We start from the raw sequence: 56,926 nt of genomic DNA, 5'->3' as shown, positions 1-56,926 counted from the left end.
CCGTACGGCGCACCGCCGAACTGGCCGTCCGCGCGGCCCGCGGCGCCGACCTCTTCTCGATGCCCGGGGCCTACGAGGCGGGCGGCGTGCCACTGCTGAGCCGCACCGTCACCGGCGACCACACCGCGTGGACCCGGATCACCGTCGACGGACACGCCTTCGGCGACGCGGGCGGCATCGCGGTGCACGGCGCGGACGGCTGGTTCAAGGCGTGCGTGGAGCGCACCCGCGCCGGCGGCTGGGCCGTGGTCACCGTCGTCTCGCGACCCGTGTCGGACGAGGCCCTCGGCCCCGCGCTGTCCGGGCCGCGCGCCGACCTGCTCGTCACCCGGGAGGCCGCGCGCCACGCCGTGTTCTGCCGGGAGCGCCCCGACGAGGACTGGCGGTTCGTCCGCACCTTCACCGGCGTGGCCGCGGACGGCGAACAGGACCTACGCCTCGGGCTGTTCGCCCAGGCGCCCTTCTCCGACGCCTGCACGGCGGCGTTCACGGCACCGCAGTACGTGCCGTCCGCGCTGCCAGACCGGCGGTGAGCGCCCCGCGCGCCCGCCGCGACGGCACCCACCGGGCCACCGTCGCGGCCGGCCTGGCGCTGTCCGTGCTGCTCGGCGCCGTCACCGCCGCGCTGGGCGCCGCGCTCCCGCTGCTGCGCGCCGCGTACGGGACGCAGACCGGCGCCGCGGACGCCGGCGGCACGGAGGTCGTCGTCGCCTACAACGCCGGAGCGCTCGCCGCGCTCCTCGGCTCGGGCCTGCTGGAACGGCGGCTCGGCGGGCGCCCGGCGGTGGCGTGGCTGCTCGCGGCCTTCTCCACCGGGTGCGCCGGCATGGCCGCCGCCCCCGCCTGGTGGGTCCTCACGGTGTGCGCGCTGGTCGCGGGCGCGGGCTTCGGCGGCCTGATCCTGCACGCCAACACGTACTTCGGCCGCTCCGGCGGACCCCGGAGCGTACGGCTGCTCAACGGCCTGCACGCCGCGTTCGGCGCCGGCGCCGTGGCGGGCCCGCTGGTCGTCGGCGAGACCGGCGCCGTACGGGAACTGCTGTGGGCGGCCGCCGCCCTGTCCCTGTGCTGCCACCGCTTCCGGGAGGCGGCGGGCGAGCCCCCGCCGACGCCCGTCCCCGCAGGGCCGCCGGCCGCTCCCGCGGCGCCCGGTCCCGCGCCGCCCGGAGCCCCGCCCGCCCCGGGCACGCCCCGCGCAGCCGCCCCGCCCGGGGCCCCACCAGGCCGGGGCGGCCCCCGGGGCCTGCACCGCCGTCCGGGCGGGCACCCTCCGCGCCCGCGCGGGCGTGGGCGCGGACCGGTCCACTGGCGGCCTGCGCCCTCGTCGCGTTCCTGTACGCCGGCGTCGAGGCCGGAACCGGCGCACTGGAGGCCACGCACCTGACCGCGGTCGGGTACGCGCCCGAGGACGCCGCCCGGCTGGCCGCGCTGTTCTGGGGCGGCCTCACCGCGGGCCGGCTGCTGCTGCCCGCGCTGGCCGGGCGGGTCGGCGGCGCGACGCTGGTCCTGGCGGCGCTGCTCGCGGGCGCCGCCGCACTGGCCGCCGCCACGTCCGGGACGTACGCCCCGGCCGCTTACGGACTGGCCGGGGTGTGCCTGGCAGGGGCGTTCCCCACGCTCCTCGCCTGGGCCGTCACGGTCCTGCCGGACACCGCCCGGCGGATCAGCGGGGCGCTGCTGACCGCGAACCTCGCCGGCAGCGCCGCCCTGCCCTACGCACTGGCCCTGCTGACCGGCCCCGCACCGCCCGCCGCCGTCCCGCTCGCCCTCGCCGGCCTGGCCCTGGCGTCCGCCGCCGCCCTCGCGGCGGCCGTGCGCGCGACCGGCCCGGCACCCGGGACCCACCCCCGCCCCTCCCCGGCACACACCGACGAGATGGAGCACTCCGCATGACCTCGCCACAGCCCGTCACCGACCTGATGTGGGCGCACTGGAAGACCAAGACCATGCTCAGCGCCGTCGAACTGGGCGTGTTCACCGCCCTCGCCAAGGAGCCGCTCGCCGCGGCGGAGCTCCGCGCCCGCGTCGGCCTGCACCCCGGGCCCGCCGCCGACTTCCTCGACGCCCTCGTCGCCCTCGGCCTGCTGTCCCGCAGCGGCGGCGTGTACGCCAACTCCCCGGAGGCCCAGGAGTACCTGGACGCCGGCAAGCCCGCCACCTACCTCGGCGACAGCTTCCTCACCCAGTGCGCCGGCCTCGCCGACGACCTCGTGGCCGTCCTCCGCACCGGCGAGGCGGCCCGGGCCGCCCGCGACGGGCGCGACTTCTACGCCGGGACGTACGCCACCGAGGACTCCGTACGCGCCTTCCAGCGCGACATGACGGCGCTCAGCATCGGATCGGCCCGGGCCGTCGCCGAGAAGTTCCCCTGGGACCGCTACCGCACCCTCGTCGACGTGGGCTGCGCCGAGGGCGCCCTGCCCGCCTGGCTGCTGCGCCGCCACCCCCACCTGACCGCCGTCGGCTTCGACCTGCCGCCCGCACGGGCCGGCTTCGAGGCGTACACCGCACGCGTCGGCGTGGCCGACCGCGTCGAGTTCTGGGCCGGCGACTTCTTCCGCGACCCGCTGCCCTGGGGCGATGTGATCGTGCTCGGCCACGTGCTGCACAACTGGGGCGAGGAAGAGAAGCTCCAGCTGCTGGAGAAGGCGTACGCGGCGCTCCCGCCCGGCGGCGCCGTCCTCGTGTACGAGACGCTCATCGACGACGAGCGCCGCAGCAACGCCGTCGGACTGATCCTCAGCCTGATCATGCACGCCGAGGTCCCGGGCGGCTTCGACTACACCGGCGCCCAGTGCCGGGAGTGGATGCGCCGCACCGGCTTTCGCGACACGTACGTCGAGCACCTGGACGGGCCCGAGTCGATGGTGGTCGGCTTCAAGTGAGCACCACCAGCGACCTGCTGATGTTCTGGAACCTGTACGAAGCAGGCATCGAGCGGCTCGACGGCCGCGACGAGCGGTGGCGCGCCCAGTGCGCGCTGGTCGCCGCCCACCGGCCCAGGGTCCTGATGACGACCGAGGGCTGGGGCTGGCACCTCGACGACCGCGCCTTCTTCGAGGACGCGAAGGCCGCCTTCGGCATGGAGGGCGAGCTGTTCACCGCGAAGACCGGCTGCCACCAGGCCGTGTTCTGGCAGCCCGACATCGAGCACCTCGGCACGGAGCGGCAGCCGCACGAACTGGCCCACTGGCACGGCCACGGCCTGGTCACGCTGCGGCTCCCGGGCCGGAGCACGCCGCTGCGGTTCCTCATCGCCCATCTGGACCCCTTCAGCCCGACCGGGCGGCGCGTCGAGTCCGACCACCTGCGCCGGTACGCGGACCCCTCGCTGCCGCCGCTCGTCTTGGCGATGGACGCGAACTGCGTGCCGCCCGGCGACCCGGAACCGGACTGGAGCCGCACCCCCCGGCACCGGCGGGACGACCACCTGCTCGACGCGGAGGGGCGTGCCGACCGGATGCCGCTGCGGCGGCTGCTCGGCGACGACCCGGACGACCCGCTGCTCGTGGACGCGGGCGCCCGGTGCGGGGACCGTTCGCCGACGTTCGGCGGGCTGCTGCCGCCGGGCGACGCGGAGCGCCGTATCGACCTGTTCCTGCTCTCCCCGTCCCTGGCCGGCGACCTCGCGGAGTACCGGACCCTCGACCCCCGGCCCGCCCCGCCCGGCACCCGCCCCACCGCTCCGGGCGGCCTGCCCGCCGCCCCCGGCGGCCGCCCTGTGCCGCCCGGCGACGGGCCCGTCGCCTCCGACCACCGCCCCGTCACCATCCGGCTCCGCCGCCGGTGACCCGAAGGACCAGCAGCCCGAAAGGCAGACCACAGGACGTGAGCGACCTCGACACCGTCAAACGGCGGCTGAGCAGCGGCGAGCCGTACTCCGCGACCGACCCCGCACTGGCCCCCCACCGCGCCCGCTGCATGGAACTCCTGGACAAGTTCAACAGCACGGCGCTGGGCGACTTCAAGGCCCGCGAGGTGATCCTCGGCGACCTCCTCGCCCGCGTGGGGCCGGGCGGCTGGGTCATGCCCCGCTTCCTCTGCGAGTTCGGCTTCTTCATCGAGCTCGGCGCCGGAACCAAAATCAACTTCGACGCGGTGCTGCTGGACTGCGCGCCCATCGTCCTCGGCGCCGACGTCCTCCTCGGGCCGCGCTGCCAGCTGTTCACGGCCAACCACCCGCACGACCCGCAGCTGCGCCGCGCCATGTGGGAGAGCGCACGGCCGATCACCCTGCACGACCGGGTGTGGCTCGGTGGGGGAGTGACCGTCCTGCCGGGCGTGACCATCGGCGCCGACACGGTCGTGGGCGCCGGCAGCGTCGTCACGAGGAGCCTCCCCGCGGGCGTGCTCGCGGTCGGCAACCCGGCGCGGATCGTCCGGGAGCTGACGTGACCGCCGGTGCGGCGGCCCCGCTGCCGGCCGGGCACCACCGGGCCGTCGTCTTCGACCTCGACGGCACCCTGGTGGACTCCGTGCGCCCCGACTTCCTCGCCTGCACCGCCCTGTTCGAGGAGCACGGCGCCCGGCTGCCGCACGACGTGTGGGCGCGCGAGGTCTGCGGCCGCCCCGAAGGCTACGCGCGGCTGTTCGCCCTGCTCCGCGAGACCGCTCCGGCACCCGGCGGCAGCGACGGGCAGCTCCGGCGCCGCCTCTGCGACCACTGGGCCACCTACATGACGCCCGCCCACATCCGCCTCCTGCCCGGTCTGCCGGACACCCTGGAGCGGGCACGGGACGCCGGGCTGCGCCTGGCCGTGGCGTCCTCGTCCGACGGCGCCTGGGTCCGCCGCTGGCTGCGCCACTTCGCCCTGGACCACTTCTTCGACGCGGTGGTCACCGGGGACGACGTGACCCGCCGCAAACCGGCGCCCGAGCCGTACCTGCGGGCCGCGGCGGCGCTGGGCTGCGCGCCGTCCCGCTGCGTGGCCGTGGAGGACTCGCTGACCGGCGTCGCCGCCGCCCGGGCCGCCGGGACGACGGTCGTGGCGGTACCGACACCCCTGACCAGGGGGCTCGACTACGGCGCCGCCGACCGGGTACTCCCCGACCTGGTGGGCGCCGACTTCACCGCACTGCCGGGCACCGGCCCGGCCACGGCCCCGGGCGCGGGTACGGCCACCGGCACGGACACGGGCGCGCGCGGGAAGGAGCGGGAGCCATGGCCGACCTGACCCGGCACGGCGCGGCCGGCGGGCGCGCCGAGTGGTGGCGCGACGCGGTCGTCTACCAGATCTACCCCCGCAGCTTCGCCGACGGGAACGGCGACGGCACCGGCGACCTCGCCGGCATACGCCGCCGCCTCGACCACCTGACCGCCCTCGGCGTCGACGCGCTGTGGTGCACGCCGTGGTACCCGTCCCCCATGGCCGACGGCGGCTACGACGTGGCGGACCACCGGGGCGTCGACCCGCTGTTCGGGACCCTCCCGGAGGCCGAGGAGCTGATCGGGCTGGCCCTGCGGCGCGGCCTGCGCACCATCGTCGACGTCGTGCCCAACCACGTGTCGCGTGCCCACCCGTGGTTCCGCGCGGCGCTCGCCGCCCCGCCCGGCAGCCCCGAGCGCGCCCTGTTCCACTTCCGGCCCGGGCGCGGACCGGACGGCGGCCTGCCGCCCAACGACTGGCGCTCCGAGTTCGGCGGCCCCGCCTGGACCCGCGTCACCGGCCCCGACGGGTCGCCTGACGAGTGGTACCTGCACCTGTTCGCGCCCGAGCAGCCCGACCTCAACTGGGCCGACCCCCGCGTACGGGCCGAGTACGAGGCGGTGCTGCGCTTCTGGTTCGACCGGGGAGTCGCGGGCGTACGGATCGACTCCGCGACACTCCTCACCAAGGACCCCGCGCTGCCCGACCTCGGGCCCGGCGACGGCCCCGCACCCCACCCGTACGCCGACCGCGACGACCTGCACGACATCTACCGCTCGTGGCGGCGCATCGCCGACTCCTACCCCGGCCGGCGCGTCCTCGTCGGGGAGATGTGGCTGCCCGACGCCGCCCGCCTGGCCCGCTACCTGCGACCCGACGAACTGCACACCGCGTTCACCTTCGACTTCCTGCAGAGCCCCTGGGACGCGGACCGGCTACGGGCCTGCGTCGACGCGACCCTCGCGAGCCACGGGGCGGTCGGCGCGCCCGCGACATGGGTGCTGTGCAACCACGACGTGACCCGCACCGTCACCCGCTACGGCCGTGCGGACACCTCCTTCGACTTCACGGCCGACGGCCGCGGCAGGCCCTCCGACCTCGCGCTCGGCACCCGGCGGGCCCGCGCCGCCTGCCTGCTCACCCTCGCCCTGCCCGGCTCCGTGTACCTGTACCAGGGCGAGGAGCTCGGCCTGCCCGAGGTGGAGGACCTGCCCCCCGACCGGCTGCGGGACCCGATGCGCATCCGCTCGGGCGGCGCCCACGCCGGCCGCGACGGCTGCCGCGTGCCTCTGCCCTGGTCCGGGACGGCCCCGCCGTTCGGCTTCGGCCCGCCCGGCGGCTCCGGCGCCGAGCCGTGGCTGCCGCAGCCGCCCGCATGGGCGTCCCTCACCGCGGAGGCGCAGGACGGCAGCCCCGACTCGATGCTCACCCTCTACCGCACGGCCATCCGCCTGCGGCGCGCGGCACTCGACGCGGCCCCGCGGGAACCCGGCGGAGACCCCGGCTTCCACTGGCTGCCCGCCCCCGACGGGGTGCTGGCCTTCCGCTGGGCCGACGGCCTGGTGTGCGCCGTGAACCTGTCGCCGCGCCCGGTACCGCTGCCCGCCGCGCACACGCTCCTGCTGGCCAGCGGCCCGGTGCCCGGCGGGCGGCTGCCGCCCGACACCGCCGCCTGGCTGCGCCCGCACCGCCCGGCTGGGCCGGCCGGCTGAGGCGAAGGCCCCGGCCCGCGGGCCGGCTCCACCCGCTGCCCGGCTGGGCCGGTCGGCTGACGCGAGGGCCCGGTCCGCGGGTCGGCTTCACCCGCTGCCCGGGTACGGGCCGACCGCGGCAGCGGCCAGGCCCGCGGCGGCGGCCCGACCCGCAGGGAGCCCGCGCGCCCCGCCCGGCCCCGGCGCATCCGCGGGCGGGGCGGACGGGGGCACGCCGCGCCCCGTGTCAGCGCGCCTCCCCGCCGTGACGGGACGGGGAGGGGCCGCGCGGAGCCGGTACGGCGTCCACCGCGGGCGCGGCCAGCCCGTACTGGGCCGCCTGCGCGGTGAACATGCCCCGGTACAGGCCGCCGCGGGCCATCAGCTCCTCGTGGGTGCCCGCCTCGACGACGCGCCCCCGGTCCAGGACGTAGATCTGGTCGGCCTTCATGGTCGCCGCCAGCCGGTGCGTGACGAGCACCACCGCGTGCCCCTCCTCGGCCAGCGACCACAGCCCCTCGAAGGCGGCGATCTCCGCGTGCGGGTCGAGAGCCGAGGTCGGCTCGTCGACCAGCAGGAACGGCGCCCGCCGGTACCGGGTCCTTGCGGTACCCAGCTTCTGCCACTGCCCGCCCGAAAGCTGCACCCCGCGCTCGTAGCCCTTGAAGACGATCGAGTCCCAGCCGTGCGGCAGCCCCTCCACCAGGTCGAGCACGTCGGCCTCTCCGGCCGCCTCGCGCACGCCCTCCATGTCCCGCGGGCGGTCGCCGGCTCCGATGGCCACGTTCGCCGCCGCGGTCATCTCCCAGCGGGGGAAGTCCTGCGCCAGCAAGCCCACCGAGGCGAACACCTGCGCCCGGTCCGCCTCGCGGAGCTCGACCCGCTCACCCGCGCCGCCCTCCCACCACACGGTGCCTTCCGTCGGCAGCAGCAGCCCGGCCAGCACCTTCGTCAGCGTGGTCTTGCCCGAACCGTTCGCACCGACCAGAGCCGTCACCTTCCCGCGCGGGATCCGTACGCTCACCCCCTCCAGGCTGGGGGACCCGGCGCCCGGGTAGGTGAACGACACCTCCTGCGCCCGCACTTCCCGCACCGGCGCGGGCAGCGCCGCCCCGGTCCGCGGGATGGCGTTCTCCCCGGCGATCCGGATGGCGTCCTCGGTGTCCGTGAGGAACAGCAGTTCCTCGTAGAGGCGGTTGACCTGCTGCACCAGCGAGGTGAGCCGCGCGGTCGACGTGCGGATGGCGATCACCGCGGTGCCTCCGACGGCCAGCGGCAGACCACCGCTCGCCAGCAGCCACCACAGCGCCCCGTAGCAGGCCAGCGATGCCAGCCCGGCGAAGCCGCCCGCGACCAGGTCCGTGGCGGCCTGCGCGCGGGCCAGCCGCCGCTGCTCCGCCTCCGTCTGCCGGGACATCTCCTCGTAGCCGGACAGCAGCCTGCTGCCGGCGGCGTGCACGCGGATCTCCCCGGCGGCGTGCGGGCGGGTCAGGTACGCCAGGAGCGAGGCGATCGCCCGTCGGTGGTCCACCCAGTGCAGGCGCGAGAGGTACTCGCGGCGCGCCGAGCGGACCGCCCCCCACCCCTTGGGCAGGGCGATGGCCAGCAGCATCGGCAGCAGCACCCAGTGCAGCGAGGCCAGCACGACGGCGGCCGCCGCCATGCCGATCACCACGTTCCCCACACCCACCGACAGCCGCAGCATGCTGCGGGCCGAGTCGGTGCCGAACCTTCCCGCCTCCAGCACCCGCTGGACCTCGGGCCGCTCGGTGGCCGCCACCTCGACATGGGTGACGGCCGTGTAGTACCGCGCGGACACCGCCCGCTCCACCTGCGGCTCCAGCCGGCCCGACATGGCCGTCGACCACGCCGACAGGAGCGCCGCGGCCACCGCCGCGGCGCCGAGCACCACCAGCGACGGCACCGCCTCGCGCAGCTTCTCCGCGGTCGGGCCGTCGGCGAAGAGCCGCGTGAGGACGCTGTTCACCGCCACCAGCCCCCACCCGGCCGTCACGCCCTGCCCGAGCTGCGCGGCCACGACGCCCGCCAGCGCCCGCCGGTCCGTCCGCCAGCCCGTGCGCAGCACCATGCCCACCATGCGCGGCAGCGCCGCGGCCATGTGCCCGAAACCCAAGCGGGTCAGCGGCCCCTCGTGGCGTACGAAGGACTGGTCATAGCGCAACCGCCCTCCGTACAGTTCCCGCTCGGCGTCCGAGACGCCCTCCGCGCTCCCGCTCCCCTGCGCGTCCTTGCTCGGCTCACTGCCTGGTCCGGCTGCTGTCAACGTGCCCCCTCCAAGAGCGCCACCCGGTGTCGCGGTGTCCAACGACACCGCGCGGACTTCGAACACACGTCTTTCGGACGAGCCCTCCACCCCGCGGTTCAGCGGCCCGGTGAACGTGCCCGCTGCACCGACCCGTACCGCCCAAGGGGCCGACGGCACCGCGGACCTGGCCGAAACGCCGCTGCTCGTGGCGTGTGCTGCCCGTGTGGCGCGCGGGTGGCCTGGGACGGGGACAGGCCGGTGCGCCCCAGGCGCCCTGGGCTTCCACGGGCCCCGCGCCGCCGGGCACACGGGGCGGCAGCGGGCGGGCCGAGGCCCGCCGACGGCGGCCCGGAAGCGGCCCGCCGTCGGCGGGAGGCAGCACCACCCGGACCCGTCAGCCCGCCCTGGCCCGTCAGCCGCTGCCCTGACCGCCGGCGCTCCCGCTCCGGCCCGCCTCGCGGCCGCCGCCGCACGGCCGCCCCACCGGCACCGCGCAGCACGCGCGGCGCTGCGCGCGTCTCAGACGCGCCCGCCCCGGCCCTTCGACGGGACCGTGCCCGCAGGGGCCGCCGCGCGGCGGCCCCGCAACCCCAGGCGCCGCGCCACGCGGCCCGCCGCCCGGCGGGGGAGGGCGCGCAGCGGCACGGAGCCGCGCAACCGGTACGCGGAGTCCGGGATGCCCGCCGCCCGGTCCCGGAAGTGCGGGTACGCCTCGTACCGCAGGCCCCACCGGCGTACACGCGCAGGAGCGGCACCGGCCTGGAGGAACGCCACCACGTCCCGCAGCACGTCGGGTCTGCCCAGCGCCACACAGGTCAGCCGCAACCGCTCCGCCGTCTTCAGCCGCCGGGCGACACCCGGCGTCCAGTACGCGGCCATCAGCGGCGCCGCCAGCGCCATCTTGCGGCGCAGCACCTCCTCGGACTGGCGCAGCAGGACGGGGCCGAACTGCGGCAGCAGGGTGACGACGAACGGCCGCAGCATCAGCAGGTCCCGCTTCCTGCCCGGCGGCACGTGCCGGGCGATCAGCTCCATGAGGGCCCGCGCCGAGGCGAAGCGGGGCTCGTACCCGCCGCTCTTCGTCACGTGCTTGCCGTCCTCGCGCCCCACCAGGTAGTAGCAGTCGTAGTCCGCGACGACCGACACGCCGTCGGCCCGCAGGTACGCCTCCAGGGTGAACAGCGCGTCCTCACCTGTGCGGAGGGTCTCGTCGAACCGCATGCCGTGGCGCACGAGCAGTTCCCGCCGGAACAGCTTCTGCGCGCTGAGGGTGTACTTCACGCAGGACGTGAAGATGTCGGCGCGCTCGACGGTGGCGCCCCACATCGACGAGGCGGCGCGGCGGTTGACGCCGACGGTCCTGCCGAGCACCACGTCCGTCCGCGCCCGGTCCGCCATCGCGACCAGCCGTTCGAGGGCCTGTTCGCCGAGCCGGTCGTCCGCGTCGAGGAAGAAGACGTACCGGCCGCGGGCCAGCCGCAGCCCGGTGTTGCGCGGCCCGCCCGGAGCACCGGAGTTGCTCTGCCGGACGACCCGTACGGGCATGTCGGCGCGCGCGGCGAACTCCTCCAGGCACGCGCCCGTACCGTCCGTCGACCCGTCGTCGACGGCGATGACCTCCATGCGCTCGGGGCCGATGCTCTGCGCGGCGACCGACGCGAGGCAGGCCACCAGGTACGGCATGGCGTCGAAGGCCCCGATGACCACGCTGACGTCAGGGACGCCACCGGGCATCCGGGCGGCGGCGCCACCCGGCCGGCGTGCCTGCCGGGACCGTTCCGCGGGGAGGCCGCCCGGCCGGCGGGACGTCACGCCCCCCTCCCGGCGGGCAGCGCACGGCGGCGGCCTGCGGCGGCACTCCGCCCGCCGGTCAGGAGGGTCGGCGACGCACCGGCCGCTCGCTGCTCTACCATCGCGTCCTCCGCTCACCCGCCTGCCGGGGCCCACCGGGGCAGCAGGCTCCGTACCCCGTTATGTTTTCTGCGGCTCCGCAACGGGGCCGCTGGCCTCCGGGCCCGGCATGACTGTTGCCCCCTGTCGAAGGCATGACCTGGGGGGTGGTGTCACCGGGTCCGGGGGTGTTCGTCGGAGACGCTGATCAGAGGTCCGGCCACCGTCCGGTCCGGCGCAATGCCGGACAGTTCGCGGGCGGCAGGTCTGCATAACGTGGATGCGCGAGCACGACACCCGAGCCGAGGCCGGCACCGCCAACACCCCCTGGGAAGGGGCACGATGTTCGAGATCGAAGACGTGGGCGTGTTCCTGGGCCTGGACGTCGGCAAGAGTGCCCACCACGGTCATGGGCTCACCCCGGGCGGGAAGAAGGTCTTCGACAAACCGCTGCCCAACAGCGAGCCCAGGCTGCGGGCCGTCTTCGACAAGCTGCGCGACAAGTTCGGCACCGTCCTGGTGATCGTGGACCAGCCCGCCTCCATCGGCGCCCTGCCGCTGACCGTCGCCCGCGACGCCGGCTGCCAGGTCGCCTACCTGCCCGGACTCGCGATGCGCCGGATCGCCGACCTCTACCCGGGCGAGGCCAAGACCGACGCCAAAGACGCCGCCGTCATCGCGGACGCCGCACGGACTATGCCGCACACCCTGCGCTCGCTGGAACTGACCGACGAGATCACTGCCGAGCTCACCGTGCTCGTCGGCTTCGACCAGGACCTCGCCGCCGAGGCCACCCGCACCTCCAACCGGATACGCGGTCTGCTCACCCAGTTCCACCCCTCGCTGGAGCGCGTCCTGGGCCCGCGCCTGGACCACCAGGCCGTGACCTGGTTGCTGGAGCGCTACGGATCCCCGGCCGCCCTGCGCAAGGCAGGCCGCCGCAGACTCGTGGAGCTGATCCGCCCGAAGGCCCCGCGCATGGCCACCCGGCTGATCGACGACGTCTTCGACGCGCTCGACGAACAGACCGTCGTGGTCCCGGGCACCGGCACCCTCGACATCGTGATCCCCTCCCTGGCCGCCTCGCTCACCGCTGTTCACACCCAGCGCCGGGCGATGGAAGCCCAGATCAACGCTCTGCTGGAGGCTCACCCTCTTTCCCCGGTCCTGACGTCGATGCCCGGCGTCGGCGTCAGGACCGCCGCCGTCCTGCTGGTTACCGTCGGCGACGGCACCAGCTTCCCCACCGCAGCCCACCTCGCCTCCTACGCCGGCCTCGCACCCACCACGAAGCAGTCCGGGACCTCGATCCACGGCGAACACGCACCCCGAGGCGGAAACCGGCAGCTCAAACGGGCGATGTTCCTCTCGGCCTTCGCCTGCATGAACGCCGACCCGGCCTCCCGCACCTACTACGACAAGCAACGAGCCCGCGGCAAAACCCACACCCAGGCACTCCTCCGCCTCGCCCGCCAACGCATCAGCGTCCTGTTCGCCATGCTCCGCGACGGCACCTTCTACGAACCCCGGACACCGACGGACGTCGAACTCGCCGCATAGCTTCAGCAAGCCCGAACCACCCGAAACCCGACAGAGGTGCCTTGACGAAAGACATAGAGGCACCCCCCGTGGCGTGGGATGCGGGCCCCGGGGGCGTCAGCCGTACGCGGCGTGCCCTGTGCCGTCGCGGCCCCGACCCGGCCCTGACCGCGCCTCGGCCGCACCGCCTCGGGAGGGGCACCGACCGCGTTGCGGCGACGCTCCGCCGCTGCTGCGCGGCCTCCCGCCGTCCCTGCCGACGCCTGGTATACCTCGATCGCCGGCCCTGGCCCGGCACCGACCCGTGGCACTGGGCCGATCGGGGGACCCGGGCACCTCCCGGGGCCCGGCCACGCCCGCCCCGACGGGCGGGAGCCGCGGAAGGGCCCGGACGCACGACGGCTCGGTCGCCGCCTCGGCCGCCTGAGGCGACTCAGCCGCCTGAGCTGCCTGAGTCGCCGGAGCTGCCTGAGTCGCCGGAGCTTCCTGAACTTCCTGAACTGCCTGGGTGTCCTGAGCCGCCCTGCCCGTCGCTTGCCGCACGAGCCGCGCGGAGCAGGGTCGCGCCCGCCAGGTAGCCGACCAGGGCCGCGGTGGGCAGCCCGAAGGGCCCGTGGTCGGCCGGACCGGCGTCGGCCACACCGAGCAGTCCGAGCACGCAGGCGGCGTAGCCGACCGTGGCCGCCGCGGCGCGCCGCCCGGATCCGCCGAGCGCCCTCGCCGCCCACCTGTCGTGCCGGGCGGTGGAGCGGCCCAGGCGGCCGCGCCTCTCGACCCGTCCGAAGACGGCCACCAACCCGACCAGGACCAGGGAGAGCACGGCCAGCCACGGCAGCTTCCACAGCAGCCACGCTGCCGTGTCCGCGGGCGGCCGGGGCAGCGGCACCCGGTCGGAGGCGTACGCGGCCGCGGCGACGAGCACGAAGGCGCTCATGTGCCACAGCAGGACGGTGAGGATGACGGAGTTCACGGCGATCACGGCCATCCACGGCCGGAGCCGCCGCATCCACCGGTTCCCCGCGTCGCGCAGGAGCAGCACCAGCCCGAGCTGGGCCGTGGCCAAGGCCAGCAGGGCGAGGGTGGGCGGCGAGAGGTTGCCGAGCGGCATGCCGGGATAGTCGACCATGCTCACGGGGTACGGGCCGGCCACGGTGAGGAGCACCGCAGTACCGGCACCGCCGATCAGCAGCGGCACGGCGACACCGCGACGGGCGGGAAGCGTCCCGTCCTGCCAGGCGAAGCCGATCTGGTGCACGGCCAGCCACGCGAACACGTAGTTGCCCTGCTGCAGCGCCGGCGCGTCGAGACCCAGCCGTGCCGCGTCCCCGGCGGCGACCAGTCCCACCAGCACGAGCGGCACGACCGGCCCGGCCTGCCGGTGCAGGCGGTGCATCAGCGGCGTCAGCCACACCACCACCAGGTACACGAGCAGGAACCACAGGGGGATCGCGGCCAGCCACACCGCCCTGCCCACCGCGGCGGGATCGACGCCGGCCCGTCGGGCGACCAGTGCCGCCGCGGCCAGCGTCACCAGAAGCGCGGTCGTCGGCCGCACCAGCCGCGCCGTCCGGCGCAGCAGCCAGTCCTGGACCCCGCCGCCCCCACGCGTGTGCGAGGTCAGCGAGGCGGCGTTGGCGAACCCGCCCACCATGAAGAACACCGGCATCACCTGGACCAGCCAGGTGATCGGGCGGCCCCATGGCAGCACTTCCAGGGCGCTGAAGCCGGCCGGCCCGCGGGGACCGTCGGTGACGACGATGACGGTCCAGTGGCCGAGCACCACCACCAGGATGGCGAGCGCCCGCAGCAGGTCGGCGTGGCGTTCCCGCCGCGGCGGGGTGCGCTCCGCGAGTTCGCGCAGGCTGGGCATGCGGCCAGCATAGGAGCGGAGCGGGGGGACAAGGCGGCGGTCGGCGCGCCGTCCGGAGAAGCACCGCACAGGCGCGGCGACCCTGGCACGCCATCGCGGACGGGAACCGACCTATTGGGCCCCTACCGTTGCGCTCACCAGCCGACCGCGGGGAAGGAAGACGCCATGCCTCAGCAGAAGAGCACCGCGCCGGAGGGGTACACCACCGTCGCGCCCTGGGTGGTCACCGACGACACGGGAGCCTTCCTCGACTTCGTCTCCGAGGCTTTCGGCGGTGAGGAGATCGGGCGCGTGCCGACCGAGGACGGTGCGATCGGGCACGGGGAGGTCCGCGTCGGCGACACGGTCGTCCTGGCCTTCGACCGGCGCGCCGACTGGCCCGCCGTGCCGAGTCTGCTGCGCGTGTTCGTCCCCGACGCGGACGAGGCGTTCTCCCGCGCCGTGGCCGTCGGCGCCGAGGTCGTCACCGCCCTGGCGGACAGCGCGTTCGGGCAGCGCGGGGGGCGTGTCAAGGACCCGTTCGGCAACATCTGGTGGGTGGTCACCAGCGTCGAGGACGTCACCGAGGAAGAGGTGTGGAAGCGGTTGCAGGAGCCCGTCCACGCGGAGGCCATGCGGGTGGCCCAGGAGACACTCGACGCGGAGCTCAGCGGCCGCAGCCTCGGGCGCAGCAGCGCGCCCGTCCGCGCGGCCCCCCACTCCTGATCCCGGCGGGCGCGGAAGGCGCCTGCCCGCGTCTACGGCGCGCCACCGCCCGCGGAGTGCACCTGACGGCGCCTGACCCGGCGAAGAGCCGGGGCGGGCGCCGTCTTCGGCGTGCTCCCCGCGGCGGGCGCGTTGCCGCAGGTGCGACTGCCACCAGCACCACCCGGCAGCGCCGGCACCCGTGGCGACTCGGGCAGGTACCCGCGGGCCGCCGGGCAGGTACCCGCGGGCCGCCGGGCAGGCACCCGTGGGCCGCCGGGCAGGCACCCGTGGGCCGGGCGGGCCCGGCGCCTCCGGCGACGCACGTACGCCTGGTGCACCTGGCACCCCCGGCAGTACACCCGGCCCGGTGGCTGCGGCTTCCCCGGCGACACCCGTACGCCTGGCCCCCTCCGGCTGCTCTGGCGGCCCGGGCACCCGCGGGAGCCCCGGAAGCCCGGCCGGCCGGTGCCGCACACGGGGAGGACGCACCGCGCCCGGTGAGCCCGGGCCGATCGCGAGCCCGAGCGATGGCGAGCCCGTGCCCGTCGTCCGGCGCCCGAGCGATCCGGATCCCGCAGCGGAGCTCCCCGCGGCGACGCAGCACCGCGGGCGCGGTAGTGCGAACGGGGCCTCGAACAAGATCATCATATTGGGGTAATGCCGTCGGATCCTCTGGACGGCCCCTGCTGACGGACCGTTACTGTTCCCGCGGATCTGGTCGGAAGCCCAGGCATTTTTCCTCCTTTCCTCCTCTTTGGCCGGCCGGCCCTGCCGTGCGCCGTCCGCTACCCCCGAAGGAGAGCTCGCCCCGATGACCGTCGACACCAGCCCGGAAGCCCAGCCTGATACGCAGGCGGCGCACCCGCAGCAGTCCCTCAGCACCGCAGCCGCCCGCAAGCTCGCCAGCACGACCAAGTCCGCGCCGCAGATGCAGGAGATCACCTCCCGCTGGCTGCTGCGGATGCTCCCCTGGGTGGAGACCAAGGGCGGTGCGTACCGCGTCAACCGCAGGCTCACCTACACCGTCGGTGACGGGCGCGTCGAGTTCGTCCAGGACGGGGCCCGCGTCCGCGTCATCCCCCGCGAACTCGGCGAACTCGCCCTCCTGCGGGGGTTCGAGGACGACGCGGTCCTCACCGCCCTCGCCGACCGCTGCGTGCAGCGCGACTTCACCGCGGGCGAGGTCCTCGTGGAGCGCGGCGGCCCCGCCGGGGAGATCCACCTGATCGCGCACGGCCGCGTCAGCCAGCTCTCCGAAGGCCCGTACGGCGACGACATCTCGATCGCCGTCCTCGCCGACGGCGACCGCTTCGGCGAGAACGCCCTCCTCGACGCCGACGCCACCTGGGACTACACCGCCACGGCCGAGACCTCCGGCACCCTGCTCACCCTCTCCCGGGCCGACTTCGCCGCCATCCAGGCGTCCTCGCCTGCCCTCCAGGCCCACATCCAGGCCTTCAGCTCCCTACCGGAGCAGCGGCAGAACCGGCACGGCGAAGCCGAGATCGCCATGTCGGCCGGCCACGTCGGTGAGGCCGTGCTGCCGGGCGCCTTCGTGGACTACGAGCTGAACCCGCGTGAGTACGAACTGTCCGTCGCCCAGACCGTCCTGCGGGTCCACACCCGGGTCGCCGACCTCTACAACGGGCCGATGAACCAGACGGAGGAGCAGCTCCGTCTGACCATCGAGGCGCTGCGCGAGCGCCAGGAGCACGAGCTGATCAACAACCGCGAGTTCGGTCTGCTCCACAACGCCGACTTCAAGCAGCGGATCCAGCCCCACTCGGGTGCGCCCACCCCGGACGACATGGACGAGCTGCTCTGCCGCCGCCGCGGCACCAAGCTCTTCCTCGCCCACCCGCGGACGATCGCCGCGATCGGACGCGAGTTCAACGCCCGCGGCCTGTACCCGGACCACGTCGACCTCGGCGGTCAGCAGGTCCCCGCCTGGCGCGGCGTCCCGATCCTGCCCTGCAACAAGATCCCGATCACCAAGGAGCAGACCAGCTCCATCATCGCGATGCGCACCGGCGAGGAGAACCAGGGCGTCATCGGCCTGCGCCAGACCGGTCTGCCGGAGGAGTACGAGCCCGGCCTCTCCGTCCGCTTCATGGGCATCAGCGAGCAGGCGATCATGTCGTACCTGGTCACCACGTACTACTCCGCCGCCGTCCTCGTGCCCGACGCGCTCGGCGTGATGGAGAACGTGCAGATCGCCCGCAGGCGCGACTAGCCCGTGCCCTCGAAGCACCGCCCGCCTGCCGGCGCCCGGCAGGCAGCCCGGCGCCGCCGGGCCCGCCCCGCTGGCGGACGGCGGCACTTCGACGGCACCCCCGGCGGCAACCGCCCCACGGCCCCGGCAGCCCGGGCCCGGGCGGGGCACGCTCGCCTCTGGATCCGGGCCAGTCACCCCACCGCACAAGGAGCTACGGATGCCCGATCCCGATCTCTCTCCTCCGCAGGCGGGCGTTCCCGCCGCCGCACCCCGCTTCGGAGCCCACGGCCTGCTCCGGAGCTGCGTCCCCGCCGGCGGTGCGGCGGCGGGCGCGGGCATCCCCGCCGGGGCGCCCGCCGCCGCTCCGGCGCCTTTCGCCCTGCCGACGGGAGGCCGGCCGCTCGTGACCGCGGCTGCCTCCACCACCGCAACCGACCGGGCCGCCGCGACCGCACCTGCGGACCCGGCGTCCTCGACCACCGCGACCGACCCGGCCGGCACGGCCGCCGCGGGGCCGACCCGGGGCCGCGACCACCGCTGCCCGCCCGGCCGCCGGGGCCACGGGGGCGGCCTGGCCGCCGGGGCCGCCCCGGCAACCGGGGCCGCGTCGGTCGGCCTCGCCAGCCGGCAGGAGCCCGTACCGGCCCCGGGGCGTACCGCGCTTGAGCGGCTCCTGCGCGGCCCCAGCGGCCTGGGGACGGCGTGCCTCTCCCTCGCCCGACGCGAGGGCGGACCCTCCGCACCGGCCGAGGCGGGAGGCGCGGAGGAGCAGACCGCGGGACGGCCGATCCCCGGCCTCTACTTCCACCCCGTCCCCGACCCCGACCCCGCCCGCGTGGCCGAGGTCAGCCGACGGATCAAGGACTGGGCCGTGGAAGAGGTGCACCTGTTCCCCGACGAGTGGGAAGGCCAGTTCGACGGCTTCTCCGTCGGGCGCTACATGGTGGCCTGCCATCCCGACGCGCCGACCGTCGACCACCTGATGCTCGCCACCCGGCTGATGATCGCGGAGAACGCGGTCGACGACTGCTACTGCGAGGACCACGGCGGCTCCCCCGTCGGCCTCGGCGGACGCCTCCTCCTCGCGCACACCGCCCTCGACCCGCTCCACACCACCCCGGAGTACGCCCCGGCCTGGGCGGAGTCACTGGGCTCGGACGCACCCCGGCGGGCGTACCGGAGCGCCATGGACTACTTCGTCCGCGCCTCCACCCCCTCCCAGGCGGACCGCTACCGCCACGACATGGCGCGCCTGCACATGGGCTACCTGGCGGAGGCGGCCTGGGCCGAGACCGACCACCTGCCGGAGGTGTGGGAGTACCTGGCGATGCGCCAGTTCAACAACTTCCGCCCCTGCCCGACCATCACCGACTCCGTCGGCGGCTACGAACTCCCGGCCGACCTGCACGCACGGCCCGACATGCAGCGCGTCATCGCGCTCGCCGGCAACGCGACCACCATCGTCAACGACCTGTACTCGTACACGAAGGAGCTCGCCGCCCCCGGCCGCCACCTCAACCTGCCGGTCGTACTCGCCGAGCGGGAGAAGCTCTCCGAACGCGACGCGTACCTGAAGGCCGTCGAGGTCCACAACGACCTCATGCGCGCCTTCGAAACCGCCGCCGCCGAGCTCGCCGCCGCCTGCCCCGTCCCCACCGTGCTGCGCTTCCTCAAGGGCGTGGCCGCCTGGGTCGACGGCAACCACTACTGGCACCGGACCAACACCTACCGCTACAGCCTGCCCGATTTCTGGTGAGAAATGGATTCCTCAGTGACAACCGAGCTGACCTCCGCCGACGCCGCCACCGCCTCCGTGCTCATCCCGGGCCCGGCGACGCCCTACCAGGGGGACATCGCCCGCTACTGGAACAACGAGGCCCGGCCGGTGAACCTGCGCCTCGGTGACGTGGACGGGCTGTACCACCACCACTACGGCATCGGCGCCGTCGACCACGCGGCCCTGGGCGACCCCCAGGACGCGGGGCACGAGCAGCGGCTGATCGCCGAGCTGCACCGGCTGGAGTCCGCGCAGGCCGACATGCTCCTCGACCACCTCGGCCCGATCACTCCCGACGACACCCTCGTCGACGCGGGCTGCGGCCGCGGCGGCACCAGCGTCATGGCCCACCAGCGCTACGGCTGCAGGGTCGAGGGCGTCACCCTCTCCTCCACGCAGGCCGACTTCGGCAACCGGCGCGCGAAGGAACTCGGCATCGGGGACCACGTCCGCGCCCGGGTCTGCAACATGCTCGACACGCCCTTCGACAAGGGCAGCATCGCCGCCTCGTGGAACAACGAGTCCAGTATGTACGTCGACCTGGACGACCTCTTCGCCGAGCACGCGCGCTTCCTCAAGGTCGGCGGGCGCTACGTGACGATCACCGGCTGCTGGAACCCGCGCTACGGCCAGCCGTCGAAGTGGGTCTCCCAGATCAACGCCCACTTCGAGTGCAACATCCACTCCCGCCGCGAGTACCTGCGCGCCATGGCCGACAACCGCCTGGTCCCGCAGGCCGTCGTCGACCTGACCCCGGACACGCTGCCCTACTGGGAGCTGCGCGCCACGTCGTCGCTGGTCACCGGTATCGAGGAGGCGTTCATCGAGTCGTACAGGGACGGTTCCTTCCAGTACGTGCTGATCGCGGCCGACCGCGTCTGACCCCCGACCGCGTCTGACCCCCGACCGTCCGAGCCCGGGGCCGGGGCCGGGCCCGCCCGCAGCGGCGGTCCGGCCCCGCAGCACGCTGCCGGCGCGCGACCGGTGCACCCCGGGCCTCGGACCGGCCGCCCTCTGCGTGGCGCTCGGCTCGACGCTCGCCAGGGGCGTCGGCCCTGGTGCTCCTCGTCACCCCGCCGTTCCTCACCGCCAAGGCGGCGGCGCACTCCACCCCCTTCCGACGACTCATCAAGGCCGAGCCCGCACTGCTCCTGCGGGACGGCCGCATGCCGGCGGACGAGTTGACCCGCCGGCGCGTCACGGAGAGCGAAGTGCGCCAGGCCATCCGCGCACACGACCTCGGCGACCTCAGCGAGGTCGCGGCCGTGGTACTGGAGACCGACGGCACCTTCAGCGTGATCCCACACTCCGCGTACGGCTCCGGCGACGCCCTGAAGGGTGTCCGCCGGTCAGGCGGCCCGGCCCTCGACCACTGACCAAGGACAGCCTCGCGCCGCCTTCGCGGGCCCCCTTCCCCGCAGACCGCTCCATCCCGCGGGGCGGCTGACGTACAGTGGGGGCGGGCCGTGACTGGCGCTTGGGTGGAGTACCACCGGGGAGCGGCCTGGCGGGCCGCTCGAAGCGGTCGTGCCGACTGCCGCGCGCCTGGGCGACGAACAGATCCGTTCCCTTTGTCTCGCCGCCCGGGAGGTTCCGATGACCACCACTGCCGCAGCCCGTCTCATGGACGGCGGCTCCCTCGCCCGCCGCCTCGTCGAGGAGACCGCGGCCCGCGCCGCCGACCTCACCCGCCGCACCGCTGTCCAGCCGTGCCTGGCCACCGTCCTTGTCGGGGAGGACCCCGCGTCCGTGACGTACGTACGGATGAAGCGCGCCCGCTGCGAGAAGGCCGGGATCCGCTCCCGCCACGTCGAGCTGCCCGCTGCCACGACGACCGAGGAGCTCGTCGGCGTCCTCACCGACCTGTCCCGCGACCCGGGGGTGCACGGCATCCTGCTCCAGCACCCGGTGGGCCCGCACATCGACGAGCGCGCCGCCTTCGAGGCCATCGCCCCGGAGAAGGACGTCGACGGTGTCACCACCAGCTCCTTCGCGTCCATGAGCTTCGGGCTGCCCGGCTTCGTCTCCTGCACGCCCGGCGGCATCATGCGGCTGCTCGACGCCTACGACGTCGATCCTGCGGGCAAGAGGGCCGTGGTCGTGGGCCGCAGCGCCATCCTCGGCAAGCCCGCCGGGATGCTGCTGCTCGCCAGGAACGCCACGGTGACCTACTGCCACTCGTACACCCCGGCCGCCGAGTTGTCCGCGGCGCTGCGCGAAGCCGACATCGTGGTCGCGGCCGTCGGACGCCCCCGGTTCATCGCGGGGGAGGACATCAAGCCGGGAGCCGTCGTCGTCGACGCGGGGTACAACGAGGGCAACGTGGGCGATGTCGACTTCGACAGCGCCGCCGAAAGGGCGGGCCTCATCACCCCGGTGCCCGGCGGTGTAGGCCCCATGACCATCGCCACCCTCCTCAGCCAGACGGTGGACGCGGCGGAACGGCAGTCGGCAGCCGGGGCCGCGTGACCCCGCGGCGGGCCCGGCACCCCCGGCCCGCCGCCCGATGCCGGAGGCTCCGTCGCGCTGCCCCCGCAGGCGAGCTCCGGACCCCCGGGCCCCCGGGCCCTCGGCGCGCGGGCGCGCGGTGGGGCGGTTCCCCGCCGGGGCGTGCCGCGCGACCGCCGGAGGCGCCGGACCGCGGCTCGGGCTGATGCCCGAGCAGGCCGTGTGCGGCGGAAAGGGGGTGCCGAGGAACCGCAGGGCCCGACCGTACGTTCTCCGAGTGGGCAGTGGCCCTGAGCGCCCCGCTGGGGGCGCGGTGACGGCGGAGGAGGCGGCGGCATGTCGACAAGAACCAAGATCGTGGTCGGGGGAGTGGCCGTGGGGTTGCTGCTCATGCCGTTGATCGGCTTCTGGCTGTCCCTGCTGGTGGTCGTGGGCGTGCCGGTCCTGGCCTACCTCGCCCTCGACCCGGGCCAGCGGCGTCGGCTGCGCCATGTGTCCCGCAAGGAGCTTGGCCGCTGACGACCGGCGGCCGATCACGGAGCCGGCCCCGCTCCACGGCGGACCGGTGCCGTCCGACCCGGCGGAGCGCCGCTGCGGGCGGGCGGCCGGCGCGCCCGGCTGCGGATCAGCCGGGCCGTACGGCCATGGCGTCGAGTCCGGCCAGGAGAACGGGCAGACGGCTGCCGCGTCCCACCGGCAGCACCTCCTGCGGGCGCTCGTCCAGCAGGACGAAGGCGATGTCGTCGGTACGGGCCACCAGCGACCACCCGGGACCGTCCGCCCGCAGCAGGCGCGCCCCTCCCGGTGCGAACATCGACCGTATCCGCCCCGGTGGAGGCGGATCCTCCAGGTACCGCTCCAGATCCGCCAGAGCCCCGCGCACCCCACCGCGCAGGGTGGGACCCCGTCCCGCGGCGGCGCCCGGCGCCGGTTCCGCACCGGAGGCGGAGAAGTCGTCGTCGCCCAGCTGCTGCCGCCAGGAGGCCCACTGCAGGGCGATCTCGTCCGCGGCCAGCCGCCGCTGGGCCGAACCCCACGCCGCGGTGTCGGCCGGCGCCAAGGGAGCGGGATCCCCGGGCGCCGATGGGGGGTCGTGCGGCGCGGGCAGGCCGGGCGCCGCCACCGACAGGGCGAGCGGCCACCCGGGAAGCGCGCAGACCACACTGTCCTCGCGGGGTGACAGGTCGTACTCCATCCCGCAGTCCCACGCGGCGATCGCCACGGCGACCAGCGACACGTCGCTCACCGCGACCGTCCAGCGGGCCCCCGCACCGTCCTGCCCGAGGACGAGGCCGTACCCCTCGGCGTACGGTTCGAGGCCCAGGGCCCGGCACGCCTGCGGATAGTCGTCGCCCAGCACGCTGGGGAACTGCGCGGGTGTCAGGAGCACGGCCGTGAGCACGTACAGCGAGTCGTCCGGGCCGGTCCTGCCGGTCTCGTGGTTCCGGCCGGCCGTGCCGGCGCCCGTGTCCTCGCCCGTCGTGCTCACGGCGGCCTCCCGTCGTCCCGTCGCACTCGCCCGAGAGTGCCGGTCGGCGCACCGTACCAGCGAGTAACCCGCACGTCGAGAGGCATGAGGGCGCGGCGGCGGGCGGTGGCCGGACCGACCGAGGCGCCTGCGACGCCGCCGACGCCCGTCCGGGTGCCCGGGAGGCCTGCCGCGCACCCGCATCCCCGTCGTTCCGTACGGCCGCCCGGCCCTGCCCGCGGCACCGTCGGCCCTGCCCTACGGCACCGGCGGACTTGCCGCCCGGTGCGGCGGTCCCTCGCCACCACGCCCCGCGGCACCGTCGGACTTGCCGCCCGGTGCGGCGGTCCTCGCCACCACGCTCCACGCGCCCCGCAATGCGCCCCAGGGCGCCCCCGTCGCGTATTCCCGCGGCCCCCGACCCGTGGCGCTCCGGCGCCCCGTCCGCGCGGTGCGCCGGGCGGTCCGTGCCGGGCGCCGGGAGCCGCACGGGCCGGGCGGCCGGGGTGCCAAGCGGGCCTCCGCCCGTGCCCGGCCGGGTCCGTGCGGACCCGCCCGCCCGTACAGGGCGTTTCAGTCCATCCGGTCGGCCAGTACCAGGAAGCGGGCGTCGACGTCCTCGTACGCGACCATGCGCCAGCCCGAGCCGGCCAGCAGGGGGCGGAGCCGGGGCTCGGCCCTCAGATCGTCCCCGGTGAGCTGCCTGCCGTGCCGCGCCGCGAGTGCCGCCCGGCCGATCGGGTGGAACAGCGCCAGGCGGCCGCCGGGGCGCACCACCCGCGCCAGTTCGCGCAGGTCCTCGGCCGGCCGGGCGAGGTGCGACACCAGCCCCGCGCCGAACACCGCGTCCACCGCCCCGTCCCGCAGCGGCAGCCGTCCCACGTCCCCGAGCAGCAGCACCCCGCTGCGGTCCCGCCCCGCGCGCACCGCCTGAGCCAGCATGGCCGCGGTGAGGTCGAGCCCCACGACCGTGCCGGAGGGGCCGACGGCGTCCCGCAGCGCGGGCAGGGCGCGACCGGTACCGCAGCCCGCGTCGAGAACGGCGTCGCCGCGCCGCAGCCCCAGCTCCGCGACGGCCGCCGCGTAGGCCGGACCGTCGTCCGGGAAGCGGCTGTCCCAGTCGGCTGCCCGCGCGGCGAAGAACGCCTGGACGTCCGTGTGCTGATCGCTCATGGACTCATCATTCCTCACTCGTCAGCATGACCACCTGCGCGCATGTTCGGACGGTCGCGGTCGTCCGCGGGCCTCTCCCTGTCATCTTGCGTCGGCTTTCGAAACGCGTGCCCGTCGTGCGCCTTCCTCGGGGCTACCGTCCCGGACCCATGGGACACCTGGACCACGCCGCTTTCGGCTGGCTGACCCCCGCACTGTCGTACGCCATGGCCTGCGCGGGCGCCGCCCTCGGACTGCGCTGCACCGTGCGCGCCCTGGACTCCTCGGGCTCCGCGCGCCGCAACTGGCTGCTCACCGGGGCGTCGGCCATCGGCACCGGTATCTGGACGATGCACTTCATCGCCATGCTCGGCTTCACCGTCGTCGGCACCGACATCCGCTACGACGTGCCGCTGACGCTCTTCAGCCTCGCCGTCGCCGTCCTCGTCGTGGGCACCGGCGCCTTCGCCGTCGGCCACGGCCACGGCCGCCCGGTCGAGGCCCCGCGCTCCGCCGGCCCACCCGCTGCCGGCACAGCCGACCGCGCCACGGCGCGCAGCCGCCGGGACCACCGGATGTCCCTGGCCGTCGGCGGGCTCACCACCGGGCTCGGCGTCGCCGGCATGCACTACCTCGGGATGGCGGCCCTCCGGCTCCACGGAGCCGTGCACTACGACCCGCTGCTCGTCGCCCTCTCCCTCGCGATCGCGGTCGTGGCCGCCACCGCCGCCCTGTGGGCCGCGCTCAACATCCGCACGCCCGCAGCCGTGACCGTGGCCTCGCTCGTCATGGGCGCCGCCGTGAGCAGCATGCACTACACCGGCATGGCCGCGGTCACCGTGGAAGTGTCGCCGTCCGCGGAGCCGCTGCCCGGTGCCACCGCCATGCAGTTCATCTTCCCCCTCGCCGTCGGGCTCGGCGCCTTCCTCTTCATCACGTCGGCCTTCGTCGCCCTCTCCCCGACGGCGGACCCACACGCCGCCCGCGGCCCGAGCCACCGGTACGCCGGGCCGGACCCGGCCCCCGGGCCCCCGCCCCCGGGGACCACCGGCCCGCCCCCGGGGACCACCGGCCCGCCGCCGCGGGAGCGCCGCCCACGCGAGCGGCACCCCCTGTCGCAGCCGTGACGCCACCGGCGGCACCGCACGCCACCCCGAGACCAGAACGAGGACCGGTCATGCGCGCAACCCGCACCTCCAGCGCCGCCCCGCACGAGCCCCCCGCCCAGCGGGGCCGCCGCGCCCACGCCGCACCCGCGCAGAGCAGGGAGAGACCCGCGCCCCCGACGCGGCGCACCATGGCCGCGCAGCGCCGCGCAAGGCGGCCAGCACCATACGCGCCAGGATCATCTCCCTGCTCATGGTGCCCATCGTGTCCCTGCTGGCCCTCTGGGGCTTCGCCGCCGTCACCACCGCGCAGGACGTCGCCGGCCTGCGCGAGGCGCACCTCGCCGCCGAACGCGTCGGCATCCCCGTGACCGGGGCCGTCACCGCCCTCCAGGCCGAACGCCGCGCCGCCCAGCGCCACCTGGCGGCCCCGGGACCGGCCGGCGCCGACGCACTGGACGAGAGCATCCGCGACACCGACACCGCCCTCGCCCGGCTGCGCCTCGACGGCCGCCACACCACCGCGGACGCCGGCGGCCTGCCGCCCGAGACCGCCGACCGCGTACGCCGCTTCATGGACGCCACCGCAGGGCTGACCTCCCTGCGCGCCCGGGCCACCGCCGCCGGGCACCCCTCCGGCCACCGCCCGCAGAAACGTTCTCCCCTCACGCAGGAACGCATCCACGACACCTACACCGCCGCCATCACCGCCGGACTGGCCGTCCACGGCTCCCTCACCGCGCTGCCAGGCACGGGAAACGGTGCCCACGCGCGCGTGGCACTGGACATCGCGCACGCACGCGAACTCCTGGCCCGCGAGGACGCCGTGCTCAGCACCGCCCACGTGACCGGCAGTCTTCCCGCCGACCGCTTGCGGGAGTTCATCGGTGCAGCCACCGCCCGTCGCGCCCTGCTCCAGTCGGCCACCGCGGACCTCCCCGAACCCGCACGCGCCTCCTGGCGCCGCGTCACCGCCGAGGGCGCCCACCGCCGGCTCCTGGCCGCCGAGGACGCGGTCATGTCCGCCCCCGCCGGCCGCGCGGGCGTCACAGTGGTGCCCGCCGCCACCTGGGAGCCCGTCGCCACCTCCGTACACGCGGCCCTCGACGCACTCGAGACCGACGCCCGGGGGTCCGCCACCGGCCAGGGCCGCTCCCCGGCCGCCGCCGCGCTCACGCCCGCGGGTGCGGCCGTGCTCCTTGGCCTCGGGGCTGTCGCCGCCTCCCTCGTCATCTCCGTGCGCATCGGCCGCCGCCTCGTCGTGGACCTCGTCGGACTGCGCGACTCCGCACTCGGTATCGCCCACCGCGACCTGCCCGCCGCGATGCGCCGGCTCCGCGCGGGCGAGGACATCGACATCGACCGCGCAGCACCGCACGCCCCTCCCGCACAGGACGAGATCGGACAGGTGGCACAGGCCCTCGCCACCGTCCACCACGCCGCGCGGCGCCGCCGCCGAGAGGGCCGAGCTCGCCGGCGGTATCTCCAGCGTCTTCGTCAACCTCGCCCGGCGCAGCCAGCTGCTGGTCCACCGGCAGCTCGCCCTGCTCGACAGCATGGAACGCCGCGCCGACGACCCCGGGGAACTCGGCGACCTTTTCCGCCTCGACCACCTCACCACGCGCATGCGGCGCCACGCGGAGAACCTCATCATCCTGTCCGGCGCCGCCCCCGGACGCGCCTGGCGGACCCCCGTCCCCCTCACCGACGTCGTCCGCGCCGCCGTCTCCGAAATCGAGGACTACGCGCGCGTGGAGGTGCGCCCCCTGCCCGAGGCAGCGGTGACCGGAGGTGCGGTCGCGGACCTCACCCACCTCCTCGCCGAACTCGCGGAGAACGCCACGCAGTTCTCCCCGCCCCACACCAAGGTCCGCGTCAGCGGAGAACCCGTCGGCAACGGCTACGCGCTGGAGATCGAGGACCGCGGGCTCGGCATGGGCGGGGAGGCCCTCGCCGCCGCCAACCGGCGGATCGCCGGCTGCGAGGACCTGGACCTCTTCGACAGCGACCGGCTCGGCCTCTTCGTGGTCAGCCGGCTCGCCGCACGCCACGACATCAGGGTCCACCTCCGGCCCTCTCCGTACGGAGGCGTCACAGCCGTCGTGCTCCTGCCCACCGGCCTGCTGCAACGGCGCGCTCCCTCCGCGCCCGCAGCCCGGAGCACGCAGTCACCGCCCAGCCGCCCGGGCCCTCCCCGCATCGCCGGCCCCGTCCCCGCCCCTGCTCCGCCGCCACGACCGGCCGCGATCCCGGCGGGGCCCGCCCCCGGGGCCTCCACCCGGGCCCCGCGCCCGATGCCGACCGCACAACCCGCGCACCCCGCGGCCGCACCGGGCGCACGGCGCGCCGCTCCACCCCCGCCCGCGGCAGCCCCCGGGTACACCGCCGCACCCGGCACCCATGACGGCGCTCTCACGCCGACCGCACCAGCCTCACCCGCCTCTCCGTCCTCACCCACCGCGGACGCCGCAACCGCGCCCGGCACTCGCGGCTGGGCGCCCGCGCCGACCGCCCAGCCGGCGGGCGCCGCAGCCATACCCGGCACCCATGACGGCGTTGTCGCATCGACCGCATCGACCGCATCGACCGCATCGACCGCATCGACCGCATCGACCGCATCGACCGCATCGACCGCATCGACCGCATCGACCGCATCGACCGCATCGACCGCATCGACTGCACCGACGGTGCAGTCTGCGGACGCCGCAGCCGCGCCCGGCACTCGCGGCTGGGCCCCCGCGCCGACCGCACCGTCCGCGGACGCCGCATCCGCACCAGGCGTGCAGCTCTTCACGCTCACGGCGGCCACGCTGCCCGCCGACGCCGGCGCGCGCCAGGGAGCGCCGGAACCACTCCCGCAGGCCGGGCCACCCCACGGTGCACCGGGACCCTCCTGCGACACCGGTCCGACCCCGGTGCCGCCGCCACCGGCGTCCGGGGAGGGCGGAAGTACCGTCTCCCCTCGGCCTTCCGCCGGGACACCGGGCGGCCTTCCCCGCCGCACCCGCCAGGCGAGCCTCGCCCCGCAGCTGCGGCAGGCGGCACCCGCCCCCACGGACCCGCCCGCCCCGGACGCGGGTGCAGGCAGCCACGAGCGCACACCCGAACAGGTCCGCGCCCGCATGTCCGCCTACCGCGAGGGCTGGACCCGCGGCGGCAGCGCGGCCCCCGCACCCGCGCCCGCCACCCGGGCGGCACCGCGCCGTCCTCGCCCCAGCCCCGCACCCTCAGCGCCCACGGCCGCGAAGGAGACCCACGATGACCGGTCACGAAGGCCCCACCGCCCCGGCGCTCCGATCCGGCGGCGGGCTCGACTGGCTCCTGGACGACCTCGTCTCGCGGGTGCACGACGTGCACCACGCCGTCGTGCTGTCCGACGACGGCCTCCCCGCGGGCGCCTCCCACTCCCTGGGCCGCGCCGACGCCGAGCACCTCGCGGCCGTCGCCTCCGGCTTCCACAGCCTCGCCAAGGGCACTGGCCGGCACTTCGGCGCCGGCGGGGTCCGCCAGACGATGGTGGAGATGGACGACGCGTTCCTGTTCGTCGCCACTGCAGGGGAGGGCTCCTGCCTGGCCGTGCTCGGCTCCGCGTCCGCCGACCTCGGGCTGGTCGCCTACGAGATGGCCCGCCTCGTCAGGCGCGTCGGCGAGCACCTGCGCACCCCGCCCCGCGCCCACGCCTACGCCCGCGCCGCCACCCCGCGCACCGCGGGCCGGGGCGGCGACGGCTCATGACCCCGCCGCACGACGGCACGCGGCGCCCGCCCGGCCTCGCGCGCCGCTGGTACGACACCGACGCAGGGCCTCTCGTCCGGCCGTACGCCATGACCGGCGGCCGTACCCGGCCCGGCGCACGCGGTGTCCGCCTCGACCTCATCGCCTTGGTCGTCCCGGTCGGCGACGCCCCGCGGACCGGGGCGGACGACGCCGTCCACGGGCCCGAGCACCGCGCCCTGCTGGAGCTCTGCCGGGCAGAGCTGCGCTCCGTCGCGGACCTCGCCGCCGAGGCGGACCTGCCGGTCGGCGTCGTCCGCGTCCTCCTCGGCGACCTCCTGGACGCGGGGCTCGTGCGCGTCACCCGCCCCACCCCCGTCGCACAGCTCCCCGACGAACACCTGCTGAGAGAAGTGATCAATGGCCTGCGAGCCCTCTGAACCCGACTGCATGTCCCTGAAGATCCTCGTCGCCGGAGGCTTCGGAGCGGGCAAGACCACCCTCGTCGGCGCCGTCAGCGAGATCCGCCCCCTGCGGACCGAGGAGCGGCTCAGCGAGGTCGCCGAGGCCGTCGACGACCTGGGCGGAGTGGAGCGCAAGACCACCACCACGGTCGCCATGGACTTCGGCCGCATCACCATCCGTTCGGGCCTGTCCCTCTACCTCTTCGGCACACCGGGACAGGAACGCTTCTGGTTCCTCTGGGACGAACTCGCCCAGGGAGCTCTGGGAGCCGTCGTGCTCGCCGACACCCGCCGCCTGCAGGACTGCTTCCCCGCCGTGGACTACTTCGAGCACCGCGGGATCCCCTTCCTCGTGGCCGTCAACCGCTTCCCCCAGGCACCGGACCACGCCGCCGACGACGTGGCGCAGGCCCTCGACCTCGACCCGGGCACCCCGGTCGTCCTCTGCGACGCGCGCGACCGCGCCTCCGGCAAGGACGTGCTGATCCGGCTGGTGGAACACGCCGGGCGCGTCCATACGGCCCGCATCCTCGCATCGGTCTCCTGGCCGGCAGCGCAGGCTGCGCCGCGTGCCGGATCCGTGACGCGGTGTCCTGGAGGGTGCTTGCCCCTCCCTCCTCCGTGGGTAAGGCTTACGCCGATACGGGGACACGGGGACACGGGGACAAACGAACGGGGAGGAACGAGCATGGCGCTCGACAAGGAGCTCGACTGGCTGCTCGACGACCTGACCAGTCGCGTCGCACACATACGCCATGTCCTGGTGCTGTCGAACGACGGGCTCGTCACCGCGACCAGCAGCGAACTGCCGCAGGAGGACGCGGAGCATCTGGCGGCCGTCTGCTCGGGCCTGCACAGCCTCGCCCGCGGCTCCGGCCGCCACTTCGGGGTCGGCCGTGCACGGCAGACCATGGTGGAGTTCGACGGGGCGCTGCTCTTCGTCACCGCCGCCGGCGAAGGGAGCTGCCTGGCCGTGCTCACCAGCGCCGAGGCGGACGTCGGCCAGGTCGCTTACGAGATGACCCTGCTGGTCAACCGCGTCGGCGAACACCTGGCGATCGCCGCGCGACGGCCCTTCACCCGCGGCACGCCGTAGCCGCCCGAATCGGGTTATCCACAGGCGCAGCGGCAAACGTGACTCCGCGCTACCTTCGTCACAGAGAGTAAGGGACTTGACGGGGGAGGGCCGGAATGACGGTCGCAGACACCATGGACACCCTGGCGCCGACGCGCGCCGCCCAGGAACTGACGCTGCGGAGGAACGAGTTCGCGCTGGCCGTCCACCTCGGGTTGGTGCGGGCCCTGCCCGCCGCTCCCGGCGAGCGCCGGCGGATCCCCCGCGCGGAGGTGCAACGGCTGCGCGCCGAGCCGGACTTCCCGGACGGACTGCATGAACGCGTACAGACGGTCGGCACCGCCCAGGCCGCCGACCTCGCGGGCATCACGGCGGACCGCTTCGTCAAACTCGCCCGCACCGGCCACTTCACGCCCATCGGCCACTACGTCAACCGCTACCGCGCGGTCGTCTGGCTCTACCTCGCGGACGACGTCCGCGCCGCCGCCGCCCGCCACCGGCCGCTCCTCGACGGCCGGCTGCCGCACGCGCTGCGGGCCCGCCTGCGCGACGGCGCCGACGACCGGCCGCGCTCCTGGCGGACCCGCCGGCTGGGCCTCCTCCTCGGCGAGAGCAGCGACCCCTGGAGGCGGTCCGCCGTACTCGCGTCCTTCCTCGCCCCGGCCCTGCTGGCCGAGGAGGTGACGGACCCGTACGAGCGGGCCCACCTCGACCGGCTCCGCCCCGTGCCGCTGCACGGCCGCGTCGAGCCGCCGACCATCCGGGAGGCGGCCGACCGTCTGCTCCACGCCTCCGGGCCGGACGAGATCCGCCACTTCAGGACGCTCCTGCGCGAGGAGCTGAGGGACGCGCGCGCAGCCGCCCCGGCTCCCCGTCCCCCCGCCGGCCTGCCGCAGGCGCCCCCGGTCCCCCTCCGCCGGTCGGCCCGGCCCGGCCGCGCCCGGGCTGCTCACGCGGCTGCGCCTCTCGCCCCGGCTGCTCCTGCGCACCCGCGCCCGCGCTCTCGGCGCCCGCCGGAGCACCACGTGACAGGACGCAGGCAGCCCCCGCTAGACGGCGCCCCGGGGAACGACGGCGGCCAGCACGGCGGGCAGCGGATACCAGTCGGCGGACACGACACTGGAGTGCCGGCCCGCCAGCAGCTCCACCCTCTCGCGCGCCTCCGCCTCCGTCGGGCGGGTGCCGTCGATCGCCGGTGCCACCCGGTGCGCGTCGGTCGTGACGACGAGGTAGTTGCGCCGCGCGTACCAGGCGGTGTCGATGGTGCCGCCCGCGAAGACGGAGGCGTCCCCGTCGAACACGACGAACCACGGCCGCAGCCCGGCGTCCCCGTACCGCTCGCGCGGATCGCCCGCCTGGGCTCCGTGGACGGCGGGGAAGGCGGTCGCCTCCCGCAGCCTCCCCTGAGCGGCCAGGGCCCGCAGGTGCTCGGCGTACTCGCGGTCCGTCCACAGGGTGTCCGCGGGGTTGCCCTCCTCCACCGTGCCCGGGATGAGCTCGACGACGAACTTGCCGGCCATCGCGGAGCGGGACGGCCAACCGTCCGCGCGTACCGCCGTGTCCAGGTCCGCGTGCCCCCGCACAAGGTCGGCGGGCCGGAACAGGGCCTCTCCCAGCCGCTCGGCCAGCAGCGCGTCCAGTGCGGCGGGTCCGCGCCCGTGCCGGCCCTGGAATCCGTCCTTCAGCTCGATCTTCAGCAGCACGGGGCGGTGGCCGGGGTGGGCGTCGTGCCATGCCCGGATGTCGGCGAGGCACCCGCCGAGGTCCTGGTTGCGGGGCTTGCTGCGGAGCTCGCCGGCGTGTGAGGCGTTCTCGCAGTTGTTGTCATTGCCGAAGGGGTTGTCATGAGAGACCCGCCAGGACCGGCCGAAGGCGTTGGTCCACACGTCCAGCTCCAGCATTCCGGCGCCGGAGTCCAGGGCGTCGGCGAAGTACCGGAACTTGTCCTTCTCGTAGGCGTTGTGGACACCGACCCACGTCGACGCCGCATACGACGACTGCCCGGCATCCACGGCACCGGCCGGCGCCGGCCCCAGCACCAGGACCCCGGCCGTCATGGCGGCGGTGGTGGCGCAGACAGCACGCGTCAGCGTTCTCATCAGATCCCCTGCTTTCCGTCAGCTGGTGCGAAAACGACGGCAGAGTAGGGGAGTTGGGTGAAGGAAGGGAGACCTGCGACGTACCGCTCGACGACGCACCGGCTGCGGAAGGAGGCGAGTGCTGCGGTACCGGTTGGCGGCGCATCTCCGGTGCACGCGAGGGGCGGCAGGCCGCCGCCCGGGCGGGGGCAGGCGGCGGTGCCGTCCGGCGCACGCCGCACCGGTGCGGTTCCACGCTGCGACAGTGCCGCCCTGCCGCGAGGAGGGTCCGCGCTTGTGCACGGACCGCGGCGCCGCGTCCCGGCGCACCGGACAGAGTGCGGTGCCGCCTGCGGCAGCTGCGCTCTGCCGGCGGCAGGCCCCGCCCGGGCGGGCCACGTGGCAGTGGCGTCCGACACGGCCAGCAGGGTCCACGCCGCGACAGGTGCGCTCTGCTGGTGCGGCAGGCCCGCCGCCCCGCACCGGGCACGCGGCACCGCGCCCCGGCACACCGGAGGGGATCCCTGCCGTGCCGGCCGGCGCGTGGTGCGGCAGGCCCGCCCCGCACCGGGCACGCGGCACCGCGCCCCGGCACACCGGAGTGGATCCCTGCCGTGCCGGCTGGCGCGGGCCGGGCCTCCCCGAGCGGAACGGCGGGAACCGCCGCGCAAGCCGGAGCGGCACCATGCTGCGCGCCGGCGAGGGGCGGCCGGAGTCCCCCGCGCCGACGGGGCAGCGGCGCGAGCCGTCGCCTGCCCCGGTCGAGAGGCGGTGGGGACGACAAGTCACGCGGACGAACGGCCGGGCACGGGCACGGCGCAGCCCGGGGTGCGCCCGACCGGAGACCCGGGCAGCATGGGCGCATGCTGCTCGCTCGACTCGCCGACGTGTCCCAGGAAGTGGCCGCCGCCTCCGCGCGATCGCGCAAGACCGCTGTCCTGGCCGCCCTGTTCGCGGCGACCGACCCCGCAGAGGCCCCCCTGGTCATCGCCTACCTGGCCGGCCGGCTCCCGCAGGGCCGGATCGGCGTCGGGTGGAGCACCCTCAAGCAGGACGTTCCGCCCGCGGACCACGCCACGCTCACCGTCGCCGACACCGACGCGGCCCTGACAGCCGTCGCCCTCGCGACCGGGCCCGGCTCCCGGGCGGAGCGGCAGGGAATCCTGCGGGGCCTCATGGCGGCTGCCACCGCAGCCGAACAGCGGTTCCTCGTGAGGCTCCTCACCGGTGAAGTCCGGCAGGGCGCGCTCGACGCGGTCGCCCTCGAAGGCGTCGCCGCGGCCGCGGGCGTGCCCGCGGCCGACGTGCGCCGCGCCGTCATGCTCGACGGGTCCCTGCCGCGGGTCGCTCAGGCGCTCCTGAGCGAGGGCCCCGCGGCGGTGGAGCGGTTTCGGCTGCGCGTCGGCACCCCTGTGCAGCCGATGCTCGCCCACACCGCCAAGAGCGTCGCCGAAGCGCTCGCCGCCGTCGGGCCCTGCGCCGTGGAGGAGAAGCTCGACGGCATCCGGATCCAGGTTCACCGGAGCGGCGACGACATCCGGATCTACACACGTTCCCTCGACGAGATCACCGACCGCCTCCCCGAAGTCGACGCGGCGACCCGCGGGCTGCCCGGGGACGACTTCATCCTGGACGGCGAGGTCATCGCCCTGGACCCGGCGGGGCGGCCGCTGCCGTTCCAGGAGATCGCCTCCCGGGTCGGTTCCCGGGTGGACGTGGCGGCGGCCGCCGCCACACGGCCCGTGTCACCCGTCTTCTTCGACGTGCTGGCCTCCGGCGGCGCCGTGCTGCTCGACCTGCCGGGCCACGAGCGGCACACCGCGCTCAGCCGACTCGTGCCGGAGCCGATGAGGGTACACCGCACCGTCGTCACCGACCCGGCAGAACCCGGGCAGCGGGCGCAGGCGGAGGCGTTCCTCGCCGGCACCCTGCACCGCGGCCACGAGGGCGTCCTCGTCAAAGCACTCGACGCCCCCTACACCGCCGGCCGCCGCGGAAGGTCGTGGCTCAAGGTCAAACCGGTGCACACCCTGGACCTCGTCGTGCTGGCCGCCGAATGGGGCCACGGGCGCCGCACCGGTCTCCTCTCCAACCTCCACCTGGGAGCCCGGGCGGCCGACGGCACGTTCGTGATGCTCGGCAAGACCTTCAAGGGCCTCACCGACGACATGCTCCGCTGGCAGACCGACCGCCTGCGGGAACTCGCCGTCACGGACGACGGCAGCACCGTCCGGGTGCGCCCCGAACTCGTCGTCGAGATCGCGTACGACGGCCTCCAGCGGTCCCCGCGCTACCCGGCCGGGGTCACCCTCCGCTTCGCCCGCGTCCTCCGCCACCGCCCGGACAAGCCCGCCGCACAGGCGGACACCGTCGACCGGGTCCTGGCGGGCGGCTCCCCTCAGTCCCGCATCGTGTAGCGGTGCCGCGCCCACAGCGGCAGCACGAACCAGCTGAGCAGATACCACGCCGTGACCCCCGCCACCAGCCACGGCACATACGGGTCGTGCGTCGCCACACGCAGCACCAGCAGCAGGGCCGAGACCATCGTCAGCAGCAGGAGCAGCAGACCGATGAACGTCAGGCGGGACGCCCACTCGACCGTCTGCGGCTTGATCCGCCGCCCCGAGACGATGCGGTGGAACGCCACGGGCCCGATCAGTGCCCCGGAGGCGGTCGCCGCGAGGACGACCGTCGTGACGTACAGGACCCGGTCGGCACGGGAGAGATCCGTGAACCGCGAGGTGAAGACCACGGTCAGCAGGAAGCCGAAGAGGATCTGCACACCCGTCTGAGCGACACGGATCTCCTGCAGCAGCTCACCCCACCGCCGGTCCGCACGCTCCTCGGGGGTCTCGTGCCGTCCCCGAATCGTTCCGTCCCCGTCCGGCATGGCGGCCTCCCGCAGTCCTTCCGCGTCCTTCGCATCCCTCCGCGCTCCCCACGGCCCGTCCGCACCGCCGCCGGCCGGGGCAAGAAGCCGGCACGGCGGCGATACGGCAGCAGGAGGAAGCTCCCGGGTGTCGCACCGGCGGTGCGCCCTCACCCGGGACCGGCGCCTCATGCTCGTACCGCGCACCTGTGAGGAGCCCGTACGAGGACGAGGAAGGCGGTCGGAGCGGTATGCCCCGCGCGGCGATCTTCGATGTGGACGGAACGCTCGTCGACACCAACCACCTCCATGTCACCACCTGGTGGGAGGCCTTCCGGCAGGCCGGCCACGACGTGCCCATGCACGCCGTCCACCGGGCCGTCGGCCTCGGCTCCGAGGATCTGATCGAACACCTCCTGGATCCGGGGCGGGACCGCGCGGGCGACTCCGCCCTGAGCGCCGCGCACACCACCCTGTACGGAACGTTCTTCGACCGCCTCCCGGCCTTCCGCGACGCGGGCCGCCTGCTGAGGACCCTGGCGGACCGGGGCTGGGCGGTCGTGCTCGCCACCTCCGCCGGGGGAGCGGAGCTGTCGGCGCTGCGCCGGGCGATCGACGCGGACGACGCGATCACCGGCACGGCCGGCGCCGACGATGTGGAGCACGGCAAGCCCGCACCCGACCCCGTCCGGCTCGCCCTCGACGAGGCGGGGGCGACGGCCGACAGCGCCGTCTTCGTCGGCGACACTGTCTGGGACATGAAGGCCGGTACCCGCGCCGGGGTCACCTGCGTGGGCCTCCTGTGCGGGGGCATCCCCGGGCGGACCTCACCGCCGCGGGAGCCCGAGCCGTGTACGCCGACCCCGCGGACCTCCTCGCCCGGCTGGACGACAGCCCGTTCGGCACGGCCGGCGGCGCCGCCGCTGAGCGGTGCTCCCGCGGCACCCCGCGCCGGTGCCGCGCCGCCGGCCCTTCCCCGTACCGCGGCGCCGGCCTTGCGCATGCTCCGGGGGTCGGCATCCGCCCGCGCTCCGGGGTCAGCCCTTGCCCAGCTCGCGCTGGAGCTCCGCCTTGTTCATCGACGAGCGGCCGTGCACGTCCCGCCGCTTCGCCTCCTCGTACAGCTCGTCGTAGGTCTGGCCGCCGGAACCGCCCGACGAGCGCCGCCCGCCCCGCTCCGAAGGCGACGGCCCCCGCTTGGAACTCTTGCTCGACGTCTTCGCCTCGCCGCTGCGGGCCCGTTCCTTGTTCACCGTACGGGCGGCGATCTCCTTGGCGCGCTTCTCGCTCTCGCCCCGCTCGACGGCGCCCTCCTTGATGTGCTCGTACTGGCGCTCGCGCTTGGAACTCGATCCTGCGGGCATGGTGTACCTCCTGTCGGCTTCCGCTGCCGTGCGGCCCCCGTGCTCCTCATCCCGTACCGGGCAGCGGCCCGCCCAAACGCGCCGGGCACCGGCAGGCTCGCCCGGCACGGTCCGCCGGAACCGCCCGGAGTGGCAGGCAGGCCGCTTCCGTGGCGCGATGGGGACGTACGTACGGCAGACCGAGGCCGTCAGAGACGTGGAGGCAACCAGACGTGGAGAACCCCATGCAAAGCGACCGCACCGCCCCCCGCCGGGACACCACGGGCCGTACCGCCCCTGAGCACCCCGCGCACTGCGACGTCACGATCCAGCTCAGCGAGTGCGGTCGGACGGACGCCGTGGCCGTCTTCGACGCGCTCGACCACGTCTTCGCGGGCTGCGAGGACGTCGCCACGGCGCCGCAGCCGGCCGCGGGACGCGAGCCGACCGTGTGGATGGCGACCTTCGACAGCTCCACACCGCGACCGGCCGCGGAGGAACCCGGCCCGCCGCCGCTGTCCAGCCCCGTCGAGGCGCTGCTCACCGGCGACCACCACGCCGTGGCGGAGGTGGAGAAAGCCATGGAGCGGCTCTTCGAGATCCGCTCCCTGCAGTCGGTGTCCGGCGAGCACGAGAAGGAGTCCCGCCTGCTCCTCGCACCCCGCTGACCTCCGACCGACCGAGCCGGCACCGCTGTGGGCACAGGCCCCGCAGTAGGGCTCCGGCACGGCCTCGCCCGGACGGCCCCGCCGCTCCGGGCGAGGCCGTGCGGCGGGCCGTCCTGCCGTGCCTCTGCCGACATCGCCGGACCAGGAGCATCCTGGAGGGGATGGGGGCGGGCGCCGACCGCACGCCCCCGCGGAGCGGAGGTGAGGACATGTCCGCCGCGGAGAAGGTCCTGCTGGTCGACGACCACGAGGACAACCTGTTCGCCCTGCACAGCGCCCTTTCACCGCTCGGCTACCCGCTGGAGTCGGCCACCAGCGGCGACGCCGCCCTCAAGGCGGTCCTGCGCGGCGGCATCGCCGTGACTGTCCTGGACGTGGTGATGCCCGGGGTCAGCGGGCTCGACGTGCTGCGCTACATGCAGCGGCTCGAACAGACGCGGCGCATCCCCGTCATCCTCGTCACCGGTATGGGCGTCGACTCCCAGCTGTCCCGTACGGCCATGCGCCTGGGGGCCGCGGACCTGCTGGTGAAGCCCATCGACCCCTGGTCGCTCTGCATCAAGGTCCGCTATCTGCACCGCTTCTCCCGGCCCGACCCGCCGGCCGCCGCCCCTGCACCCGCACCGGCCCCGGCCACCGCGGACACCCCCCGCTGAGGAAGGGCGGACACCCCCGCTGGAGAAGGGGTGGGCAATGCCGCCTGCTCAGCCGCTCCTCCGGCGGGCGTCCCGCGGCGGGGCCGGACACGCCGCGGCGCCCGCGCCGTGCCGGGTGGCAGGGGGAGGCTGCCGCCGAGGGGCACGGCGCGGGCGCCGTCGACCGGTGAGACCGCGGGTCTCAGAAGGAGAAGACGCTGGTGCCTTCCACATTGAGTTCGCACGCGTTGCCGTACGTCCGCTCGAAGTCGACGCGCCGGCCTTCCCAGACGCCCTGAGCGGTGACGACGACCGGGTCGTAGATCTTGATGCAGGCGCGCTGCTCGTCGCCGCGCAGGGCCTTGAACTCACCCTCCACGTCCCAGAGCGTCGCGCAGGCGTCCTGCGCCGCCGGGTGCGTTCCGCCCGGTGAGGGCACGCAGGTGAGCGTGACCGCCCGCAGCGGAGTCGAGTGCGTGGCGGTCTCCCCCTTCGCCACGGTCAGGACGAGGGCGCTCGGCGCGTACAGCCGGGTTTCCGCCTCCGCGGCGGGGGCGACCCCGGCCGACCCGGCGGCCTGGGCCGTCGCGACAGCCGCGGGTGTCATGGCGCCCATGGCGGCGAGGGCCGCTCCGCATACGGCGGCGCGTTTCAGCGGGGTCCACATGTGTGCCATCTCCATGTTCATAGAACTTTGTCGGAGTACCGCCCGGTCCGTACGGACTCCGGCGGGTACGGTCCACAGCCTGCCGGGCCGCGGCTGTTGACGCACATTCAGTGGAGGTTTTCGGTTTGGTCTGTTATTCAAACAGTGACGCGAAAGCAGCGGTGCCGCCTCGGCGTCCTCGTGATCGCTTGGCGCCACTCCTGGTCAGCGCTCGGTCGCTGCACGTGGTTGAACCGTGCATCATGCGCAGAACCGGTCGGTGAGTGAACTGCAACACGTCCGAAATGTGATGGCAACACGGTCGTATCGCTCCTATTCGCCCTCGCTGAGGCCATCGAGGGCGAAGTCGACCACCGACCAGGGGGTGACCGTGTCCTTCTGCACCAGGGCCACGGCGTCGCCCGACTCGGCGGGTTCGGCGTGCGCCGGTGCCGCCGCGGCGGCACCGGCCGCGGCGGTGAGCAGGGTGGCGGCGGCGAGTGCGGTGGTGCGGAACGTCATGGGGTGGCTCCTCGTGAGCGTTGCGGTCGGCCGGGTGGTGCGGGGCCGCGCGGCGCGGGCGGGTTCGTGCGGCCCTCCGCGCCGGTCGGCTCGCGGATCCGGCGCCTCGGGCCGCCGGCCCCCGCCGGCGTGCGACCCCACGCGGCTGATCAACGACGCCGCGCCGCAGAGGTGTCGTGAGCCGCCCTGCATCCCGGTGGCGGGACGCGGTGCGGGTTGTCCCGCGGCCGACTCCGGGGTGGCCCGCCACCTCGCTTCTCGGATGCCCCTTATATCCCGTTAAAGATCGAGTTGACCTGAATGGAGTAGGAGGAGTTAGATGGTCGTAAAGGGCAGATAAAGGCTTCTACAGGAGGCGGGCCCGCAATGACCACCCACCCGACCATCGAGCAACACCCTGACCTCGCCGAGATGCGCGCCCGGTTCGAGCAGGCCACCACCACTCCGCGTGCCCAGGCCGTCGAGGCCCTGGCGCTCCTCACCGGTGTGTACCTGGCCGCTTCGCCGTGGATCGCCGGATTCAGCGGGCTCACGGCGCTGGCCGTGACCAACCTGATCCTCGGCATCGCCTACGCCGCGTGCATGGGCGGCTTCGGCTCCGCGTACGAGCGGACCCACGCCATGGCCTGGTGCGCCGTGGCCATCGGCGCCTTCACCATCGTCGCGCCGTGGGTCGTCTCCGGCAACGTCGACACGACCCGCACCGTGTGGAACAACGTCATCGTCGGTGCCGTCGCCGTGCTGCTCGGCGCCGCCATGGCGGCCACGGGCGATCGCCGCGCCGGATCGGCGCGTTCCCGCGGCGGGCGCAGGAGCCGCACACCCTGACCTGGGAGGCCCGGCACGGCCGCGGGCCCCGGACGCCGCACCACCGCGTCCGGGGCCCGCGGGCCGCCCGCGCCGCCCCGCGGCGTCGCGCACCCGCCGTCACGCCACGGGCGCCCCGTGCCGCATCGGCGTCAGCTGCTCGATGTCGTACCGGGCCCGCAGCGCGGCGATCGCCGCGTGGTCCGGGGGCCCGCCCGACTCCAGGATCTCCAGCAGCTCCTCGAAGTAGCGCTCGTGGTCCGGGGGAGGGGACGCCTGGAAGAACATGGTGGCCGGCTCGCCCGTACGGTTCGCGAACGCGTGAGGACAGCCCGGAGGCACCACGATCACCGTGCCCCGCGTCGCCCGCACCGTCCGCAGCCCCGACGGCGACTCCCAGTCGCGCCAGTCGTCCCGCGTCCGCACGCGCGGCTCGAAGGCCAGCACCTCCAACTCGCCGTCCAGCACGTAGAAGAGCTCTTCGCTCCGGGTGTGCACGTGCGCCCCGACGTCGAACCCCGGCGGCACCACCACCTCGAAGCTGGACGCCGCACGCGCGTGCTCACCGGTGACCTTGAACGTCACCTGGTGCGCGGGCGCCTTCAACGTCCGTCCGTGCCCCGTCGGCACCAGCAGCCCCTCCGAGGCGTGCGCCGTCACGACCACACCACCGGCATCGACTCCGGACCCCGGATCAGTGCGCCCTTGCGGAACCGCACCTCCTCCGCCGGCACCGCCAGCCGGATCCCCGGGAAGCGCTCCGCGAGGGCGTCGACGAGCAGCTCCGACTCCAGCCGCGCGAGCATCGCCCCGACGCAGAAGTGCGGCCCGTACCCGAACGCCACGTGTGGGTTGGGCGACCGGTCGAAGTCGATCCGGTCCGGGTGCGGGAAGACGTCCGGGTCCCGGTTGGCCGCGAGGTACGACACGTACACCGCCTCGCCCGCCCGGATCCGGGCCCCCGCGACCGTGACGTCCTCCAGGGCGATCCGGGAGAGGCCGACGGCGCTGCGGTGCGGGATGTAGCGCAGCAGCTCCTCGATGGCCCGGGGCCGCACCGCGGGGTCCTCCCGCAGCCGGTCCATGAGGTCGGGCCGGTTCAGCAGGATGAAGAGCATGTTCCCCGTGTTGTTGGTGACCGCCTCACCGCCGATCTGGATCAGCAGCGCGAGCCCCACCGACTCCGACGGGGTGAGTTCCCCTGCCGCGACGGCCGTGGACAGCAGGCCGACGACAGTCTCCGCGTCGTCGCCGCCGTCCCCCCGCTCCCCGCGCATCAGCTCCGCGAAGTAGCCGCACATCTCCTCCTTCGCCCGCTGGCTGCGCTCGGCGCCCTGCGCGGACGACAGGATCAGGTTGGTCCACTCGTGCATCCGCGGCCGGTCGGCGGCGGGCACGCCCATCAACTCGCACACCACGGCCAGCGGGAACGGCCCGAGCAGCCGCTCCGTGAGATCGGCGGGCGGCCCGTCCCGCAGCACCCCCTCCACCAGCTCGTCGAGCATCTCCCGGGCGCGGTCCCTGAGCCGCTCCACACCGCGCGTCGTGAACGCGGGAGCGACCGCGCGGCGCAGCCGCGTGTGGTCGGGCGGATCCTCGAACCCCACCGCGCCGTCGACCGGGATGAAGTGCGGCGCCAGCCGCGTCACGTCGTGGTCCGCGACCAGCTTCCGGCTGAACCGCGGATCGTTGGTCACCATCCGCACGTCGTCGTACCGGGTCAGCAGCCACGCCCAGCCGGAGCCGTTGGGCAGCTTGATCCGGGTCACCGGCCCTTCCCGCATCAGCCGGTCCAGCACGGGGTCGAACTCGACCCCGTGCAGGTCCAGTGCGGGCCAGTGCCGTACGGGCGGCAGCACCGGGGCGGTCTGCGTCGCCGTCTCATCCCACACGATGCGATCCCTCCGTCAGCGGCGAGTCCCCGGTCAGGGCCACCGTGGCCGCCTCCGAGAGGGCGACCCGTTCGGGCACGCCCCGCCCGGCTGCCGCCGTCTGCGCGGTGCCCGCCCCCGACGTGGTCCACCGGCCGAGCGACATCTCCGCGGTGATGCCCGGCCCGAAGCCGGCGAGCAGCCCGCGTGCGGAGTCCCGCGTGCCGCCCTCGTCGAAGAGCCGCCGCAGCGCGTCCAGGACGACGGCGCTCGCGATGTTGCCGTACTCGGTCAGCGTCGCCCGGCTGAACCGGAACGCCTCCGGGGGCACCCCGAGGAACTTGCTCAGGTCGTCGAGGATGCGCGGGCCGCCCGCGTGGATGATGTAGAAGTCCAGGTCGGAGGCGTCCCAGCCGTGCCGGCCCGCCAGTTCCTTGAGCGCCGGGGCCAGCGGCTCCATCGTGCCGGGGACCCGCTTGTCCAGCTTGAAGTGGAACCCGGTCGACCTCACGTCGTACGCGATCCAGTCGACCGTCTCCGGCACCAGGTACGAGCCGTTGCGCTCCAGCGCCACGCCCGTACCGCCCTTGCCGCGCATCACCGCCGCGGCCAGGCCGTCGCCGAACAGCCCGTTCGACAGGAGGTTGCCGACGCCCAGGTCCGCGGGCTGGTAGCACAGCGAGCAGAACTCGCAGGCCACGATCAGCGCGTTGGCGTCCGGGTAGGCGGTGCAGAAGTCGTGCGCCCGGTTGATCGCCGCGCCGCCCGCGGCGCAGCCGAGCTGGGCGATCGGCACCTGCCGGGTGTCACTGCGGAAACCCATGGTGTTGATCAGCCACGCCGTGAGCGACGGCATCATGAAGCCGGTGCACGACACGTAGATGATCACGTCGATGTCGGCCGGGCGCAGCTCCGCGTCGTCGAGCGCCCGGCGTATGACCGCCGGCACCCGGGCCTTCGCCTCGGCTTCGTAGACGGCGTTGCGCTCCTCGAAGCCGGGGTGCTTCAGGGTCTCCTCGATGGGACGCAGGAGGTGCCGCTTGCGTACGCCGGTGTTCTCCATCAGGCGGAGGGCGAGCGGAAGCTGGGGGTGGTCCGCGTGGATGGTCCGCGCCAGGTCGAGCGTCTCCTCCATGGTGATCACATGCTCGGGGACGGACACCGCGGGTCTGCACAACGTGGCCATGACGTCGAGCCCTTTCGTCGCGTGTTGCTCGCGTTCACTCAAAGGATCGGTGAGCTGTCGCCACGGCGCGCGTCGAGGCGACTTCGCGCCGTCACCGTCCGTCCCCGTACGGACGGGCCCGGCCGCGGGCCCGCCCTGGCCACCGGCGCCGGAGGGCCGTCGAAGCCTGCTCCGCGGCCCTCACCCGTACGGCCCCGCCCGCACCTCCGCCGGACGGCTCGCCGCGCACCGCGGCGTCACCGGATGCGCACCCGCAGCGACCGACGCACGATGGACCAATGCGCCACCACCTACGGATAGTTCACGGTTCACCCACCGCCGCGGAACTCGCCGCCGTCACCGCCGTGCTGAGCGCGGTGGCCTTCGGGACGGTCGCCGGCGCGGACGGGCACCACAGGCACCACCGGGCGCACCGGCCCGACTGGCACCGCGCCTGGCGCCCCCACCCTGTGCCGCACTCCTGGTGCACCGGCGGCCACACACCGCCGCCCCACCGCCCCTGAGCGACCACCGTCGCGGCGCGCCTCACCGGCCGGGCGAGCCGGTCGCCCGCCGCCCGGCGCGGCGCCGGGGCCCCGGACCTCGACACGTACGAGTGCAGGCCAGCGGGCAGACCGCATCCGGCCCGCTCAGGGCGGGTCCCCGGCGCGTACGGCCTGCGACGCGGCCGTGAGCGGCCGTACCCCAGAGCGGCGGGCAGGGCTGGTAGGGCGGGGGAGTGAGGGGAAGGCCGGTCCCCCGAGCGCACAGCACCGGAGAGCGCGCAGGAGTACGGGGCCCGGGCGCACCGCCCGGGAGAGTGCCGACGCGTACGGGACGCCGGGTGCACGCCCCGGGAGAGTGCCGACGCGTACGGCACGCCGGGCGCACGCCCCGCCCGCCCGGAGATACGGGGCAGTACGAGCCGGCAGACAGCAGCGCACCCTGCCGCCCGGCATCCGCCGGTCCGTCAGCCGGCCGGTCCCGCAGCACATCGGGCCCGCCTGGCCGTAGGCACACGCCCCCGCCACGGGACCGCTCAGCCGAACCGCTTGGCCATCGCCCGGAAGAGCCCCGGCGCCGCCCCGCGCAGCCGGGCGGGACCCGCCAGCCAGCCCGGCAGGAACGCTTCCTCACGGCCCCGCACCGCCGCCCGCCACACCGCCTCCGCGACCCGGTCCACCGGCACCGGCCTCGGCCACGCCCGATGGTAGGGAGCACCCCGGTGCGAGAAGAACGGCGTGTCCACAGCACCCGGCAGGATCGTGGCGACCCGCACCCGAGTGTCGGCGAGCTCGTACCGCAGGCTGTCCGCGAAAGCCACCAGGCCGCCCTTCGTCGCCGCGTACACGGCCTCGTTCGCCACCCCGACGCACCCGGCGATCGAACCGATCAGAACCACGCGCCCCACCCCGCGCGCCACCATCCCGGGCAGCAGCAGCCGCACCAACTGCACCACCGACGTCAGATTGACCGCCACCAGCCGCTCCACGGCGGCCGCGGGCATGTCCACGAAAGGCCCCGCCCACCCGATGCCCGCCGAGGCGACCAGCACGTCGACCCGCCCCGTGCGCTCCAGGGCCTCGCCCGCCAGCCGCTCCGCGCCGCCCGGCTCACCGAGGTCAGCCACCAGCGACCCGCCCCCGGTGCGCAGCGCCACCGCGTCGAGTCGTTCCTCGCTGCGGCCGGCCAGGAGCATCCTCCAGCGCTCCACCCCGTCGGCGGCGAACCGGTCGGCCACCGCTTCCCCGATACCCGACGACGCCCCGGTCACCAGGACGACCGGCCGTTCCGGTCCCGCCATGCACACCTCCGCAGCCGCCTCCTGCCGACAGGCCCCGCGGCAGCCGCCCGGGACCTCACCCCCAGCCTCCCGGTTTCCCGCCGCAGTGCCCGCCGGCGACGGCGCCCGGTCCCCGGGAACCACCCGAACAGCCCCGCCGCCGCAGCCCGCCCCCACCGCGCATCACCGCCCCGGGGCCCGGCACCCGGGCCCGGAGGGGCGCCCGAGCGCCCGGACGATCCCCACGCAAGCGCGGCCCGCCAAAGGAACGTCAACGACCGCCCACATCCCGCCCAAGGCCGGCCAAGTGCACGTCAAGGCCGGCCAAGTGCACCCCAAGCGCCCGCCCACGGTCCTCGGCGGCGCCTGGCGTTCCGCCGTGACCACCGACCCCACCGCCTCCCGCCGGCCGGAGGGCGCCCGCGCCGACGTCCCGCCCGCAGGTGCGGACGACGTCCGCGGCCGCGCCCCGCGGCGCACCCTCCTGCGGACCGCGCTCGCCGGCGGGGCGGTCCTCGCCGGCACCCTCTCCCTCGCCACCGCGCCGACCGCGGCCGCCCCGCGCCCCGCGCCGCGCGCCCACCGGCCCCGGACCCCGGCCGACGCCCTGCGGGAGCTCGCCCGCGGCAACCACCGCTGGGCCACCCGGCACCAGAGCCACCCCCACGAGGCCACGGCCGACCGCACCCTGGCCGTCTCCGGTCAGCACCCCTTCGCCCTGGTCCTCGGCTGCGTCGACTCCCGCGTCCCGCCGGAACTGGTCTTCGACCAGGGGCTCGGCGACCTGATGACGGTCCGCTCGGCGGGCTGCGTCCTGGACGAGGCGGTCCTCGGCAGCATCGCCTTCGGCGTCCTGGAACTGGACATCCCGCTGGTCCTCGTCCTGGGCCACACCACCTGCGGCGCGGTGACAGCCGCCGTCCGCGCGGACGAGACGCACGAACCCCTCCCCGCCCACATCTCCTACCTCGCCGACCGGATTCGTCCGGCCGTCGACCGCACCCTGGCCGGTGAGGAGCGCACAGCGGCCGCCATCGACACGAACATCCGCCTGGTGCGGGCCCAGCTCGCCGCCGAGCCGGACCTGGCGGCCAGGGTGACGACCGGGCGGCTGGCGATCGCCGGAGCACGCTACGACCTGCACACGCAGCGGGTCCGCCGGCTTCCCTCCCGCGCCCCCCGCACGCACGGACCGGCGGCGGCCACGCCGCACCCCGGGTGACCGCCGCCGGGCCGGACCGCCGCCGGGCCGGACGGCCACGGACCGCCCCGGCCGGGGCCCGCCGGGCCCGGCCCCGCCGCCGCCTCGCGGCCGCAGCCGAACCCCACCGGGCGGGGCCGCCGCAGGGGTCAGCGCGCCAGCGCCTCCCGGGCGACCGCGACCGCCTGCTCCCCGTAGCCGCGGCCGAACAGCACGGCGTGCACCAGCAGCGGGAAGAGCTGGTGCAGCCCGACGCGGTCCGCCCAGCCGTCCGCGAGCGGCGCCGCCTCCCGGTAGCCGGCCAGCACCCGCTCCAGGTGCGGGCAGCCGAACAGCCGGAGCATCGCCAGGTCGGTCTCCCGGTGGCCGCCGTGCGCCGCCGGGTCGATCAGCCACACCCGCCCGTCGCCGGCCCACAGCACGTTCCCGCTCCACAGGTCGCCGTGCAGCCGCGCCGGCGGCTCCGCCGGACCGGCGAGCTCAGGCAGCCGCTCGCAGACCCGCTCCACGACGGCCGCCTCGGACGGTCGCAGCGCGCCGCCGTCCACCGCGCCGCGCAGGTACGGCGCCAGGCGGTGCTCCGCGTACCAGCCCGGCCAGTCGCCGCCCGGCACATTCCGCAGGGGGCGCGCCCGATGTACGCCTCGCGGGGGCCACCCGGCGGCGCGGCGCCGAACGCGGGCGCGCCCGCCGCGTGCAGGGCGGCGAGCTCGCGGCCGAACCGCTCCGCTGCGGCGGCGCCGGGGCGGCCGGCGGGTACGCGTTCGGTCACGAGCCAGTCCTCGTCGTGCCCGTGGACGTCCGGGACCTTCACCGCGCCGGCCTCGGCCAGCCAGCGCAGCCCGGCCGCCTCCGCCCGCACGGCACCGGGGCCGTCGCCCCGCTTCACCGCCACCGACCGGCCGTCCGCCAGCACCACCTCGGTGACCGCCCCCGACAGCGGCCGCTCAGCGGCCACCGCCGCCCCGGCGAACCGGCCCGCCGCCTCACGCGGCGAGCGGACGGGGCCGGGCGAGCGGACGGGGCCGGGGAGCGCGGACGGCCGGGGCCACCGGACCGGCCGCCGGATCCCGCCGGGCCCGGGGACAGCGGCGACCCGCTCCCGCTCATCGCGGAAGACGCTCCCGCACCCAGGCGAGCAGTCCAGGTGTCGCGGCCTCGATCATCGACAGCACCTCGTCGAAGCCCTCAGGCCCGCCGTAGTAGGGATCGGGCACGTCCAGGTCCCCGGTCGCGCCGGGCGCGAAGGACCGCAGCAGCCGCACCCGCGACGAGTCGCCGGTCAGCCGCCGCAGGGCCTTCTCGTGCCCCCGGTCCATCGCCAGCAGCAGGTCGGCCTCCAGATGGTCGTCGCCGACCTGGGCCGCGACGTGCTCCACCGGATAGCCGCGCCGCACCAGCGCCTCGCCGGCCCGCTCGTCGATGGGCTCGCCCGCATGCCAGGGGCCGGTCCCGGCACTGGTCACGCGCACCGCGTCGGCAAGGCCGGCGCGGCGCAGCTGCTCGGCGAACACGAGTGCCGCCGACGGGGAGCGGCAGATGTTCCCGGTACAGACGAAGCAGATGTGCACGGCCCCCAGCGTAAGGCCGGTGCCCCGCCGGACCGCCGGGCGGGCCCGGGTCCCACCCGGACGCCAGGCCCCCTGACGACCGGCCGACGAGCCCCCGGCCCGTACCCGGCCGCCCCGCACCCGGGCCAGGCGCGCTGCCCCGGCCACCATGCGCCCAGGCCAGGCGCGCTGCCCCGGCCACCATGCGCCCAGGCCAGGCGTGCTGCCCCTCAAGGCCCGGTCCGCCGCGCTGCCCGTCCCGTCTCCGGTCCGCCGCGCTGCCCGTCCCGTCTCCGGTCCGCCGCGCTGCCCTTCCCGTCCCCGGCCCGCCGCCCCGTCCCCGGCCCGGCGCGCTGCCCACCCGCCCGGCACGGCCCTGCCGCACCGGGCGACGGCACGGGTTGACCTTGCCCCAGGGGCAGGGGACACCCTGGCGGGCGTGCAGAACGACGACGACACCCTGCTGAGCATCGGCGCCTTCGCCCGCCGGGCACGGCTCTCGCCGAAGGCCCTGCGGCTGTACGACCGCCAGGGCCTCCTCCCGCCGGACCGGGTCGATCCGGTCACCGGCTACCGCTCCTACCGGGAGGGCCGGCTGCGCACCGCCCGGCTGATCGCCCGGCTGCGCACGCTCGACATGCCGCTCACCGTGATCGCCGATGTCCTCGCGGCGCCGGGCCCGGAGGCTGCCGACGCGGTGGCGCGCTACTGGCGGGGCGTCGAGCAGCGCGTCGCCGCCCAGCGCGCGCTCGCCGCGCACCTCTGCGGGGAACTGGCCCGCGGCCAAGGATCACGGGACGCGCACCAGATCCCCGGTACGTACGCGCCGGACCCGGCGGACGGGTCGCAGCGGCCGTACGGCGCCTTCGCGATCAAGCAGCGCGCGGTGCCCGGGCAGACGGTCCTCACCGAGCTGCGCCACGCGCAGCCGGAAGACCTGCCGGTGTGGATCCCGGCGGCCACGGCCCGGCTGGAGGAGGCGGCCCAAGCCTGCGGCGGTGTCGTCGCGGCCCCGTTCGTCGTCTACCACGGCGAGGTCAGCGAGGACAGCGACGGCCCGGTGGAGGTGTGCCTCCCCGTCGCCCCGAGCCGCGCCGCCGACGCGCCCGCCGCCGCCCGCACGGAGCCGGCCCACCAGCAGGCGTACACGACGCTCACCAGGGCGCAGGCAGGGTATCCGCAGATCCTGTCCGCCTACGACGCGGTGTACCGGTGGATCGCGGCGAACGGGCAGCGCGAGTCCGGTCCCGCCCGGGAGGTGTACTTCGGCCACTGGGCGCAGGCGGCCCCCGACGAGCAGGTCTGCGACCTCGCGGTCCCCCTCGCCGCACCCGGACGCCAGTCCCTCTGACGCCGGCCTCCGGGCTGGTCCCCGCGGCCCGTCGGCACAGCGGGAACGGCGGGGAGCACCGGCACACCGCAGGCCGGGGCCGTGCCCGCGGGTGTGTACCGACCCGCGCCCGTACCGCCGCCACCCGGCGCGTACGCGCACACGGGGACGGGGGCGCACCGGTCGCAGCCCGCGGGTGCCTAAGGGCGCTGGTCACCCGCGGCCGGAGCCGACCGGCGGTGGCTCGTGTCGCACCAGGGGAAGCGGGCACTGCGCCGGCAGGTGCACAGGGCGACGCGGAACCGGTCCGAGGACACCACGGAGCCGTCCTCCAGCTCCACCTCGACCGGCCCCTCCACCAGCAGGGGGCCGCGGCGCTGCAGGGTGATGCGGCAGGGCGCGTCAGCGCGGTCGTTCGGCACGGATCACCACCAGTTCCTCGTCGTCCTGGGCTTGCGCCAGCAGGCCCTGCCTGCGCAGCCAGTCGCGCCGCCCGCGCAGGACGGGCCCGAAGGGCACCCTTCGGTGCTCCACCACGGCGGCGTCCAGCCCCGCCGCGCCCAGGTGCTCCAGGGTGCGCCCGGCTCCGCTCAGCGCCGAGTGCACCAGCAGCAGCGTGCCGCCGGGGCGGAGCAGCTGGGGGGCGTCGCGGCAGATGCGGTCGAGGAGCATCCGGCCGTCGAGGCCGGCGTCCCACGCCCGCGCGGCGCCGCGCGGGCCCCACGCGCGGCCCGGCGCGGGCACGTACGGGGGATTGGACACGATCACGTCGAACGTCTCGCCGGCGACGGGCGCGCACAGGTCGCCGCGGACCGCGCGGACCCGGAGCCCGGCCCGCCACGCGTTGAGCCGCGTGGTGTGCACGGCGCGCCACGACACGTCCACGGCCGTCACCCGGGCGCCGCGCCGCGCCGCGTCGAGGGCCAGCGCACCCGAGCCGGTCCCGATGTCGAGCACCCGCTCCCCGGCGCGGATCGGCACGGCGTCCAGCACGCCCGCCAGCAGGGCCGTGTCCTCCTGCGGGGCGTAGACGCCCGGTGGTACCAGTAGCTTCACGGGCAACCGGGTACCCCCGATCGGCGGAAACCCAACAAGGCCCGCGTGCGCGCCACCCGCACCCCGGCCCTGCGCGGTGCCGTGAGCCCCGCCTGCCGCGAGGCCGACACAGGCCACCGGGGGACACGTCCGCGGCCCCCACCGCCTCCCCGCCCAGGCAGCACGACCAGCCGGCCCCCTCCAGGACGTCCGCGCAGCACCGGGGCACACGGGGCGGGTGGTCCGGCGTGACAGATGCTGCTGGCACGTCCCCGCACGCCCGCGCTCCGCGGCTGGTGCGGTACGCCTCCGCGACGGCGGGACGTCCGCGCACGCCCCGGGCCGACGGGCGGCGACCTGCGAGGACCGCGCCCCGCCCCGGGCCCCGGCGACGCTCCCGCCCCGACCGGGGCGGGCCGCCACCAGAGGCTGCCACCCGCCGTCGGGACGGCGCTGACCTCGGGCGACGCTCCCTAGCCACTCTCCCGCCCGACGGCCCTCAGCGCACACCCCGCCCGACGGCCCTCGAAAGCCCCTCAGCCGACGGCCGTCCACTCGGGGCGCGCCCCGCCCTCCGCCCCGTACAGCGACGACCGCCCGTCCTTCCAGCACCGCAGCAGGTGATCCGCCAGCCGGTCCTCCAGATGCCCGGTCACGTCGATGCCGAAGACGACGTCGCCGGCGAGGTGCGGCTCCTCCGCCAGCAGACCCCCGATCACCTCCCGGCGCACCACCTGCTCGTGCACCGCGTCGGCTTCGACGTGCTCGTCGTAGAAGAAGCGGGCCGCCGGGCCCGCCCCCGCCCGCTGCATCGCCTCCGCCAGCCTCCGGGACGCCGGGGACGAGGTCACCTCGACGGCCGCGAAGTGGCCCACGAGAGCCCCGCGCAGCGCCCGGTGCAGACCGAGGAGGGACATGAGGTTGACCACGGCGAGCATCTCGGCGCAGCCCGCGTCCAGCCAGCGGCCGTAGCGGGCGTCCACCCCCAGGTCCTCCATGAGGTCGGCGAAGAGGCGCGCATGCACACGCTCGGCGCGGCCCCCGCCGTACTCGTCGAACTCCACGGCGGCCATCCCCGCCTTCGCCCGGCCCCACAGCCGCGGCAGCACCCACGCGTGCGGATCGGCCTCCTTGAGGTGGTAGAGCGACCGGTGCACCGCATACTCCCGCAGGTGCCACAGGCGCCCCTCGTCCCGCAGGAAGTGCGAGACGCCGCTGCCGTCCGCCGGCTCGTGGAGGATGTCCCGGACGGCGTCGTCCACCGTCCCGTGCACCGGCGTGTCGGCCCGCAGCGCGTCGAGGAACCGCCCCTCCAGCAAGGACCGCACGGAGAGGAGCGCCGGATCCCACTCGCGTTCCGGGTCGACGCCGGCGAACCCTCGGTAGTGCAGCTCGTAGCACACGTACAGGGCGAGCTGGAGATCGTCGCCGTAGGGATCCGCCGCCCGGGCATCCGCCTCCGCGGGCAGGCCGCCCTCGCCGGCCAGGTACGCCCGTACGGCTCCGGAGACCGGCCCGCGGCCGGTCGGCAGCGCGGGCCCGTGCATGTCGTGGGTCATGGCAGCCGGGTACCGCCCGGCCCGAGCCGTACACCACCCCCTTCCGGCCAGGGCCCCGCCGGCCGGCGGACGCGGTCCCCGTACGGGGTACGAAGCCGCCGGACGGCCGCCCGCCGGGTCGCGCGGCCGTACCGGCGGCCGTAGACAGGGCGGAGGCCCCCACCGACCGCCACGACCAGGACCAGTGATGATCAAGACCTTCCCCGCGTCCGGTACCGGGAGTCCCCGGCAGCTCGCCGACGCCAAGCGGGCCCGCACCGCGCCGGGCGGTGCGCCCGTGCGGGTGTCCGTCGTCGTCCCGGCCCGCAACTGCGCCTCCACCATCGAGGGCGTGGTGGCGCCGGTCGTCGACGACCTCGTGGCTGCGGGAGCGGTCGACGAGGTGCTGGTCGTCGACCACGACTCCGCCGACGGCACCGCCGAGCGCGCCGCCAGGGCGGGGGCGCGCGTGGTCGGCTTCTCGTCGGCCGGACCGGTCGCCGACATCCCCGACTCCGGCAAGGGCTCCGTGATGTGGAAGGGCATCTGGGAGAGCAACGGCGACATCGTGGTCTTCATCGACGGCGACCACCTGGCATTCGACTCCGCCAAGGCGGCGGGACTCATCGGACCCCTCCTCCGGGACCCCGACCTGCTTCACGTCCGCGCCTTCTACGACCTCTACGAGGGCGGCCGCACGACGGAGGCCATGGCCCGCCCCGTGCTGTCCCTGCTCCACCCGGAGCTCGGCGGCCTCCGCCAGCCCCTCAGCGGCGAGCACGCCACCTGGCGCTCCGTCCTGGCCTCCCTCACCTTCCCCGCCGGATGGGGCACCGAGTTCGGCATCCTCGACCAGATCGCCCGCCGCCACGGAGCCGCGTCCATCGGCCAGGTCGACCTGCGCTACAAGCAGCACGTCAAGGGCGACTGGGCCCACATCTCCCTCCAGGCGTTCGAACTCCTCTACGTCGCCCTGCGCAACGAGTTCCGCGCCCAGGGCCGCGAGTTCCCCCGCCACTGGGGGGACGCCGTCCTCACACCGGGGGAGCGGCCGGGCGAGGTCGTCCGGCGCGCCGCCCGCACGCAGGAACTGCCCCCGCTCATGAGCCTCCCGGACTGGCAGGACCGCGAACGCGACCGCCTCGCCCAGACCCCCGCCTGAGCGACGCGCCGCACGGCACGGACTCCCGGCGCGGCCTGCCCTGCTCGGCTCCCCGGACAGCGGCCCTGCACGGGACGGCCGCCGCCGCGCGCGGGACAACAGCCCAGCCCGCCCGCACCACGCCTCGCACCACCCGGTACGGCACGCCTGCCCCGGCGATGGCGCGGCCTCCCGCCCTGCCCGGCACGCCTGCCCCGGCGATGGCACGACCCTCCCGCCCTGCCTGGCGCGCCTGCCCCCGGCGCACGGCCCGGGCGGCGGAACGCCCGGCCCGCGGCGTCCGGCCCCGACGGATGCCGGGCGCGCGGCGTGCCCACCCGCCCCTGCCGCCCATGCGCTCCCCGCCTCCCATGCGCTCCCCGCCTCCCTCCGCGGCCTCGGTGAGCGCGCACGCCAGGGCGGCGGCGCCGGGCGGCTGAGCCTCCCGCCGGTGTGACCGCCGGGCCGGAGCACTGGCCGACGTCCGCTCCCGACCCTGCCCCGGGCGCCACGCCGCGGCCGGTCAGGGACCCGGGCCCGTTTCGCGTCCTGACCGGTGTGAACAGGAGAGACCAGACACACGACACCGCGGACACCGGCCGAAGCCCCGCCCCGCCCCCGCCACCGCCCCTGGCCCCGGCCCCGGCGCCGAAGCCGTGACGCTGACGGCCCGTCAGACCTGGCGGGCCCTCTACGCCCGCTTCCGGCCCCACCGGCGCAGCGTCGCGTTCGGCGCGCTGCTCACCCTGGTCGGCTCGCTCAGCGGCCTGGCGCAACCCCTCGCGGCGAAGGAGCTGGTGCACCGGCTCGGCGGCGACGAGCCGGTGACCGACGTCCTGCTGCTGCTCACCGCCCTCGTCGTCCTCGGCACCGCGGTGTCCGCGGCCGGCGGCTACGTCCTGGAGCGCACGGCGGAGTCCGTCGTCCTGGCCGCCCGGCGCAGCCTCGTGGGGCGGATGCTGCGGCTGCGGGTGGCCGACATGGACCGCGTCCAGCCGGGCGACCTCATGTCGCGGATCACCTCGGACACCACCCTGCTGAGAGCCGTGACGACGCAGTCGGTCGTCTCGGGCACCACGGGGGCCCTCACCTTCGCCGGCGCCGTGGTGCTCATGGGCTTCCAGGACCCGGTACTGCTGGCAGTCACCCTGGGGGTGATCGTGCTGGTCGCCGCGGCGACGGCGCTCGTGATGCCGCGGATCGCCAAGGCGACGGCACGGGCCCAGGAAGCGGTCGCCACGATGTCCGCGCTCCTGGAACGGGCCTTCGGCGCGATCCGCACGGTCAAGGCCTCAGGTGCGGAGGCCCGGGAGACCGCCGCCCTGGAGGAGGCCGCTGAGGAGGCCTGGCGGCAGGGCGTGACCTCCGCGAAGTGGCAGTCCGTGGCCGGCACGTCGGTGGGGCTCGCCGTCCAGGTGTCGTTCCTGGCCGTGCTCGGCGTGGGCGGCGCGCGCGTCGCGTCGGGCGCCATCTCCGTGGCCACGCTCGTGGCCTTCCTGCTGCTCCTGTTCTACCTGATCGAACCCGTCGCGCAGCTGGTGGAGGCGGCCACGCAGTACCAGGTCGGCGCGGCGGCCGTCGCCCGCATCGTCGAAGCGGAGCGGATGGGCACGGAGGACACCGTCCCGTCGTCCGCTCGCACCGGAACCCTGCCGCACGCGGAAGGCCCGGCCTCCGTCGCCTTCGAAGGGGTGACCTTCCGCTACGACGACGGCCTGCCGTACATCCACCACGGCGTCGACTTCGCCGTCCCGGGCGGCGGCATGACGGCCTTCGTCGGCCCGTCCGGCGCGGGCAAGACGACCGTGTTCGGGCTGATCGAGCGCTTCTACGAGACGACCGGCGGCCGGGTCCTCGTCGACGGCGCCGACGTCCGCGACTGGCCCCTGGACCGGCTGCGCGCGGCCATCGGCTACGTGGAGCAGGACGCGCCGGTGCTCTCGGGCACTCTCCGCGAGAACCTGCTGTTCGCCGCACCGCACGCCACGGACCGCGAGGTGGCCGACGTGCTCCGGCGGGCCCGCCTGGAGAGCCTCGTGGAGCGCCTGCCCGACGGCCTCGACACCCTTGTGGGCCACCGGGGCACCAAGCTGTCGGGCGGCGAGCGCCAGCGGGTGGCCATCGCCCGCGCCCTGCTGCGCAAGCCGCGCCTGCTGCTGCTCGACGAGGCGACCTCGCAGCTCGACGCCGTCAACGAACTGGCCCTGCGGGACACGGTCGCGGAGGCGGCGCGCGACACGACGGTGCTGGTGGTCGCGCACCGGCTGTCGACGGTGACCCTCGCGGACCGCATCGTCGTCATGGAAGCAGGCCGCGTACGGGCCGTGGGCACGCACGCGGAACTGGCGGCATCGGACGCCCTCTACGGGGAGCTCGCGGCCACGCAGTTCCTGGTCCCGAGGGAAGAGGCACACGCGGAGGCCGTCACCTGAACCGGACGCACCTCCACCACCGCAGCAGCGGTACCGGCCTTCGCCCCTCGCCGGCGGCGACCGCTGCCCGCCGGGACGCTCCCGCGGGGCAGCGGGAGCGGTAGCCGGTGCCGCGCCGGGCCGACCGGGGCGGAAGGCTCACCCGGGCGTCCGTCACCGGGGCCGGTGCCGGAAGGCTCACCCGGCGTCCGTCACCGGGGCCGGTTCCGGAAGGACCACCTCCCAGGTGTCCACCGCGTAGTCGGTCCGCATGCCGTGCGCCTCGTAGAGCCGCAGCGCACCCGTCTCGTTGAGCGTGTCCACCCCGAGGCCGATGCTGTCGCGCCCCTTGGCGGCGTACACGGCGAAGGCGTGCCGCAGAAGGTGGCCCGCGACGCCCCGGCCCCGGCGGGCCTTGAGCACGCCGATGCTGGGGATCCAGGCCGTGCTCTGCCGGTCGTTCCTCGACAGCAGCACGGCGGCGTCCTCGCCGTCCAGCGAGGCGATCCACACCAGGGACCAGTCGATGTGCGCCGCACCGAGGTCCTCCAGCCACTGGCCGTAGGTGCGCGGCTGGTGGTCGAAGTGCTCGGTGAACGCCTCCTGCAGCAACGCGTGGGCCCGGCGCCGGTCCGCCTCGCCGGTGCAGTCCCGCAGCGCCAGGCCAGCGGGCGGCTCGGGGACGTTCCGGTCCTCCGCGGACAGCGGGCGGGTCAGTACTTCGTAGCGCCGCACCCGCCGCCAGCCGCGGCGCTCCAGCATCTCAGGGTCGGTGGTGGGGCTGGTGTTGAGGTGCAGGTGGAGCACGGCCCGGGAGGCGCCGTTGCCGTGCGCCATGGCGAGCGCACGGCCCTCGGCGAGTGCCAGGAGCCGCTCGCCGGCGGCGCCGCAGCCGGGCAGCGCGTAGTGGTCCGCGTCGATCCGCTCACCACCGGACTCGTCCCACACCAGGGCATAGGCGACCAGGCGGTCGCCCTGGAAGGCCAGCCACGAGTCCTCCGCGAGATCCACTTCCGGATGCGCGAGGTCGGTCTCCACGGTGTGCAGATCCGTGTCGGGCCGCCCGATCTCGATGGTGTCGATCTCGTTGAGCAGGTCGCAGACCGACGGCGCGTCGCCGACGGTGGCCGGCCGGACCGTGACGGGTGGTTCGGATGTCATCCGGCCACTCTCGATCCGCCGCGCACATCCCGCAAACGAATATTCGCCCCCGCCCCCGGCCCGCCGACGACGGCCCCTCGCGATGCCAGGGCACCGCAGGGGCCCGGCCGTCCGAGAAGACGACGCTCCGACACCGTCCCCAGCCGGCAGGCCCCTCGACACCCCACCACACCGCGGCCCCACCAGCCGCCCGGCGCGCGCCCCCAGCCCCTGTCCGCCCACCCCGGCCCCTGTCCGCCCACCCCGGCCCCCACCGATGATTTCCAGTCAAGGCCCTGTCGTATGGCCGGAATCGATGCCATGCTGGCCGGGCGTACCACTCCGTCTGCGGGCAGAGGGGGCGCGCACCCGGCCGCGCCCTGCGTTCCCCCGACAGGGCGCGGCCGCGCCGCCTGTTCCAGCCCTGCCGTCACTGACCGCAGGGGCGGGGACGGAGGACGGCCGTTCCGCATCCGCGCTCCGACTTGTCGCGCACCCCGAGGCCCCGCCCGGCGACCCGGGCCGGACACGTGCGCCGCCCTCCCGGCAAGGCCATGCCCCGGTCGGCCAACCGCCGTGCAGCACCCGGAAACGGTCAGGCTCCCCCGGATGGCGGTCCGCGACCTGGACCAGGCCCACTGCCACACGCCGACCCCTGCACGCGGCCCGACGCCGCAGGCCCCG

At 75.5% G+C, this 56,926-nt stretch carries 48 protein-coding genes and 6 pseudogenes (1 of these 54 cut by a window edge); 34 read left to right on the top strand and 20 right to left on the bottom strand.

From position 1 onward, the window contains the following. The 8 genes from L6E17_RS29460 to L6E17_RS29425 form a co-directional block, all read left to right on the top strand. Positions 1-533 carry the 3' portion of a DUF1349 domain-containing protein gene (locus tag L6E17_RS29460; RefSeq protein WP_236243680.1) on the top strand. It extends 28 nt beyond the left edge of the window, so only the last 533 of its 561 coding nucleotides appear in the window; its start codon lies off the left edge, out of view; the stop codon is at positions 531-533. Beyond that, on the top strand, positions 530-1,384 hold the full coding sequence (locus L6E17_RS29455) for a hypothetical protein (protein WP_236243696.1): 855 nt from the start codon (positions 530-532) through the stop codon (positions 1,382-1,384). Before L6E17_RS29460 ends, L6E17_RS29455 begins: the two co-directional genes overlap by 4 nt. Before the next feature lie 206 nt (positions 1,385-1,590). Further along, positions 1,591-1,893, top strand: a complete 303-nt coding sequence (locus tag L6E17_RS29450; RefSeq protein ID WP_236243679.1) for a hypothetical protein — start codon at positions 1,591-1,593, stop codon at positions 1,891-1,893. Then, positions 1,890-2,885, top strand: a complete 996-nt coding sequence (locus tag L6E17_RS29445) for an acetylserotonin O-methyltransferase (RefSeq protein ID WP_236243678.1) — start codon at positions 1,890-1,892, stop codon at positions 2,883-2,885. Before L6E17_RS29450 ends, L6E17_RS29445 begins: the two co-directional genes overlap by 4 nt. Further along, positions 2,882-3,790, top strand: coding sequence for an endonuclease/exonuclease/phosphatase family protein (locus L6E17_RS29440; protein WP_236243677.1), 909 nt, complete (start codon positions 2,882-2,884; stop codon positions 3,788-3,790). Before L6E17_RS29445 ends, L6E17_RS29440 begins: the two co-directional genes overlap by 4 nt. 38 nt (positions 3,791-3,828) lie before the next feature. Continuing rightward, positions 3,829-4,395 carry a sugar O-acetyltransferase gene (locus tag L6E17_RS29435; RefSeq protein ID WP_236243676.1) on the top strand — a complete coding sequence of 189 codons (567 nt, stop codon included), beginning with the start codon at positions 3,829-3,831 and terminating at the stop codon, positions 4,393-4,395. Continuing rightward, entirely contained in the window at positions 4,392-5,174 is a 783-nt protein-coding gene (locus tag L6E17_RS29430; RefSeq protein ID WP_236243675.1) for an HAD family phosphatase, read from the top strand. Before L6E17_RS29435 ends, L6E17_RS29430 begins: the two co-directional genes overlap by 4 nt. Further along, positions 5,162-6,859, top strand: a complete 1,698-nt coding sequence (locus L6E17_RS29425) for a glycoside hydrolase family 13 protein (protein WP_236243674.1) — start codon at positions 5,162-5,164, stop codon at positions 6,857-6,859. Before L6E17_RS29430 ends, L6E17_RS29425 begins: the two co-directional genes overlap by 13 nt. Positions 6,860-7,085: 226 nt before the next feature. Here L6E17_RS29425 and L6E17_RS29420 read toward each other — a convergent pair whose 3' ends face one another. Both L6E17_RS29420 and L6E17_RS29415 read right to left on the bottom strand, forming a co-directional pair. Further along, complete coding sequence (locus L6E17_RS29420; RefSeq protein ID WP_374109184.1) at positions 7,086-9,020, bottom strand: ATP-binding cassette domain-containing protein; 1,935 nt, start codon at positions 9,018-9,020, stop codon at positions 7,086-7,088. A 603-nt stretch (positions 9,021-9,623) separates the two neighbouring features. Continuing rightward, the gene (locus L6E17_RS29415; RefSeq protein ID WP_236243672.1) at positions 9,624-10,838 is read right to left on the bottom strand and encodes a glycosyltransferase family A protein; all 1,215 of its coding nucleotides are present in this window, start codon (positions 10,836-10,838) and stop codon (positions 9,624-9,626) included. 498 nt (positions 10,839-11,336) lie between these two features. On the opposite strand from L6E17_RS29415, the gene L6E17_RS29410 reads away from it, so the two are divergent. Beyond that, positions 11,337-12,554, top strand: a complete 1,218-nt coding sequence (locus L6E17_RS29410; RefSeq protein WP_236238829.1) for an IS110 family transposase — start codon at positions 11,337-11,339, stop codon at positions 12,552-12,554. A gap of 412 nt (positions 12,555-12,966) precedes the next feature. Here L6E17_RS29410 and L6E17_RS29405 read toward each other — a convergent pair whose 3' ends face one another. Continuing rightward, positions 12,967-14,403, bottom strand: a complete 1,437-nt coding sequence (locus L6E17_RS29405; protein WP_236243671.1) for an acyltransferase — start codon at positions 14,401-14,403, stop codon at positions 12,967-12,969. 165 nt (positions 14,404-14,568) lie between these two features. On the opposite strand from L6E17_RS29405, the gene L6E17_RS29400 reads away from it, so the two are divergent. The 7 genes from L6E17_RS29400 (at position 14,569) to L6E17_RS29370 (ending at position 22,049) form a co-directional block, all read left to right on the top strand. Beyond that, positions 14,569-15,108, top strand: a complete 540-nt coding sequence (locus L6E17_RS29400) for a VOC family protein (protein ID WP_236243670.1) — start codon at positions 14,569-14,571, stop codon at positions 15,106-15,108. A gap of 793 nt (positions 15,109-15,901) precedes the next feature. Then, positions 15,902-17,323: a family 2B encapsulin nanocompartment shell protein gene (locus tag L6E17_RS29395; protein WP_236243669.1), complete on the top strand. Its 1,422-nt coding sequence runs from the start codon at positions 15,902-15,904 to the stop codon at positions 17,321-17,323. Between the two features lie 199 nt (positions 17,324-17,522). Then, complete coding sequence (locus tag L6E17_RS29390) at positions 17,523-19,061, top strand: family 2 encapsulin nanocompartment cargo protein terpene cyclase (protein ID WP_236243668.1); 1,539 nt, start codon at positions 17,523-17,525, stop codon at positions 19,059-19,061. Positions 19,062-19,064: 3 nt separating this feature from the next. Beyond that, the gene (locus tag L6E17_RS29385; protein ID WP_268985781.1) at positions 19,065-19,964 is read left to right on the top strand and encodes a geranyl diphosphate 2-C-methyltransferase; all 900 of its coding nucleotides are present in this window, start codon (positions 19,065-19,067) and stop codon (positions 19,962-19,964) included. Between the two features lie 176 nt (positions 19,965-20,140). Further along, positions 20,141-20,458 (top strand): YetF domain-containing protein, encoded by a 318-nt coding sequence (locus tag L6E17_RS29380; RefSeq protein ID WP_236243666.1) that lies wholly within the window; start codon positions 20,141-20,143, stop codon positions 20,456-20,458. A gap of 220 nt (positions 20,459-20,678) precedes the next feature. Further along, positions 20,679-21,551, top strand: a complete 873-nt coding sequence (locus L6E17_RS29375; protein ID WP_236243665.1) for a bifunctional 5,10-methylenetetrahydrofolate dehydrogenase/5,10-methenyltetrahydrofolate cyclohydrolase — start codon at positions 20,679-20,681, stop codon at positions 21,549-21,551. A gap of 315 nt (positions 21,552-21,866) precedes the next feature. Further along, on the top strand, positions 21,867-22,049 hold the full coding sequence (locus L6E17_RS29370; RefSeq protein WP_236243664.1) for a hypothetical protein: 183 nt from the start codon (positions 21,867-21,869) through the stop codon (positions 22,047-22,049). Positions 22,050-22,155: 106 nt separating this feature from the next. On the opposite strand, the gene L6E17_RS29365 is transcribed toward L6E17_RS29370, so the two are convergent. Together L6E17_RS29365 and L6E17_RS29360 are read right to left on the bottom strand one after the other, a co-directional pair. After that, positions 22,156-23,019 (bottom strand): hypothetical protein, encoded by an 864-nt coding sequence (locus L6E17_RS29365; protein WP_374109183.1) that lies wholly within the window; start codon positions 23,017-23,019, stop codon positions 22,156-22,158. Positions 23,020-23,571: 552 nt separating this feature from the next. Then, entirely contained in the window at positions 23,572-24,171 is a 600-nt protein-coding gene (locus tag L6E17_RS29360; RefSeq protein ID WP_236243663.1) for a class I SAM-dependent methyltransferase, read from the bottom strand. A 149-nt stretch (positions 24,172-24,320) separates the two neighbouring features. On the opposite strand from L6E17_RS29360, the gene L6E17_RS29355 reads away from it, so the two are divergent. The 8 genes and pseudogenes from L6E17_RS29355 to L6E17_RS31760 all read left to right on the top strand — a co-directional run. Further along, the gene (locus L6E17_RS29355) at positions 24,321-25,277 is read left to right on the top strand and encodes an MHYT domain-containing protein (RefSeq protein ID WP_236243662.1); all 957 of its coding nucleotides are present in this window, start codon (positions 24,321-24,323) and stop codon (positions 25,275-25,277) included. Between the two features lie 232 nt (positions 25,278-25,509). Next, positions 25,510-26,328 (top strand): annotated as a pseudogene (locus L6E17_RS31770) (nitrate- and nitrite sensing domain-containing protein); the annotation flags it as partial. Between the two features lie 484 nt (positions 26,329-26,812). Then, a pseudogene (locus tag L6E17_RS31765) lies at positions 26,813-27,313 on the top strand (sensor histidine kinase); the annotation flags it as partial. 1,201 nt (positions 27,314-28,514) lie between these two features. Beyond that, entirely contained in the window at positions 28,515-28,991 is a 477-nt protein-coding gene (locus L6E17_RS29345; protein ID WP_236243694.1) for a roadblock/LC7 domain-containing protein, read from the top strand. After that, on the top strand, positions 28,988-29,410 hold the full coding sequence (locus tag L6E17_RS29340; protein WP_236243693.1) for a DUF742 domain-containing protein: 423 nt from the start codon (positions 28,988-28,990) through the stop codon (positions 29,408-29,410). Before L6E17_RS29345 ends, L6E17_RS29340 begins: the two co-directional genes overlap by 4 nt. Further along, positions 29,391-29,975: pseudogene (locus L6E17_RS29335) on the top strand (ATP/GTP-binding protein); the annotation flags it as partial. The gene L6E17_RS29340 and the pseudogene L6E17_RS29335, both read left to right, overlap by 20 nt. A 147-nt stretch (positions 29,976-30,122) precedes the next feature. Further along, positions 30,123-30,530: a roadblock/LC7 domain-containing protein gene (locus L6E17_RS29330; RefSeq protein ID WP_236243692.1), complete on the top strand. Its 408-nt coding sequence runs from the start codon at positions 30,123-30,125 to the stop codon at positions 30,528-30,530. 95 nt (positions 30,531-30,625) lie between these two features. After that, positions 30,626-31,327: pseudogene (locus L6E17_RS31760) on the top strand (DUF6397 family protein); the annotation flags it as partial. Between the two features lie 231 nt (positions 31,328-31,558). Here L6E17_RS31760 and L6E17_RS29320 read toward each other — a convergent pair. Next, positions 31,559-32,608 carry a phosphatidylinositol-specific phospholipase C domain-containing protein gene (locus L6E17_RS29320; protein ID WP_236243660.1) on the bottom strand — a complete coding sequence of 350 codons (1,050 nt, stop codon included), beginning with the start codon at positions 32,606-32,608 and terminating at the stop codon, positions 31,559-31,561. Positions 32,609-33,450: 842 nt separating this feature from the next. Between L6E17_RS29320 and L6E17_RS29315 the strand changes: the two genes are divergently transcribed. Continuing rightward, positions 33,451-35,004 carry an ATP-dependent DNA ligase gene (locus tag L6E17_RS29315; protein WP_236243659.1) on the top strand — a complete coding sequence of 518 codons (1,554 nt, stop codon included), beginning with the start codon at positions 33,451-33,453 and terminating at the stop codon, positions 35,002-35,004. Here the strand turns inward: L6E17_RS29315 and L6E17_RS29310 are convergent. Beyond that, positions 34,986-35,477, bottom strand: coding sequence for a DUF6328 family protein (locus L6E17_RS29310; protein WP_236243658.1), 492 nt, complete (start codon positions 35,475-35,477; stop codon positions 34,986-34,988). The two genes, L6E17_RS29315 and L6E17_RS29310, sit on opposite strands and share 19 nt — an antisense overlap. Before the next feature lie 230 nt (positions 35,478-35,707). Between L6E17_RS29310 and L6E17_RS29305 the strand changes: the two are divergent. After that, positions 35,708-36,354: pseudogene (locus L6E17_RS29305) on the top strand (HAD family hydrolase); the annotation flags it as partial. A gap of 139 nt (positions 36,355-36,493) precedes the next feature. On the opposite strand, the gene L6E17_RS29300 reads toward L6E17_RS29305, so the two are convergent. Continuing rightward, complete coding sequence (locus L6E17_RS29300) at positions 36,494-36,820, bottom strand: plasmid stabilization protein (protein WP_236243657.1); 327 nt, start codon at positions 36,818-36,820, stop codon at positions 36,494-36,496. A 224-nt stretch (positions 36,821-37,044) separates the two neighbouring features. On the opposite strand from L6E17_RS29300, the gene L6E17_RS29295 reads away from it, so the two are divergent. Continuing rightward, positions 37,045-37,467, top strand: a complete 423-nt coding sequence (locus tag L6E17_RS29295) for a hypothetical protein (RefSeq protein ID WP_236243656.1) — start codon at positions 37,045-37,047, stop codon at positions 37,465-37,467. A gap of 209 nt (positions 37,468-37,676) precedes the next feature. Then, complete coding sequence (locus L6E17_RS29290; protein WP_308315952.1) at positions 37,677-38,123, top strand: response regulator; 447 nt, start codon at positions 37,677-37,679, stop codon at positions 38,121-38,123. Positions 38,124-38,304: 181 nt separating this feature from the next. On the opposite strand, the gene L6E17_RS29285 is transcribed toward L6E17_RS29290, so the two are convergent. After that, on the bottom strand, positions 38,305-38,784 hold the full coding sequence (locus tag L6E17_RS29285; RefSeq protein ID WP_308315951.1) for a subtilase-type protease inhibitor: 480 nt from the start codon (positions 38,782-38,784) through the stop codon (positions 38,305-38,307). A gap of 297 nt (positions 38,785-39,081) precedes the next feature. Next, positions 39,082-39,270 (bottom strand): hypothetical protein, encoded by a 189-nt coding sequence (locus L6E17_RS29280; RefSeq protein ID WP_236243655.1) that lies wholly within the window; start codon positions 39,268-39,270, stop codon positions 39,082-39,084. A gap of 366 nt (positions 39,271-39,636) precedes the next feature. Here L6E17_RS29280 and L6E17_RS29275 point away from each other — a divergent pair, with 366 nt between their 5' ends. After that, on the top strand, positions 39,637-40,098 hold the full coding sequence (locus L6E17_RS29275; RefSeq protein ID WP_236243654.1) for an SPW repeat protein: 462 nt from the start codon (positions 39,637-39,639) through the stop codon (positions 40,096-40,098). Positions 40,099-40,197: 99 nt separating this feature from the next. Here L6E17_RS29275 and L6E17_RS29270 read toward each other — a convergent pair whose 3' ends face one another. Genes L6E17_RS29270 through L6E17_RS29260 form a run of 3 tightly spaced genes read right to left on the bottom strand, consistent with a single transcriptional unit; the run spans position 40,198 to position 43,134 of the window. Beyond that, entirely contained in the window at positions 40,198-40,737 is a 540-nt protein-coding gene (locus L6E17_RS29270) for a cupin domain-containing protein (protein WP_236243653.1), read from the bottom strand. After that, positions 40,734-41,969: a cytochrome P450 gene (locus L6E17_RS29265; RefSeq protein ID WP_236243652.1), complete on the bottom strand. Its 1,236-nt coding sequence runs from the start codon at positions 41,967-41,969 to the stop codon at positions 40,734-40,736. The genes L6E17_RS29270 and L6E17_RS29265 overlap by 4 nt, the downstream gene beginning before the upstream one ends. Then, on the bottom strand, positions 41,959-43,134 hold the full coding sequence (locus L6E17_RS29260) for a type III polyketide synthase (RefSeq protein WP_236243651.1): 1,176 nt from the start codon (positions 43,132-43,134) through the stop codon (positions 41,959-41,961). Before L6E17_RS29260 ends, L6E17_RS29265 begins: the two co-directional genes overlap by 11 nt. Before the next feature lie 278 nt (positions 43,135-43,412). Here L6E17_RS29260 and L6E17_RS29255 point away from each other — a divergent pair, with 278 nt between their 5' ends. Beyond that, a complete protein-coding gene (locus L6E17_RS29255; RefSeq protein WP_236243650.1) occupies positions 43,413-43,637 on the top strand; it encodes an acyl-CoA carboxylase subunit epsilon in 225 nt (74 codons plus the stop codon). Between the two features lie 515 nt (positions 43,638-44,152). Here L6E17_RS29255 and L6E17_RS29250 read toward each other — a convergent pair. Continuing rightward, positions 44,153-44,917 (bottom strand): SDR family oxidoreductase, encoded by a 765-nt coding sequence (locus L6E17_RS29250; RefSeq protein ID WP_236243649.1) that lies wholly within the window; start codon positions 44,915-44,917, stop codon positions 44,153-44,155. A gap of 463 nt (positions 44,918-45,380) precedes the next feature. Here L6E17_RS29250 and L6E17_RS29245 point away from each other — a divergent pair, with 463 nt between their 5' ends. Then, positions 45,381-46,118: a carbonic anhydrase gene (locus tag L6E17_RS29245; protein WP_236243690.1), complete on the top strand. Its 738-nt coding sequence runs from the start codon at positions 45,381-45,383 to the stop codon at positions 46,116-46,118. Between the two features lie 128 nt (positions 46,119-46,246). Here L6E17_RS29245 and L6E17_RS29240 read toward each other — a convergent pair. Together L6E17_RS29240 and L6E17_RS29235 are read right to left on the bottom strand one after the other, a co-directional pair. After that, positions 46,247-47,055, bottom strand: a pseudogene (locus L6E17_RS29240) (fructosamine kinase family protein). A 148-nt stretch (positions 47,056-47,203) separates the two neighbouring features. Further along, entirely contained in the window at positions 47,204-47,668 is a 465-nt protein-coding gene (locus L6E17_RS29235; RefSeq protein WP_236243648.1) for a low molecular weight protein-tyrosine-phosphatase, read from the bottom strand. Positions 47,669-48,086: 418 nt separating this feature from the next. Between L6E17_RS29235 and L6E17_RS29230 the strand changes: the two genes are divergently transcribed. Continuing rightward, a complete protein-coding gene (locus L6E17_RS29230; protein ID WP_308315950.1) occupies positions 48,087-48,998 on the top strand; it encodes a MerR family transcriptional regulator in 912 nt (303 codons plus the stop codon). Positions 48,999-49,177: 179 nt separating this feature from the next. Here L6E17_RS29230 and L6E17_RS29225 read toward each other — a convergent pair whose 3' ends face one another. The 3 genes from L6E17_RS29225 to L6E17_RS29215 all read right to left on the bottom strand — a co-directional run bounded on the left by L6E17_RS29225 (position 49,178) and on the right by L6E17_RS29215 (position 51,571). Beyond that, entirely contained in the window at positions 49,178-49,399 is a 222-nt protein-coding gene (locus L6E17_RS29225; RefSeq protein WP_236243647.1) for a CDGSH iron-sulfur domain-containing protein, read from the bottom strand. Beyond that, a complete protein-coding gene (locus L6E17_RS29220; RefSeq protein WP_236243646.1) occupies positions 49,380-50,033 on the bottom strand; it encodes a HemK2/MTQ2 family protein methyltransferase in 654 nt (217 codons plus the stop codon). The genes L6E17_RS29225 and L6E17_RS29220 overlap by 20 nt, the downstream gene beginning before the upstream one ends. Positions 50,034-50,548: 515 nt before the next feature. After that, the gene (locus tag L6E17_RS29215) at positions 50,549-51,571 is read right to left on the bottom strand and encodes an iron-containing redox enzyme family protein (RefSeq protein WP_236243645.1); all 1,023 of its coding nucleotides are present in this window, start codon (positions 51,569-51,571) and stop codon (positions 50,549-50,551) included. A 187-nt stretch (positions 51,572-51,758) separates the two neighbouring features. Between L6E17_RS29215 and L6E17_RS29210 the strand changes: the two genes are divergently transcribed. Further along, positions 51,759-52,712, top strand: a complete 954-nt coding sequence (locus L6E17_RS29210; protein ID WP_236243644.1) for a glycosyltransferase — start codon at positions 51,759-51,761, stop codon at positions 52,710-52,712. Between the two features lie 635 nt (positions 52,713-53,347). Further along, positions 53,348-55,123, top strand: a complete 1,776-nt coding sequence (locus tag L6E17_RS29205) for an ABC transporter ATP-binding protein (RefSeq protein ID WP_236243643.1) — start codon at positions 53,348-53,350, stop codon at positions 55,121-55,123. Between the two features lie 177 nt (positions 55,124-55,300). Here L6E17_RS29205 and L6E17_RS29200 read toward each other — a convergent pair whose 3' ends face one another. Beyond that, the gene (locus tag L6E17_RS29200; protein ID WP_236243642.1) at positions 55,301-56,263 is read right to left on the bottom strand and encodes a GNAT family N-acetyltransferase; all 963 of its coding nucleotides are present in this window, start codon (positions 56,261-56,263) and stop codon (positions 55,301-55,303) included. Between the last annotated feature and the right edge of the window lie 663 nt (positions 56,264-56,926).

Source organism: Streptomyces sp. CC228A (assembly GCF_021390935.1).
Taxonomy (GTDB): Bacteria; Actinomycetota; Actinomycetes; order Streptomycetales; family Streptomycetaceae; genus Streptomyces.
The sequence above is the reverse complement of the archived record's forward strand: the minus strand, read 5'-3'. Positions and strand labels throughout refer to the sequence as shown.

What these genes read in the sequence shown, in the direction of transcription:
- L6E17_RS29445 (WP_236243678.1), top strand. Translation starts at nt 1,890, where the DNA reads ATGACCTCGCCACAGCCCGTCACCGACCTGATGTGGGCGCACTGGAAG.
- L6E17_RS29425 (WP_236243674.1), top strand. Translation starts at nt 5,162, where the DNA reads ATGGCCGACCTGACCCGGCACGGCGCGGCCGGCGGGCGCGCCGAGTGG.
- L6E17_RS29415 (WP_236243672.1), bottom strand. Translation starts at nt 10,838, where the DNA reads ATGCCCGGTGGCGTCCCTGACGTCAGCGTGGTCATCGGGGCCTTCGAC.
- L6E17_RS29410 (WP_236238829.1), top strand. Translation starts at nt 11,337, where the DNA reads ATGTTCGAGATCGAAGACGTGGGCGTGTTCCTGGGCCTGGACGTCGGC.
- L6E17_RS29405 (WP_236243671.1), bottom strand. Translation starts at nt 14,403, where the DNA reads ATGCCCAGCCTGCGCGAACTCGCGGAGCGCACCCCGCCGCGGCGGGAA.
- L6E17_RS29400 (WP_236243670.1), top strand. Translation starts at nt 14,569, where the DNA reads ATGCCTCAGCAGAAGAGCACCGCGCCGGAGGGGTACACCACCGTCGCG.
- L6E17_RS29395 (WP_236243669.1), top strand. Translation starts at nt 15,902, where the DNA reads ATGACCGTCGACACCAGCCCGGAAGCCCAGCCTGATACGCAGGCGGCG.
- L6E17_RS29390 (WP_236243668.1), top strand. Translation starts at nt 17,523, where the DNA reads ATGCCCGATCCCGATCTCTCTCCTCCGCAGGCGGGCGTTCCCGCCGCC.
- L6E17_RS29385 (WP_268985781.1), top strand. Translation starts at nt 19,065, where the DNA reads ATGGATTCCTCAGTGACAACCGAGCTGACCTCCGCCGACGCCGCCACC.
- L6E17_RS29375 (WP_236243665.1), top strand. Translation starts at nt 20,679, where the DNA reads ATGACCACCACTGCCGCAGCCCGTCTCATGGACGGCGGCTCCCTCGCC.
- L6E17_RS29370 (WP_236243664.1), top strand. Translation starts at nt 21,867, where the DNA reads ATGTCGACAAGAACCAAGATCGTGGTCGGGGGAGTGGCCGTGGGGTTG.
- L6E17_RS29360 (WP_236243663.1), bottom strand. Translation starts at nt 24,171, where the DNA reads ATGAGCGATCAGCACACGGACGTCCAGGCGTTCTTCGCCGCGCGGGCA.
- L6E17_RS29355 (WP_236243662.1), top strand. Translation starts at nt 24,321, where the DNA reads ATGGGACACCTGGACCACGCCGCTTTCGGCTGGCTGACCCCCGCACTG.
- L6E17_RS29345 (WP_236243694.1), top strand. Translation starts at nt 28,515, where the DNA reads ATGACCGGTCACGAAGGCCCCACCGCCCCGGCGCTCCGATCCGGCGGC.
- L6E17_RS29340 (WP_236243693.1), top strand. Translation starts at nt 28,988, where the DNA reads ATGACCCCGCCGCACGACGGCACGCGGCGCCCGCCCGGCCTCGCGCGC.
- L6E17_RS29330 (WP_236243692.1), top strand. Translation starts at nt 30,123, where the DNA reads ATGGCGCTCGACAAGGAGCTCGACTGGCTGCTCGACGACCTGACCAGT.
- L6E17_RS29320 (WP_236243660.1), bottom strand. Translation starts at nt 32,608, where the DNA reads ATGAGAACGCTGACGCGTGCTGTCTGCGCCACCACCGCCGCCATGACG.
- L6E17_RS29315 (WP_236243659.1), top strand. Translation starts at nt 33,451, where the DNA reads ATGCTGCTCGCTCGACTCGCCGACGTGTCCCAGGAAGTGGCCGCCGCC.
- L6E17_RS29310 (WP_236243658.1), bottom strand. Translation starts at nt 35,477, where the DNA reads ATGCCGGACGGGGACGGAACGATTCGGGGACGGCACGAGACCCCCGAG.
- L6E17_RS29300 (WP_236243657.1), bottom strand. Translation starts at nt 36,820, where the DNA reads ATGCCCGCAGGATCGAGTTCCAAGCGCGAGCGCCAGTACGAGCACATC.
- L6E17_RS29295 (WP_236243656.1), top strand. Translation starts at nt 37,045, where the DNA reads ATGCAAAGCGACCGCACCGCCCCCCGCCGGGACACCACGGGCCGTACC.
- L6E17_RS29290 (WP_308315952.1), top strand. Translation starts at nt 37,677, where the DNA reads ATGTCCGCCGCGGAGAAGGTCCTGCTGGTCGACGACCACGAGGACAAC.
- L6E17_RS29285 (WP_308315951.1), bottom strand. Translation starts at nt 38,784, where the DNA reads ATGGAGATGGCACACATGTGGACCCCGCTGAAACGCGCCGCCGTATGC.
- L6E17_RS29280 (WP_236243655.1), bottom strand. Translation starts at nt 39,270, where the DNA reads ATGACGTTCCGCACCACCGCACTCGCCGCCGCCACCCTGCTCACCGCC.
- L6E17_RS29275 (WP_236243654.1), top strand. Translation starts at nt 39,637, where the DNA reads ATGACCACCCACCCGACCATCGAGCAACACCCTGACCTCGCCGAGATG.
- L6E17_RS29260 (WP_236243651.1), bottom strand. Translation starts at nt 43,134, where the DNA reads ATGGCCACGTTGTGCAGACCCGCGGTGTCCGTCCCCGAGCATGTGATC.
- L6E17_RS29255 (WP_236243650.1), top strand. Translation starts at nt 43,413, where the DNA reads ATGCGCCACCACCTACGGATAGTTCACGGTTCACCCACCGCCGCGGAA.
- L6E17_RS29250 (WP_236243649.1), bottom strand. Translation starts at nt 44,917, where the DNA reads ATGGCGGGACCGGAACGGCCGGTCGTCCTGGTGACCGGGGCGTCGTCG.
- L6E17_RS29215 (WP_236243645.1), bottom strand. Translation starts at nt 51,571, where the DNA reads ATGACCCACGACATGCACGGGCCCGCGCTGCCGACCGGCCGCGGGCCG.
- L6E17_RS29210 (WP_236243644.1), top strand. Translation starts at nt 51,759, where the DNA reads ATGATCAAGACCTTCCCCGCGTCCGGTACCGGGAGTCCCCGGCAGCTC.
- L6E17_RS29200 (WP_236243642.1), bottom strand. Translation starts at nt 56,263, where the DNA reads ATGACATCCGAACCACCCGTCACGGTCCGGCCGGCCACCGTCGGCGAC.